Annotated in this window: 51 protein-coding genes and 1 pseudogene; 28 read left to right on the top strand and 24 right to left on the bottom strand. The window is 72.5% G+C overall.

What is annotated here, in order from left to right:
• The 18 genes from E6J59_14810 to recO all read right to left on the bottom strand — a co-directional run.
• On the bottom strand, window positions 1–107 hold a 107-nt coding region (locus E6J59_14810; protein ID TMB18424.1), incomplete at its 3' end, for a hypothetical protein.
• Between the two features lie 25 nt (window positions 108–132).
• Window positions 133–960 carry a stage 0 sporulation protein gene (locus E6J59_14805; GenBank protein TMB18423.1) on the bottom strand — a complete coding sequence of 276 codons (828 nt, stop codon included), beginning with the start codon at window positions 958–960 and terminating at the stop codon, window positions 133–135.
• Window positions 942–2216, bottom strand: coding sequence for a DNA polymerase III subunit delta' (gene holB, locus E6J59_14800; protein TMB18422.1), 1275 nt, complete (start codon window positions 2214–2216; stop codon window positions 942–944). The genes E6J59_14805 and holB overlap by 19 nt, the downstream gene beginning before the upstream one ends.
• Window positions 1964–2587 carry a dTMP kinase gene (tmk, locus tag E6J59_14795; GenBank protein ID TMB18429.1) on the bottom strand — a complete coding sequence of 208 codons (624 nt, stop codon included), beginning with the start codon at window positions 2585–2587 and terminating at the stop codon, window positions 1964–1966. Before tmk ends, holB begins: the two co-directional genes overlap by 253 nt.
• A 53-nt stretch (window positions 2588–2640) precedes the next feature.
• On the bottom strand, window positions 2641–3021 hold the full coding sequence (locus E6J59_14790) for a response regulator (protein ID TMB18421.1): 381 nt from the start codon (window positions 3019–3021) through the stop codon (window positions 2641–2643).
• A gap of 15 nt (window positions 3022–3036) precedes the next feature.
• Window positions 3037–3408, bottom strand: a complete 372-nt coding sequence (locus tag E6J59_14785; GenBank protein ID TMB18420.1) for a response regulator — start codon at window positions 3406–3408, stop codon at window positions 3037–3039.
• A gap of 15 nt (window positions 3409–3423) precedes the next feature.
• A complete protein-coding gene (locus E6J59_14780) occupies window positions 3424–4449 on the bottom strand; it encodes a hypothetical protein (GenBank protein TMB18419.1) in 1026 nt (341 codons plus the stop codon).
• Entirely contained in the window at window positions 4446–5024 is a 579-nt protein-coding gene (locus E6J59_14775; protein ID TMB18418.1) for a hypothetical protein, read from the bottom strand. The genes E6J59_14780 and E6J59_14775 overlap by 4 nt, the downstream gene beginning before the upstream one ends.
• On the bottom strand, window positions 5021–5380 hold the full coding sequence (locus E6J59_14770; protein ID TMB18417.1) for a hypothetical protein: 360 nt from the start codon (window positions 5378–5380) through the stop codon (window positions 5021–5023). Before E6J59_14770 ends, E6J59_14775 begins: the two co-directional genes overlap by 4 nt.
• Window positions 5381–5908: 528 nt before the next feature.
• On the bottom strand, window positions 5909–6754 hold the full coding sequence (locus E6J59_14765) for a prepilin peptidase (GenBank protein TMB18416.1): 846 nt from the start codon (window positions 6752–6754) through the stop codon (window positions 5909–5911).
• 130 nt (window positions 6755–6884) lie between these two features.
• Window positions 6885–7274 (bottom strand): prepilin-type N-terminal cleavage/methylation domain-containing protein, encoded by a 390-nt coding sequence (locus E6J59_14760; GenBank protein TMB18415.1) that lies wholly within the window; start codon window positions 7272–7274, stop codon window positions 6885–6887.
• A gap of 45 nt (window positions 7275–7319) precedes the next feature.
• Window positions 7320–8543, bottom strand: coding sequence for a type II secretion system F family protein (locus E6J59_14755; GenBank protein TMB18414.1), 1224 nt, complete (start codon window positions 8541–8543; stop codon window positions 7320–7322).
• Window positions 8544–8554: 11 nt separating this feature from the next.
• Window positions 8555–9637 (bottom strand): type IV pilus twitching motility protein PilT, encoded by a 1083-nt coding sequence (locus E6J59_14750; GenBank protein ID TMB18413.1) that lies wholly within the window; start codon window positions 9635–9637, stop codon window positions 8555–8557.
• A gap of 132 nt (window positions 9638–9769) precedes the next feature.
• Window positions 9770–11455 (bottom strand): type IV-A pilus assembly ATPase PilB, encoded by a 1686-nt coding sequence (gene pilB / locus E6J59_14745; protein TMB18412.1) that lies wholly within the window; start codon window positions 11453–11455, stop codon window positions 9770–9772.
• On the bottom strand, window positions 11452–12408 hold the full coding sequence (aroE, locus tag E6J59_14740) for a shikimate dehydrogenase (GenBank protein TMB18411.1): 957 nt from the start codon (window positions 12406–12408) through the stop codon (window positions 11452–11454). The genes pilB and aroE overlap by 4 nt, the downstream gene beginning before the upstream one ends.
• 52 nt (window positions 12409–12460) lie before the next feature.
• Window positions 12461–15199, bottom strand: a complete 2739-nt coding sequence (locus E6J59_14735) for a pyruvate, phosphate dikinase (protein TMB18428.1) — start codon at window positions 15197–15199, stop codon at window positions 12461–12463.
• A 38-nt stretch (window positions 15200–15237) separates the two neighbouring features.
• On the bottom strand, window positions 15238–16548 hold the full coding sequence (locus E6J59_14730; GenBank protein ID TMB18410.1) for a glycine--tRNA ligase: 1311 nt from the start codon (window positions 16546–16548) through the stop codon (window positions 15238–15240).
• 17 nt (window positions 16549–16565) lie between these two features.
• Window positions 16566–17378: a DNA repair protein RecO gene (recO, locus tag E6J59_14725; GenBank protein TMB18409.1), complete on the bottom strand. Its 813-nt coding sequence runs from the start codon at window positions 17376–17378 to the stop codon at window positions 16566–16568.
• Between the two features lie 75 nt (window positions 17379–17453).
• Between recO and grpE the strand changes: the two genes are divergently transcribed.
• From grpE to E6J59_14685, 8 genes are all read left to right on the top strand, one after another.
• On the top strand, window positions 17454–18038 hold the full coding sequence (gene grpE, locus E6J59_14720; protein TMB18408.1) for a nucleotide exchange factor GrpE: 585 nt from the start codon (window positions 17454–17456) through the stop codon (window positions 18036–18038).
• 24 nt (window positions 18039–18062) lie between these two features.
• Window positions 18063–19973, top strand: coding sequence for a molecular chaperone DnaK (gene dnaK, locus E6J59_14715; GenBank protein ID TMB18407.1), 1911 nt, complete (start codon window positions 18063–18065; stop codon window positions 19971–19973).
• Window positions 19974–20056: 83 nt separating this feature from the next.
• A complete protein-coding gene (gene dnaJ / locus E6J59_14710) occupies window positions 20057–21172 on the top strand; it encodes a molecular chaperone DnaJ (GenBank protein TMB18406.1) in 1116 nt (371 codons plus the stop codon).
• A gap of 38 nt (window positions 21173–21210) precedes the next feature.
• Entirely contained in the window at window positions 21211–22137 is a 927-nt protein-coding gene (thiL, locus tag E6J59_14705; protein TMB18427.1) for a thiamine-phosphate kinase, read from the top strand.
• The gene (locus E6J59_14700; GenBank protein ID TMB18405.1) at window positions 22134–23072 is read left to right on the top strand and encodes a CBS domain-containing protein; all 939 of its coding nucleotides are present in this window, start codon (window positions 22134–22136) and stop codon (window positions 23070–23072) included. The genes thiL and E6J59_14700 overlap by 4 nt, the downstream gene beginning before the upstream one ends.
• The gene (locus E6J59_14695; GenBank protein ID TMB18404.1) at window positions 23069–24250 is read left to right on the top strand and encodes an HlyC/CorC family transporter; all 1182 of its coding nucleotides are present in this window, start codon (window positions 23069–23071) and stop codon (window positions 24248–24250) included. The genes E6J59_14700 and E6J59_14695 overlap by 4 nt, the downstream gene beginning before the upstream one ends.
• Before the next feature lie 2 nt (window positions 24251–24252).
• Entirely contained in the window at window positions 24253–25008 is a 756-nt protein-coding gene (gene larB / locus E6J59_14690; GenBank protein TMB18403.1) for a nickel pincer cofactor biosynthesis protein LarB, read from the top strand.
• 46 nt (window positions 25009–25054) lie between these two features.
• Entirely contained in the window at window positions 25055–25603 is a 549-nt protein-coding gene (locus tag E6J59_14685; GenBank protein ID TMB18402.1) for an ACT domain-containing protein, read from the top strand.
• Between the two features lie 16 nt (window positions 25604–25619).
• Here E6J59_14685 and E6J59_14680 read toward each other — a convergent pair whose 3' ends face one another.
• Complete coding sequence (locus E6J59_14680; protein TMB18401.1) at window positions 25620–26342, bottom strand: outer membrane lipoprotein-sorting protein; 723 nt, start codon at window positions 26340–26342, stop codon at window positions 25620–25622.
• 46 nt (window positions 26343–26388) lie between these two features.
• Between E6J59_14680 and E6J59_14675 the strand changes: the two genes are divergently transcribed.
• Entirely contained in the window at window positions 26389–27207 is an 819-nt protein-coding gene (locus E6J59_14675; GenBank protein ID TMB18400.1) for a c-type cytochrome, read from the top strand.
• Between the two features lie 111 nt (window positions 27208–27318).
• Here E6J59_14675 and E6J59_14670 read toward each other — a convergent pair whose 3' ends face one another.
• Window positions 27319–28164, bottom strand: coding sequence for a hypothetical protein (locus E6J59_14670; protein TMB18399.1), 846 nt, complete (start codon window positions 28162–28164; stop codon window positions 27319–27321).
• 82 nt (window positions 28165–28246) lie between these two features.
• Complete coding sequence (locus tag E6J59_14665; GenBank protein ID TMB18398.1) at window positions 28247–28450, bottom strand: cold-shock protein; 204 nt, start codon at window positions 28448–28450, stop codon at window positions 28247–28249.
• Between the two features lie 198 nt (window positions 28451–28648).
• Between E6J59_14665 and E6J59_14660 the strand changes: the two genes are divergently transcribed.
• From E6J59_14660 to E6J59_14605, 12 genes and pseudogenes are all read left to right on the top strand, one after another.
• Entirely contained in the window at window positions 28649–29650 is a 1002-nt protein-coding gene (locus E6J59_14660; GenBank protein TMB18397.1) for a lipid A biosynthesis acyltransferase, read from the top strand.
• Window positions 29651–29765: 115 nt separating this feature from the next.
• Window positions 29766–29996, top strand: coding sequence for a hypothetical protein (locus tag E6J59_14655; GenBank protein ID TMB18396.1), 231 nt, complete (start codon window positions 29766–29768; stop codon window positions 29994–29996).
• 73 nt (window positions 29997–30069) lie between these two features.
• Window positions 30070–30720: a response regulator transcription factor gene (locus E6J59_14650; GenBank protein ID TMB18395.1), complete on the top strand. Its 651-nt coding sequence runs from the start codon at window positions 30070–30072 to the stop codon at window positions 30718–30720.
• 74 nt (window positions 30721–30794) lie between these two features.
• A complete protein-coding gene (locus E6J59_14645) occupies window positions 30795–31433 on the top strand; it encodes a TetR/AcrR family transcriptional regulator (protein TMB18394.1) in 639 nt (212 codons plus the stop codon).
• Between the two features lie 8 nt (window positions 31434–31441).
• The gene (locus tag E6J59_14640) at window positions 31442–32443 is read left to right on the top strand and encodes a 3-phosphoglycerate dehydrogenase (protein ID TMB18393.1); all 1002 of its coding nucleotides are present in this window, start codon (window positions 31442–31444) and stop codon (window positions 32441–32443) included.
• Window positions 32444–32449: 6 nt separating this feature from the next.
• Window positions 32450–33199, top strand: a pseudogene (locus E6J59_14635) (hypothetical protein).
• A 49-nt stretch (window positions 33200–33248) separates the two neighbouring features.
• Entirely contained in the window at window positions 33249–33893 is a 645-nt protein-coding gene (locus tag E6J59_14630; protein TMB18392.1) for a hypothetical protein, read from the top strand.
• Window positions 33894–34535: an HAD family phosphatase gene (locus E6J59_14625; protein ID TMB18391.1), complete on the top strand. Its 642-nt coding sequence runs from the start codon at window positions 33894–33896 to the stop codon at window positions 34533–34535.
• A gap of 28 nt (window positions 34536–34563) precedes the next feature.
• On the top strand, window positions 34564–35496 hold the full coding sequence (locus E6J59_14620; GenBank protein ID TMB18426.1) for an ABC transporter ATP-binding protein: 933 nt from the start codon (window positions 34564–34566) through the stop codon (window positions 35494–35496).
• Window positions 35493–36233, top strand: coding sequence for a hypothetical protein (locus E6J59_14615; protein ID TMB18390.1), 741 nt, complete (start codon window positions 35493–35495; stop codon window positions 36231–36233). The genes E6J59_14620 and E6J59_14615 overlap by 4 nt, the downstream gene beginning before the upstream one ends.
• Window positions 36233–37615, top strand: a complete 1383-nt coding sequence (locus E6J59_14610) for a hypothetical protein (GenBank protein TMB18389.1) — start codon at window positions 36233–36235, stop codon at window positions 37613–37615. The genes E6J59_14615 and E6J59_14610 overlap by 1 nt, the downstream gene beginning before the upstream one ends.
• A gap of 4 nt (window positions 37616–37619) precedes the next feature.
• Window positions 37620–38132: a DUF4340 domain-containing protein gene (locus tag E6J59_14605; GenBank protein TMB18388.1), complete on the top strand. Its 513-nt coding sequence runs from the start codon at window positions 37620–37622 to the stop codon at window positions 38130–38132.
• 34 nt (window positions 38133–38166) lie between these two features.
• Here E6J59_14605 and E6J59_14600 read toward each other — a convergent pair whose 3' ends face one another.
• The gene (locus E6J59_14600; GenBank protein TMB18387.1) at window positions 38167–38505 is read right to left on the bottom strand and encodes a DUF971 domain-containing protein; all 339 of its coding nucleotides are present in this window, start codon (window positions 38503–38505) and stop codon (window positions 38167–38169) included.
• A 147-nt stretch (window positions 38506–38652) separates the two neighbouring features.
• Between E6J59_14600 and E6J59_14595 the strand changes: the two genes are divergently transcribed.
• Window positions 38653–39816, top strand: coding sequence for a hypothetical protein (locus E6J59_14595; GenBank protein ID TMB18386.1), 1164 nt, complete (start codon window positions 38653–38655; stop codon window positions 39814–39816).
• A gap of 283 nt (window positions 39817–40099) precedes the next feature.
• Here the strand turns inward: E6J59_14595 and E6J59_14590 are convergent, their stop codons facing one another.
• Both E6J59_14590 and E6J59_14585 read right to left on the bottom strand, forming a co-directional pair.
• A complete protein-coding gene (locus E6J59_14590; GenBank protein ID TMB18385.1) occupies window positions 40100–40885 on the bottom strand; it encodes an SDR family oxidoreductase in 786 nt (261 codons plus the stop codon).
• A gap of 3 nt (window positions 40886–40888) precedes the next feature.
• Complete coding sequence (locus E6J59_14585; protein TMB18384.1) at window positions 40889–41140, bottom strand: hypothetical protein; 252 nt, start codon at window positions 41138–41140, stop codon at window positions 40889–40891.
• A 111-nt stretch (window positions 41141–41251) separates the two neighbouring features.
• Between E6J59_14585 and E6J59_14580 the strand changes: the two genes are divergently transcribed.
• The 6 genes from E6J59_14580 to E6J59_14555 all read left to right on the top strand — a co-directional run.
• Complete coding sequence (locus E6J59_14580) at window positions 41252–42013, top strand: hypothetical protein (GenBank protein TMB18383.1); 762 nt, start codon at window positions 41252–41254, stop codon at window positions 42011–42013.
• Between the two features lie 140 nt (window positions 42014–42153).
• Complete coding sequence (locus E6J59_14575) at window positions 42154–42606, top strand: MaoC family dehydratase (protein ID TMB18382.1); 453 nt, start codon at window positions 42154–42156, stop codon at window positions 42604–42606.
• Complete coding sequence (locus tag E6J59_14570) at window positions 42603–43031, top strand: dehydratase (protein ID TMB18381.1); 429 nt, start codon at window positions 42603–42605, stop codon at window positions 43029–43031. The genes E6J59_14575 and E6J59_14570 overlap by 4 nt, the downstream gene beginning before the upstream one ends.
• A 521-nt stretch (window positions 43032–43552) precedes the next feature.
• Window positions 43553–45040 (top strand): alpha/beta fold hydrolase, encoded by a 1488-nt coding sequence (locus E6J59_14565; protein ID TMB18425.1) that lies wholly within the window; start codon window positions 43553–43555, stop codon window positions 45038–45040.
• Complete coding sequence (locus E6J59_14560; protein TMB18380.1) at window positions 45040–45450, top strand: Zn-ribbon domain-containing OB-fold protein; 411 nt, start codon at window positions 45040–45042, stop codon at window positions 45448–45450. The genes E6J59_14565 and E6J59_14560 overlap by 1 nt, the downstream gene beginning before the upstream one ends.
• Window positions 45451–45538: 88 nt before the next feature.
• Window positions 45539–45900, top strand: a 362-nt coding sequence (locus E6J59_14555; GenBank protein ID TMB18379.1) for a hydantoinase B/oxoprolinase family protein, incomplete at its 3' end; no start/stop codon positions are given.

The following is a 45900-nucleotide window of genomic DNA, read 5'->3' as shown; positions in this document are numbered from 1 at the left end:
AAGCGCCCCAGGACGTCGCCGACCAGCGTCACGTAGAAGTGGCCGAGGTGCGGCTCGGCGTTCACGTAGAAGAGCGGCGTGGTCAGGTAGAGCGGCTCGCTCGGCATGCGGGTGCGCGCTGCGCCGCCGGCGTCAGGCGTCGGCACGGCGGACAACCAGGTCGTCCCGGGTCGCCTCGACCTCGACGTTGTCCTCGCTGCGACGGACGACCACGGTCTGCCTGAGGACGTTCTGCCGAACGACCGTGCCGTCGCCCTTGACCGACTCGACCGGCGTCCCGACCGCGGGCAGACCCTTCTTGAGCTCGACGTAGGTCTCGTACTCGTAGCGCAGGCAGCACTTGAGCCGCCCGCACATGCCGGCGAGCTTCGAGGGGTTGAGCGACAGGCCCTGCTCCTTCGCCATCTTGACCGACACCGGCTGGAACTCCTGCAGCCACGAGGAGCAGCACAGCTCGCGCCCGCAGGGGCCGATGCCGCCGGTCACCTTGGTCTCGTCGCGCGCGCCGATCTGCTTCATCTCGACGCGCGTGCGCAGGAGCTCGGCGAGCTCCCGTCCCAGGTCGCGGAGGTCGACGCGCTCCGCACCCGCGAAGAAGAAGGTCACCTTGCTCGCGTCGAAGGCCGACTCGGCCTTGACCAGCTTCACGGCGAGGTTCCGGCCGCGCACCAGCTCGAGCGCCGTCCCGTAGTGCTGCCGCTCGCGCTGGAGGTTCTGGTCCTCGCGCGCGAGGTCGCGCGAGTCGGCCTTCTTGATGACGCGCTGGAGGGCACGGGCGGTCGGACGCGGGCGGGCCAGGGCGACGACCGTGCCGAGCGCGGGACCGCGCTCCGTCTCCACCAGCACCCGGTCGTCACGGACGAGGACGAGCGGACCCGGATCGAAGTCGTAGACCCGGCCGCTCGGCCGGAAGCGGACGCCGACCGCGGGGCCTCTGGTCTCTACCGGGCGCTCTTCCATGGGGGCGCCTGCGCGGCGCTTGCGCCGCGCTCGATCGCGCGCAGCGAGAGCAGCATGGTCTCGACGGCGAGCATGCGGTTGGCATTCTTCTCGAGCGCGACGATCGTAGCATAGACGGCCTCGAGTTGGCGAAGCAGCGCCGCGGGGGAGAGATGGCGCGCGGCGCGGCGGACGTCGTCCGCCGCCGCCGGATTGCGCAGTGGGGCGGCGTCGCCCGCGAGCGCGGTCTCGAGGACGTCGCGGTACCAGGCGAGGGCCGTGGCGAGGCCCGCGTCGAGGGCGCCCCGCGAGAGCTCCTGCGCGGTCCGGGAGAGCTCGTCCGCGCCGAGCTCGCGGAGCCGCGGCAGGTCCTGCAGCACGCGCGCGCGCGCTCGTGTCTCCGCCTCGCCCGCGAGCGCGAGCGCGCGGCCGGGCGATCCCTCGGCGAGCGGTGCCAGCTCGCGGGCCTGCCGGGCGGGCACGCCCGAGGCCTCGAGCACGCGCACGACCTCCGCCACCGGCAGCGGGTCCAGGCGCACCACCTGGCAGCGCGAGCGGACGGTCGGGAGGAGAAGGGCCGCGGCGGAGGCGACGAGCACGAGCACTGCCGCCCCCGGCGGCTCTTCGAGCGTCTTCAAGAGGGCGTTCTGCGCCTGTTCGCTCAAGCAGTGCGCGTCGTCGAGGACGGCCACCTTGCGCGCCGCCATGAGCGGCTGGAGCGCGAGCCAGCGGCCGAGCTCGCGCACCTGCTCGATGCGGATGTCGCGGCGCTCCGGCTCGCGCGCGACGAGGTGCAGGTCGGGGTGTGTCCCCGCGGCCACACGGGTGCAGTGCGCGCAGGCGCCGCATGCGCCGCCTGTGCCGGGCGCCGCGCAGAGGAGGCGGGCCGCGAAGGCGTCGGCCAGCACGCGCTTGCCGATACCCGCCGGGCCGACCAGGAGCACGGCCGCCGGCACGCGGCCCTCCGCCGCCGCGCGCGCCAGCCGCGCCGCCGCCCCCGCGTGGCCGACCACCCGGCCGAGGGTCACGCGCGGCCCCCGAGCCGCCCCTCGGCCTCGACGATGACGCGCGCGTGCACCCGCTCGATGGGCCCGGCCGCGTCGAGGACGCAGAAGCGTCCGGGCTCCGCGGCGGCGAGCGTCAAGAAGCCCTGGCGGACGCGCTCGTGGAAGGCGAGCGTCTCCCGCTCGAAGCGGTCGCCCGTCCCGGCGCGCCCGCGCGCGCGCGCCAGCCCGTCGGCGACCGGGCAGTCGAGCAGGAAGGTGAGGTCCGGCCACACCCCGCCGCGCGCCCGCGCATCGAGCGCGCGCACCGTCTCCAGCTCGAGGCCGCGCGCGTAGCCCTGGTAGGCGAGGGTCGAGTCCGAGAAGCGGTCCGAGAGCACGATCTGCCCCGCGTCGAGCGCGGGCCGGACGACCTCGCGCACGTGCTGCGTGCGGTCCGCGCAGTAGAGGAAGAGCTCGGCGAGCGACGTCAGCGGGGCGGCGTCGGGGCCGAGCAGGAGGCGCCGGATGGCGGCCCCCGCCGCCGTGCCGCCCGGCTCGCGCGTCTCGACCACGCGGCGCCCGCGCGCGCGCAGGTGCTCGGCGAGCTGCCGCAGGTGGGTCGACTTGCCGGAGCCCTCGATGCCCTCGAAGGTGATGAACAGCGCCACGGGCGAGGGGCCCGTCTAGCCCGCGCCACGCCCCGCCGCAAGGGCGATCAGCCCGGCTCGTGGCTGCCGAGCACGAGACCGATGGCGTACAGGATATCGCGGGCGGTGAACGGCTTGGTGACGTAGTAGTCGGCGCCGCCCTCGTAGCCGGCGAGCAGGTCCGGGTCTTCCACCCTGGCGGTCACCATCACGACCGGAATCGAGGCGCTCCGCGGGTCGAGCTTCAGGTAGTGGAGCACCTGCGTGCCGGGCACCCCGGGCATCATCACGTCGAGCAGGATCACGTCCGGCCGCTGCTGGCGCACCGATTCGAGGGCGCTCCGCCCGTCGCGGGCGATGCGGACCTCGTAGCCGTGCTCGAGGAGCATCGTGCCGAGGATCGCGACGTTCTCCGCGTCGTCGTCGACGACGAGGACGGTGGCACTCATGGCGGCCCGCTCCGCTCAACGGCCGGCGAGGAAGCGCGCGACGACCTCACGCATTCTCTGCGGCCGGCAAGGTTTCGAGAGGTAGCCATCGCATCCCGCCTCGCGCGCCCGCTCCTCGTCACCCCGCATGGCGTGGGCGGTGAGCGCGATGATCGGGATATCGGCCGTTCCCGGATCCGCCTTGAGCCGACGCGACGCCTCCCAGCCGTCCATCCCCGGCAGGGCGAGATCCATCACGATCAGGTCGGGACGCTCCTGGCGCGCCAGGGCGAGGGCGGACCGGCCGTCGGCCGCCTCGAGGGTCTCGTAGCCCTCGAGGGTCAAGGTCTTGACCACGATGGAGCGGCTGTCCGGGTCGTCCTCGGCGACCAGTATGCGCTTTGCCATCCTGCGGAGCTGCTCTCAGCCGAGGTCCCGCACGCCGAGCAGCACGGGGCGGCGGGGGAGTGGCAGGAGGCCATCGGCGGTCGCCATGGCGGCGCGCTGCTGGCGAAGCGCGAGGCTCCCGGCAACGTCGAGGAGCGGGCCGCCCACTCCGGGCGCGTCCACCCAGAGCGCTCCCGCGATGGCGAGGCGCCCCGCACCGGCCACCCGTACCCCGCCTGCGGCGACCACCAGTCCAGTAAAGTCCAAGGCGCCGCGGATGTCGAGCAGCCCGTCCACGAAGAGGACCCCGGCGCCGTGCAGCGCGTCGCTCACCACCAGGTCGCCCGGTACGAGCGCGAGCGACGGGGGCGGCGCGTCCCCGGCCACGAGGGCCTCGGCGCCCCGCGGCCCTGCGGCCCGCACGCGCCCGGCGAGCGCGGCGAGGGGTGGCGGCGGGGAGTCGAGTGCGGCCCGGGTGCGCGCGCTCGACACGACCCGCGCCCCCTCGTCCGCGAGCCAGCGGTCGAGCGCATCGGGTGCGTCTGGCGCTGCGAGCCCCGCCCAGTCCGGTGCCGACGCATCGTCGGCATCGGCACCGTCGAGCGTCACCGTGCCGGAGACGCTCGCGCCCGGGGGCGCGCCGAGCCAGAAGAGCGCCGGGACGCCAGGCGCCCGAGCGCGGCCGACGAGCGCGTCGAGCGCGCGCCGCCCACCCGCGGCGCGCGCCTCGAGGCGGAGGAGCGCGCGCGGCGGGTCGGCCGGTCCCGGCGCGGCGCCGGCGCTCCCCGTGCACCCGGCCGGCGTGGCGAGCGCGCCGTCGTCCCCGGTGCCGATCCGGCCGTCCGGGCCGGCGATGAGCGGGGCGAAGTCCCAGCCCGCGGGGAGGGCGGCGAGCACCTCGGCCACGCACGCATCGCACGCCGCGAGCGCGACCGCCGCCGTGCGGCGCTTCCCGGCGAGGATGACCTCGATGCGCGCCAACTCGGCGACCGCGGCGCTGAGTGCGGCGGAGACCACGAGCGCGGCCAGGGCCGCCGGCAGCGCCGTGCTCCCCCGCTTCATGGCGCCGTCCGAAGGGCGATCAGGAGGCTGCGCTCGGAGCGCCCGCGGAGGCCGCTCGGCACGAGCACGAAGTCGAGCCCGACCGCGCCGATGCGCGCGCGCGCCGCCGCGTCGAGGCCGCCGCTCGGGATCGGCATCGCCGCGCCGTCCCGGTCGAGGTAGTGGAAGGCGCAGCCGGTCACCCCGTCGGCGAGCGGCATCGACTGGCGGCCGACGACGCGCGAGAGGCGCCGCGCGCTCGCGTCACAGCGGTAGGCCGTGATCTCCTCCGAGGTGTCGTCGATCGCACCGTCGCCGTCCAGGTCGGCGGCGAGGACGAGCCGATCGGCGCCGGCCTCGCGCACGGCCGCGAGGCCGCTGGCGGCCGGGTCCCACCCCGCGCGCCGTACGTCGAAGCCGAGCGCTTCGAGCGCGAGCTGGGCGGTGTCCTCCGCCTCACCCCGGGCGCCGCACGCGACCAGCAGGCGCGCGCCCGTAGCGACCGCTGCGGTCAGGGCGGAGAGCACCAGCAGCGCGAGCGCCGCGCCGACCAGCAACTCGACCAGACCGGTGCCGCGGGCGCGGCGGTATCTCACGGCAGCGCCTCCGTCGCGAGCTCGAGCGCGTGCCGCCCCCACGCGATGCGCGCGCTGAGGCGCGCCGGCGTGCCGCGCCCGCCCTCGCCGGTCCAGCTCCGGTCAAAGCGCGTGCCGTCCGGCCCGACCCGGCTGTCCGCGCCGGCGTCGCGCGGTCCGACGCGCAGGGCCTCGAGCCGCTCGGTCGCGAGCGCGAGCGCGCTGCCGGTGTCGCGTGCGAGGCCGAGGCTCGCGCTCGCGAGGCCCGCCACCGCGGCCAGCCCGGCGAGCGCAATACCGGCGAGCGCTGCGCCGACCAGCGCCTCGACTACGGAGAAGCCGCCGGGCCGCCGGCGGCCTGTGGCGGGCCTGCTCACTGGACCCTCACGCGGCCGCGCTGGTTCACGATCACGCTGCGCGTCCGCGCGCCCGCCGCGAGGATGATGGTGGCGTTCTCGGCGCTGCCGAGCCCGCTGAAGAGGACGCGGCTGCGCCCGGGGAGGGCCGCGAAACCGACCCCCGGCGGCAGCCGCCGCGTCTCGAGCAGCGCGCCCGCCCGGTCGCGCGTCTCGCACAGGGCACGCGCCGGATCGAAGCGGACCTCGATGGAGGCGTCACCCGAGAGCGCGATGCCGCGCGCCAGCCTGAGGGCGGTGGCCACCTCGCGGGCCGCGCCGGCGAGCCGGGCCGTCTCGACCAGCGCGACGAGCCGGACGACCCCGACCCCCGCGAGCACCATGGCCAGGCCGAGGCCGACCACGGCCTCGAGGAGCGTGAACCCGTGCGCGCGCTGCGTACCCGCCTCCTCCGCGGCACGCCGGCGGGCGGGACGACGCGTGCGGCACTCGCTTGCTACCCGGCGCCGCTGGCTGAGGCAAGCCCCCCGGGGCGCGTCCCGGATCGGCCTACCCGAGACGCCAGGGCACCGTCAGCGCGGGGCGGTAGAGCGCGAGCACGGCGCCCAGGGCGAGGAAGGGGCCGAAGGGGATCTCGGTGCGGCGCGCCGCGCGCCGCACGAAGGGCAGCACGGCGCCGGCGCCGAGGCGGTGCGCCACGCGCCGCATGCGCCAGCGGCCGCGGCGCGTGAAGAGGACCGCGAGGCCGGCGAGCGAGCCGGTGAGCGAGGCGACCACGAGCACGACCGGGATCGCCTGCCAGCCGAGGAAGGCCCCGATCATGGCGAGCAGCTTGACGTCGCCGAAGCCCATGCCCTCGACGCCGGTCAGGCGCTCGTAGGTCCAGGCGACGGCCCACAGGACGCCGCCGCCGAGGATGGTGCCGGCGAGCGCGTCGAGCGGCCCGATGCGCCCCGGCAGGAACGCGGCGCCGAGCCCCACCACGATGCCCGGCAGGCTCACCTCGTCGGGGATGAAGCGGTGATCGAGGTCGATGAAGGTGACGAGGAGGAGCGCCGCGGTGAAGAGGAAGGCGACCGCCGCCGCCGCGCTCGGTCCGAAGCGGGCGAGTGCCAGCACCGCGAGACCCCCCGTCGCCGCCTCGACCAGCGGATAGCGCGCCGAGATCGGCGCGCGGCAGGCGCGGCAGCGGGCGGCGAGCAGAAGCCAGGACAGGAGGGGGATGTTGTCGCGCCAGGCGATCGGCGTCCCGCAGCGCGAGCAACGCGAGCCCGGGCGCACGAGCGACTCGTCCTCGGGGAGGCGGTAGATGCAGACGTTGAGGAAGCTCCCGACGCAGGCGCCGACCACGAAGGCGAGGCCGAGCAGCAGCCAGCCGCCGTCTTCGGCGCGCATGGAAAGCGGCGACGTGCTGGACAGCACCGCGGGCACGGTTACCCTGGCCTCCGGGAGGCGGTCAAACCCGAGCAGCGGGGGACGCGCCCGCAGCCCGTCCCCCGCCGGATCGCAGCCCGATGCGAGCGTCTTACGAGCAGACCAGGTTGGGGCTCCCGGGGCTCGGGTTGCTCGTCCAGGTGCAGCTCACGGTCGCGCTCGGGTGGCTCGTGGTGAGCGAGAAGCTGGTCGCCGTGCCGGTCGTGGTGCAGGTCACGCCGCCCGAGCCGACGAAGCCCGGCAGCGAGCCGCACGCGCCCGTGGCGTACGTGTTGTTGTCCACGAAGTACGCCTCCTGCGACGTCGCCGCGTTGCGGGCGTCGGCCGCGACGCGGGCGTTGAAGCCGCGCGAACGATACGCCGAGAACTGCGGGATCGCGATCGCGGCCAGGATGCCGATGATCGCCACCACCACCAGCAGCTCGATCAGCGTGAAGCCCCTCGCTCGCCTTCGCTCCCTCCTGGTCGATGTCGTCCCCATGTGTCCTCCCCTGGGGCGGGATTGGTTGCCGTCCTCAGTCAGACGTCATCCATCCATGACCGCGCCCAGCTTGAAGATGGGCAGGTACATGGAGATGACGAGACCGCCGATCACCACGCCGAGGAAGAGGATCACGGCCGGCTCGAGCAGGGACATCAGGTTGGCCACCATGTTGTCGACCTCGTCCTCGTAGAAGTCGGCGATCTTCTGCAGCATGTTATCGAGGGCGCCGGTGGTCTCGCCGACGCTGATCATCTGGCACACCATGGGCGGGAAGACCTTGCTCTCGGTGAGCGGGTCGGCGATCGTGCGCCCGGCTTCGATGCTCTGGCGGGCGTTCATGATGGCGTACTCGACCACCTTGTTGCCGGCCGTGCGGGCGGTGATGCTGAGCGCGTCGAGGATGGGCACGCCCGAGGAGACGAGCGTGCCGAGGGTGCGCGTGAAGCGCGCCACGGCCGACTTCCGGATGAGGGGCCCGAAGATCGGCACGCGCAGCAGGAAGCGGTCGATCGCCACGTGGCCCTGCTCGGTCTTGTAGGCGTAACGAATGGCGATCGCGGCGATGATCGGGATCGCGACCAGGTACCAGATGTGGTCGATGGTGAAGTGCGAGAGGTTGATGACGAACTGCGTGGGAGCGGGCAGCGCGTGCCCGAAGCTCTCGAACACCTCGGCGAAGACCGGGATCACCCAGATGAGGAGGACCGCGGTGACGAGGATCGCCGCCGCCACGATGCACGACGGGTAGATCATCGCGCCCTTGATCTTGCTTTTCAGCTTGACGGCCTTCTCGAGGTAGTTCGCGAGGCGGACGAGGATCGTGTCGAGGATGCCGCCGATCTCGCCCGCCTGCACCATGCTGGTGTAGAGGTCGGCGAAGATCTTGTTGTGCCTGCGGATCGCCTCGGCGAGCGTGGTGCCGCTCTCGACGTCGTCCTTGACGGTGCTGATGGCGCGGCGGAACGGCTTCGAGTCCGTCTGGGCGGCGAGGATGGCGAGGCACTGCACGATGGGCAGCCCGGCGTCGATCATGGTGGCGAACTGCCGCGTGAAGACCACGATGTCGCGCGCCTTCACGGGCGAGCCGAAGGTGGGCATTGGGATGTCGAAGTCGAGGCCCTTGCCCTTTTCCTTGATACGCGACGGCTGCGGCTGGATGCGCTGGCTGCGCAGGCGGATGATCACCGCCTCGCGGCTCGTCGCCTCCATCTCCCCCTTGAGCGTCTCGCCCTTCGGCGACACGCCCTGCCAGCGGTAGACCGCCATCGTCCCCTCCGTCAGCCGACGCGCCGCGCCGTCTGCTGCCCGAGCATCATGCGGATCTCCTCGATCTCGGTGGCGTTGCCGATTGCCTCCTCGGCCGTGATGAGGTTCCGCTGCACCAGGGCGATGAGCGCCTGGCTCATGGTCTGCATTCCGAACTTCGACTGACCCACCTGCATCTGCGAGTAGATCTGATGCACCTTCTCCTCGCGGATCAGGTTGCGGATGGCGGTGTTCGGGATCATGACCTCGGCCGCCAGCACGCGGCCGCGCCCGTCCCGGCGCGGGACGAGCTGCTGCGAGATCACGCCCTGGAGGACGAGCGAGAGCTGCGCCCGCACCTGCGACTGCTGGTGTGGCGGGAAGACGTCGATGATCCGGTTGATGGTCTGCACCGCGGAGTTGGTGTGCAGGGTCGAGAACACGAGGTGGCCGGTCTCGGCGACCACCAGCGCCGCCTCGATCGTCTCGAGGTCGCGCATCTCGCCGATCAGCGCGATGTCGGGGTCCTGGCGCAGCACGTGCTTGAGGGATTGCGCGAAGCTCTGCGTGTCGGAGAACACCTCGCGCTGGTTCACGAGGCAACCCTTGTGCTCGTGCACGAACTCGATCGGATCCTCGACCGTGACGATGTGCTCGTGCCGCTCGCGGTTGATCTTGTCGATCATGGCGGCGAGCGTGGTCGACTTGCCGCTGCCGGTGGGGCCGGTCACCAGGACGAGACCGCGCGGCAGGGTGGTGAGCTCCGGCACCGAGGGCGGAACCCCGAGCGTCTGCAGCTGCGGCGTCTGGTGCGGGATCATGCGGAAGGCGCCGCCGACCGCACCCTTCTGGAGGTAGAGGTTGCCGCGGAAGCGGCTCACCCCCTTGATGCCGAACGAGAAGTCGAGCTCGCTCTCCTCCTCGAATTTCTTCTTCTGAGCCTCCGTGAGGAGGCTGTAGGTGAGGTTCTTGGTGTCGGTCGCGGTGAGCGGCGGATGGGCCAGCGCGAGCAGCTCGCCGTGGAGGCGGATCATCGGCGGGCTGTTGGTCGTGAGGTGGAGATCCGACGCCCCCCGCTCGATCATCTCGTGCAGGAAGGCCTCGATGGACGGCATGGCACCCGGGAAAGCAGGGGGCGTGCCACCTGCGACCCCTCGGCCGGCCGCGCCGCCCGGCCGCTAACGCCGTCAGCTTTGTGTCGGGGCGTCGCGGGGTGAAACGCCGTTGGAACAAAATCGTACGCGGGACTAGTCGGGCATGGTGACGCGCACGATCTCTTCGATGGTGGTCGCGCCCCCCGCCACCTTGGAGAGGCCGCTCTGCCGGAGGGTCTTCATCCCGGCCGCGATCGCGGCGCGCTTCAGATCGAGCGCGGTCGCCCCGGCCAGTATCTGCTCGCGCAGCTCGTCGCCCATCGGCATGACCTCGTAGAGGGCGATGCGGCCCTTGTAAGTGGTGCCGCCGCAGGCCGTGCACCCGGCGCCGCGGTAGACCGTGAACGGCTCGCCCGTCCAGCCGAGCTCGTGCAGCACCTCGGGCTCCACCGGATGCTCCTCCTTGCACTGGGCACAGATCACGCGCGCCAGGCGCTGGGCCATGATCAGGTTGATCGAGCTCGCCACCAGAAAGGGCTCGACCCCCATGTTGAGCAGCCGGTTCACGGTCGAGGGCGCGTCGTTGGTGTGCAGCGTCGAGAGCACGAGATGGCCGGTGAGCGCGGCCTTGACGCCGATCTCGGCGGTCTCGAAGTCGCGGATCTCGCCCACCATGATGACGTCCGGGTCCTGGCGCAGGAAGGCACGCAGCGCGGCCGCGAAGTTGAGGCCGATATCGTCGTGCATCTGCACCTGGTTGATGCCCACCAGGTTGAACTCGATCGGATCCTCGGCGGTCGAGATGTTGGTGCTCACCTTGTTGAGCTCGGCGAGCGCCGAGTAGAGCGTGGTCGTCTTGCCGCTGCCCGTGGGCCCGGTCACCAGCACCATGCCGAACGGCTTGTAGATGGCCTCCTTGAAGTGCTTGAGGGCCGCCTCCTCGAAGCCGAGCTTGGTCATGTCGAGCTGGAGGTTCGACTTGTCGAGCAGGCGGAGCACCACCTTCTCGCCGAACATGGTGGGCAGGACGGAGACCCGGAAGTCCATCTCCTTGTTGCCCGTGAGCTTCATCTTGATGCGGCCGTCCTGGGGGAGACGGCGCTCGGCGATATCGAGCTGCGCCATCACCTTGATGCGCGAGGTGATCGCGTTCTTGAGCTTGAGCGGCGGCTGCATGATCTCGTAGAGCACGCCGTCGATGCGGAAACGGACGCGCAGCATCTTCTCGTACGGCTCGACGTGGATGTCGCTCGCGCGCTTGCGGATGGCGTCGGTCAGGAGCGCGTTCACCAGCCGGACGACGGGCGCCTCCTCGGTGGCGCGCTCGAGCTCCTTGAGATCGATTTCGTCCTCGTCACGGAGGACCTCGACGGATTCGTTGCCGAGCTGCGAGAGCACCTGATCGTAGTCGCTCTGGCGGTCGTAGTAGCGCTCGATGGCGTGCTGGATGACGGTGGGGGCGGCGACCGCCACCTTGACGTCGTAGCCGGTCAGGAACTTGACCTCGTTGATGGCCGTCAGGTTGGAGGGGTCGGCCATGGCGAGGGTGAGCGTCGAGCGGACGAGGCTGGTCGGGATCAGGTGGTGCTTCGTCACCAGGGCCTGCGGCACGAGGGCCAGCACCTCGCGCGGGATGTCGAGCGAGAGGGGATCGACGACCGGCAGGCGGTACTCGCGCTCGAGGTAGGAGAGGAGCTTCTCCTCGGTGAGAAAGCCGAGGCGGACGAGGTGGGTGGAGATCGCGCCGCCCGCCTCCCGCTGCTGCTCGGTGGCGTGAGTGAGCTGCTCCGCGGTCACGTCGCCGCGCTTCTGGAGGGCCTCTCCGAGACGGGAGCTCATCGCATCGGAGGGCGGCGAGCCGCGACCCTAGCGGTGCGCGCCCGCAGAGTCAACGTGAGCCCCGCGGCGCGCAGCGCGCGGGCCATCACGGTGCGCGGCGCGCGGTAGCCCGTCCAGGCCTCGAAGGCGAGCGCGCCCTGATGGAGCAGCACGTGGGCGCCGCCGAGCGTCCGCCGGCCGGCGCGTGCGGCGCCGGCCAGGAAGGCCGTCGGGCGCGGGGCGTAGACCAGGTCGACGAACAGGCAGCCCGGCCGGGTGGCCGCGTAGCGCACGCGCGGGGCGCCGCCGGCGAGCCCGAGCGGTGTCGCGTTCACCACCAGGGTCGCGTCCTCGAGCGCCTGACCGCGTTCGAGCGCGGCCAGCGGCACGGCGGCGGCCACCCCGGCGCCGAGGCGGCCGAGGCGCTCTGCGAGCCGCTCGCCGCGCGCCGGGGTGCGGTTCGCGATCGTGACCCGCGCCGCGCCGGCCCGGCAGAGCGCCGTGCCCACGGCGCGCGCGGAGCCCCCCGCGCCGATGACGAGGGCGCGCGCGCCGCGGAGCCGCACCCGTCCGCGGAGCGCGGCGAGGAAGCCGCGTCCATCGGTGTTGTCGCCGACGGTCCGCCCGCCCGGGGCGAAGAGCACGGTGTTCACCGCGCCGATGCGCTCCGCCTCGCGCGTGACGGCGTCGAGAAGGGGGAGGACGGCCTCCTTGAGCGGGACGGTCAGGTTCAGCCCGCCCATGCGGAGCGCCTTGGCCTCCCGCACGGCGGCCGGCAGCCGGGTGGCCGGCACCCGGTAGCGGAGGTAGACGTGGGGCAGGCCGGCGGCGGCGAAGGCGGCGTTGTGCATCGCCGGCGACAGCGAGTGGTCTACGGGGTCGCCGAGCACCCCGAACAATCGCGCCTGATTCCACGTCGCCACGCACGCCCTCCCGGAACGCAGGGGCCCCTCGGGGCACCTGGCCCGACTCATCATCGGTCGGAGTCGGGGCGAGCTTTAGCCTGCCCGCAGACCGCGGGTGCTTTCAAGCACCGAGCGCTGCCCGCGCCGCCGCGAGCCGGGCGATGGGCACGCGGAAAGGCGAGCAGGAGACGTAGTCGAGGCCGATCTCGTGGCAGAAGCGGACGGTCGCCGGATCGCCGCCGTGCTCGCCGCAGATGCCGAGCTTGAGCTTCGGCCGCCGCGCGCGCCCCTTCTCGCTCGCGATGTGCATGAGCGCGCCCACGCCGGCGCGATCGATCGTCTCGAACGGGTCCTTGTCGTAGATCTCGAACCGGTCGACGTAGGGGACGAGGAAGCGGCCGGCGTCGTCGCGCGACACGCCCAGCGTCGTCTGGGTCAGGTCGTTGGTGCCGAAGGAGAAGAATTCGGCCACGCTCGCGATCTCGTCGGCGGTGAGCGCGCCGCGCGGGATCTCGATCATGGTCCCGACCAAGTAGCGGAATCGCGTGCCCTTCTCCCGCATCACCTCCTCCGCGACGCGGCGCACGACCTCGGCCTGGAGGGCCAGCTCCTTCACGTGCCCGACCAGCGGGATCATGATCTCCGGCGCGACCGCGACGCCTTCCTGACGCACCTCGGCCGCCGCCTCGAAGATCGCCCGCGCCTGCATCTCGGTGATCTCGGGATAGATGATGCCGAGACGGCAGCCGCGAAAGCCGAGCATGGGGTTGAACTCGTGCAGCGCGTCGACGCGCTCGCGCACGCGCTCGAAGGGAACGCCGAGGGCGGCGGCGACCTCGCGCTGCCCCGCCTCGTCGTGCGGCAGGAACTCGTGCAACGGTGGATCCAGCGTCCGGATCGTCACCGGGCGGTCGTTCATGACGCGGAAGAGGCCCGCGAAGTCGGCGCGCTGGAGGGGGAGGAGCTTTGCCAGCGCGGTGCGCCGCTCCTCCGCCGTGCCGGCGAGGATCGTCTCGCGCATGGGGCCGATCTTCCCCTCGCCGAAGAACATGTGCTCGGTGCGGCAGAGGCCCACGCCCTCGGCCCCGAAGGCGACCGCGTTGGCGCCCTGGTCGGGCTGGTCGGCGTTGGCGCGCACGCGGAGGCGGCGCTCACCGTCGACCCACCTCATGAAGCGGACGTACCGTTGGTAGAGGGGCGCGTGCGCCGCATCGAGGGTCTTGTCGACCAGCACCTGCACCACTTCGCTCGGGATCGTCTTGATCTTGCCGAGAAAGACCTCACCCGTGAACCCGTCGATCGAGATGTCGTTCCCCTCCTTCAGGACGCCCTCACGGTTGGCGATGCGGAACGCCCGCTCCCGGTAGTCGATCTGGAGCGCCTCACAGCCGACCACGCAGACCTTCCCCATCTGCCGACCCACCAGAGCCGCGTGGCTCGTGGTTCCGCCGCGGGCGGTGAGGATTCCCTCGGCGGCCTGCATGCCGTGAATGTCCTCGGGGGAAGTCTCGATGCGGACCAAGATGACCGGCTCGCCGCGCGCGGCGGACGCCTCGGCGTCGTCGGGGTTGAAGACGATGCGGCCCGTCGCCGCCCCCGGTCCGGCATTGAGCCCCTTGGTCAAGAGCCGGCCCTCTCGAGTCGCCTCGCGCTTCTCCCGGGGATCGAAGATGGGGCGCAGCAGCTGATTCAGGTCCTCCGGCTTCACGCGGCGGATGGCCTCGGTCCGGTCGATCAGCTTCTCCGCCACCATGTCGCACGCGATCCGCACCGCCGCGAGCCCATTTCGCTGCCCGACCCGGCACTGCAGCATGTAGAGCTTCCGCCGCTCGATGGTGAACTCGATGTCCATCATCTCGTGGTAGTGTCGCTCGAGGGTGCGGCGGATCTTGACCAGCTCCGCATGGGCGGCGGGGTTCTCCTTCGCGAGCGCGGCGATCGGCAGCGGGGTGCGGATGCCCGCGACCACGTCCTCGCCCTGCGCATTCATGAGGAACTCGCCGTAGAAGGTGTTCTCGCCCGTCGCCGGATCGCGCGTGAACGCGACGCCCGTGCCGGAGTCGGTCCCCATGTTGCCGAACACCATCGCCTGGACGTTGACCGCCGTGCCCCACGACTCCGGGATGCCGTTCAGCTTGCGGTAGACGATGGCCCGCTGGTTCATCCACGAACCGAAGACGGCGCCGATCGCGCCCCACAGCTGCTCGTGCGGATCCTCGGGGAAGGCGGCCCCCTTGCGCCTCTTGATGAGCGCCTTGAACTCGGCCACCAGCTCGCGGAGAGCGTCGGCGTCGAGCTCCGTGTCGAGCTGGACGCCGCGCGCTCGTTTCTTCTCCTGGAGCGCGACCTCGAAGGGGTCCTCCTCGTCCTTCGACTCGGGCTTGAGCCCGAGGACGACGTCGCCGTACATCTGCACGAAACGACGATACGAGTCGTAGGCGAAGCGCGGGTTGCCGGAGACCCGGATCAGGCCCTGCACGGTGCGGTCGTTGAGCCCGAGGTTCAGGATGGTGTCCATCATCCCGGGCATGGAGGCGCGCGCCCCGGACCGCACCGAGACCAGCAGCGGGTCGTCGGGATCGCCGAAGCGCCGCCCGAGCGCCTTCTCGATGCGCGCCAGGGCCTGGGCGACCTCGGCGCGGAGCGCGGGGGGATAGCTCCGGCCGTGCGCATAGTAATAGGTGCAGACCTCGGTCGAGATGGTGAAGCCGGGCGGGACGGGGAGGCCGAGGCGCGCCATCTCGGCCAGGTTCGCCCCCTTGCCGCCGAGCAGATCCTTCATGTCGGCGCGCCCGTCCTTGCGGCCCGCGCCGAACGCGTAGACGTAGCGCGCCGCACGCCGCGTCGCCGACCGGACCACCTTCGCCTGCGGTCTCGCCACGCTTCGCTGCCTCCTGCCTACGCCGCGGGCCTCTCGATGCGCGCGCCGAGCTCCTCGACCAGCCGATCCTCGGGGAGGCGAACCTGCGTCATCGCGTCGCGGTCGCGCAGCGTGACCGTGCCGTCCTTCATGGTGTCGTGGTCGACGGTGATGCCGAAGGGCGTCCCGACCTCATCCTGGCGGCGGTAGCGCCGCCCGATCGAGCCCGCCTGGTCGTAGTCGACCGGGAAGTGCCGGCGGAGCGCATCGTAGATGCGCCGCGCGCGCTCGGGCTGGCCGTCCTTGCGGAGGAGGGGAAACACCGCCGCCTTGTAGGGGGCGAGGCGGGGATGGAGGCGGAGCACCACGCGCGCCTCGCCCTCGACCTCGTCCTCGTCGTAGGCGTCCACCAGGAGGGCGAGCGTCGTGCGGTCGGCGCCCGCCGCCGGCTCGATGACGTAGGGGAAGTAGCGCTCGCGCCGCTCCTCGTCGAAGTAGGTGAGGTCCTTGCCGCTGTGCTCGCTGTGCCGCTTCAGGTCGAAGTCGGTGCGGTTCGCGATCCCCTCGAGCTCGGACCAGCCGAAGGGGAAGGCGTACTCGACGTCGACGCACGCCTTGGCGTAGTGCGCGAGCTCGTCGCGGGCGTGCGGGCGGAGGCGGAGGCGGTCGCGCTTCAAGCCGAGGCGGACGTACCACTCGAAGCGCGCGTTGCGCCAGTAGTCATACCACCGCTCGTCCTCGCCGGGGCGGACGAAGAACTCGAGCTCCATCTGCTCGAACTCGCGCGTGCGGAAGAGGAAGTTGCCCGGGGTGATCTCGTTGCGGAACGAGCGCCCGATCTGGGCGATGCCGAAGGGGAGCTTCAGGCGCGAGGTCTCGAGCACGTTGCGGAAGTTGATGAAGGTGCCCTGTGCGGTCTCCGGGCGGAGGAAGGCCACGTGCGCGGTGTCCTCGACCGGCCCGACGAAGGTCTTGAACATGAGGTTGAACTGCCGCGCCTCGGTGAGCTCGCCGCCGCACTCGGGACAGCGTGCGCCCGCGACCTGGTCGGCGCGAAAGCGCTGCTTGCAGCCCTTGCAGTCGACGAGCGGGTCCGTGAAGCCGGCCAGGTGGCCGGAGGCCTCCCACACCCGCGGGTGCATGATGATCGCCGCGTCGAGGCCGACGACGTCGTCGCGACGGGTGACGATCTCTCGCCACCAGGCCTCCTTCACGTTGCGCTTGAGCTCGACCCCGAGCGGGCCGTAGTCGAGGCTCGAGCCGAGGCCGCCGTAGATCTCGCTGCCCGGGTAGACGAACCCCCGCCGCTTGCAGAGGTTCACCACCTTCTCCATCGTCGGGGCGGGCATCGGTGAAGGCGGCGACCCTAGCGAACCCCCTCGGGGGAATCAACGCGGGTTCGGCCGAGGAGGTCGAGCGAGTGCACCGGTCCGCTGGTGACGGCGGCGACCAGCTGCTCGGTGACCGCCGCCGCCTCGCGCAGGATGGCCGCGTCGGTGCGGGCGGCGGCCTCGGCGAGCGGGCTCCGGGCGAGCCGCCCGAGCTCGCGGGCCGTTGCAGCCGCGACCGGCCGGACCGGCTCCCCCGCGCGCACGCACCTCCGGCACACGAGCCCGCCGCGCTCGAGGGCGAGGTAACGAGGGTCCTCGCCGTCGGCGGCGCGGCCGCACGCGCGGCAGCGATCCAGCGCCGGCGCGTAGCCGCTCGCCGCGAGGAGGTGCAGCTCGAAGGCGCGCAGCACGGGGTCCGCGGGTGCGCCCGCGTCGAGCAGGGTGAGCGCGTCGAGCCCGAGGCCGTAGACCTCGCGTCCCGACTCGCGGCCGAAGACCATGCGATCGGTCAGCTCGAGGACGTAGCTGCCGGCGGCGAAGCGGTCGAGGTCGCGGGTGAAGGCGCGCAGTGTGCCCACCAGCTCGCAGCGCAGCAGGAAGACCAGGTCGGAAGTCGCGCGCTGCCGGAAGACGGCGCGGATCAGGACGAAGGGCTCGAGCGTGCCCGCGAACCGGCGCCGCGAGTTCTTCGCTCCCTTGGCGATCCCGGTGACCTTCCCATGCTGCTCGGTGATGAGGGTGACGATGCGGTCCGACTCGCCGTAGGAGCGGGTACGGAGCACGAGCGCGGAGGTCGCGAGCTCACGAGGCACGGGGCGGCGCCGACATCTTCCTTTCCTATGCCCCACGGGGCTACGTGCCGCAAGCTTGACAAACGGGGTTTTGGTCCCTAGCTACACCGGGCCCACGCACCGAGGGGGGCGATGCGTCGCATGGTGGACGACGGCGAGACGAAGGGGAACGCTCCGCAGAGCGCGCCCGAAGCGGGCGAGGAGCTCGCAGCGCGCCTCGCGGCCCTCGAGGCCGAGCTCGAGAAGGCGCGCGAGGAGGCGCGGCAGAGCCACGAGCGCTGGCTGCGCGAGCGCGCGGACCTGGAGAACCTGAAGAAGCGCGCCGCGCGCGAGCGCGCCGAGACCATGAAGTTCGCCAACGAGAGCGTGCTCAGGGACCTGCTCCCGATCCTCGACAACCTGGAGCGCGCCGTCGCGCACGCGGAGAGCGGGGGCGACGGGCAGCCCCTGGTCGAAGGCGTCGCACTGGTCCTCAAGTCCCTGCGCGACGTCCTCGAGCGGCACGGCGTGACGCGGATCGAGGCGAAGGGGACGCCCTTCGATCCCGCGCAGCACGAGGCGATGGCGCACGTGGAGAGCACCGAGCACGAGCCGAACTCGGTGATCGAGGAGCACCAGCCGGGCTACCGCCTGAAGGAGCGCCTGCTCCGCCCCGCGCTGGTGAGCGTGGCCAAGGCGCCCGACCCCAACCTTGCCAGGGACAAAGACCGTGATTAAACCGCCCCGAAGGAGAACCTCGCAATGGCCAAGGTGATCGGAATCGACCTGGGGACCACGAACTCGTGCGTCTCCATCATGGAGGCGGGCGACCCCGTCGTGATCACGAACGCCGAGGGTAGCCGCATCACCCCCTCGGTGGTCGCCTTCACCGACAGCGGCGAGCGCCTGGCGGGTCAGATCGCCCGCCGGCAGGCGATCACGAACCCCGAGAACACGGTGTTCGCGATCAAGCGCCTGATCGGCCGCCGGTACGAGGATCCGGAGGTCCAGAAGGCGATGAAGGTCCTGCCCTACAAGATGGTGCGGGCGGACAACGGCGACGCCTGGGTCGAGGTGCGCGGCAAGAAGTACAGCCCGGCCGAGATCTCCGCCTTCATCCTCCAGAAGATGAAGCAGACCGCCGAGGACCACCTGGGCGAGAAGGTGACCGATGCGGTCGTCACCGTGCCCGCCTACTTCAACGACAGCCAGCGCCAGGCGACCAAGGACGCGGGCAAGATCGCGGGCCTGAACGTGCTCCGCATCATCAACGAGCCGACCGCGGCCTCGCTCGCCTACGGGCTCGACAAGAAGAAGGACGAGAAGATCGCCGTCTTCGACCTGGGCGGCGGCACCTTCGACATCTCGATCCTCGAGATCGGCGAGGGGGTCTTCGAGGTGAAGGCAACCAACGGCGACACGTTTCTGGGCGGCGAGGATTTCGACCAGCGCGTGATGGACTACCTGGCGGACGAGTTCCGCAAGGACCAGGGGATCGACCTGCGCAAGGACCGCATGGCCCTCCAGCGCCTGAAGGAGGCGGCGGAGAAGGCCAAGTGCGAGCTCTCGACCGCGATGGAGACCGACATCAACCTGCCCTTCGTGACCGCCGACCAGAGCGGGCCGAAGCACCTCAACATGAAGCTCACGCGCGCCAAGCTCGAGGCGCTGTGCGCGGACTTGCTCGACCGCCTCGAGCAGCCGTGTATCACCGCGCTCAAGGACGCCGGCCTCTCCACCCGGGACATCGACGAGGTGGTGCTGGTGGGCGGCATGACGCGGATGCCAGCCGTCCAGGCGCGCGTCAAGAAGCTCTTCGGCAAGGAGCCGCACCGGGGCGTCAACCCCGACGAGGTGGTGGCGGTCGGCGCCGGCATCCAGGGCGCGGTGCTGAAGGGCGAGGTGAAGGACGTCCTCCTCCTCGACGTGACCCCGCTCTCGCTCGGCATCGAGACCCTGGGCGGCGTGTTCACCAAGCTGATCGAGAAGAACACCACCATCCCCACGCGCAAGAGCCAGGTCTTCTCGACCGCGGCCGACAATCAGTCGGCGGTCACCATCCGCGTCTTCCAGGGCGAGCGCGAGTTGGCCCAGGACAACAAGCTCCTCGGCCAGTTCGACCTGGTCGGCATCCCGCCTGCGCCCCGCGGCGTCCCGCAGGTCGAAGTCACGTTCGACATCGACGCGAACGGCATCGTGCACGTGAACGCGAAGGACCTGGGCACGGGGAAGGAGCAGTCGATCCAGATCACGGCCTCGAGCGGCCTCGCCAAGGAGGAGGTCGAGCGCATGGTCAAGGAGGCCGCGCTCCACGCCGAGGAGGATCGGAAGAAGCGGGAGCTGGTCGACGCGCGCAACCAGCTCGACGGCCTCGCCTACCAGACCGAGAAGACGCTCGGCGAGCACGGCGCGACGCTGGACGCCGCCACCAAGGGCAACATCGAGAGCGCGCTCGCCGACGCCAAGAAGGCGCTCGAGTCGCAGGACGTCGGGCGCATCCGCGGCGCCGCGGATGCGCTCGCGCGCGCCTCACACAAGCTGGCCGAGGCGATGTACGCGAAGGCGTCGCAGGCGGGCAAGGCGGACGAGGCGCCCCGGGGCGACGGCGCGACCCCAGAAGGAAAGGGCAAGGACGACGTGGTCGAGGCGGAGTTCGAGGAGGTGAAGGAGTAAGCCCGTTCTCGCTTGCGGTGACCCGGTGCAGAGAGTAGAGGAGCCCTCACCCGCGCGCGGGTGAGGGCTCCTGTCGTCTTGCAATGAAGCGCGACTACTACGAGGTTCTCGGCGTGTCTCGCGCTGCGCGCGAGGACGATCTCAAGAAAGCTTACCGGAAGCTCGCCCTCAAGTACCACCCCGACCGCAATCCCGAGGACCGCCAGCGATCCGAGGAACGCTTCAAGGAGATCTCGGAGGCCTATCAGGTGCTCTCCGACCCGGAGCGGCGGAGCCTCTACGACCGCTTCGGGCACGCCGCCTTCGAGCAGGGCGTGCCGGGGGGCGCGGGCTTCGGTTTCGGCGGCAACTTCGAGGACATCATCGGCGACCTGTTCGGGGACTTCTTCGGCACGGGCCGGACGCGCGGCGGGCGTGGCCGGGCGCGGCGCGGGCAGGATCTCCGCTACGACCTCGAGGTCAGCTTCCAGGAAGCGGCCTTCGGATGCGAGAAGACGATCGCGGTGCCGCGCCTCTCGACCTGCGACACGTGCCACGGGCGCGGCGCCAGGCCGGGGACCTCGCCGCGCACCTGTCCGCAGTGCCAGGGCTCGGGGCAGGTCCGCTTCCAGCAGGGCTTCTTCTCGATCGCCAAGACGTGCGGCCACTGCAACGGGCAGGGCACGATCATCGCGCAGCCGTGTGCGAGCTGCGGGGGCTCCGGCGTGCAGCGGCGGACGCACCAGCTCAACATCAAGATTCCCCCCGGCGTCGACTCGGGCTCGCGGCTCAAGCTGCGAGGCGAGGGCGAGGCCGGGGCGAACGCCGGCACGCCCGGCGACCTCTACGTCGTGCTCAGCGTGCGTGAGCATCCGCTCTTCGCGCGCGAGGGGAGCGACGTCGTGTGCGAGGTGCCGCTCAGCTTCGCGCAGGCCGCCCTGGGGGCGGAGATCGACGTGCCCACGCTCGACGGCCCGGCCCGCGTCAAGATCCCCGCCGGCACGCAGTCGGGCCACGTCTTCAGGCTGAAGGGACACGGCATCCCCGACCTGAACGGCTACGGCCGTGGAGACGAGATCATCCGCGTCGTCGTCGAGACGCCGCGCAAGCTCTCGCCCCGGCAGCGGGAGCTGCTCGAGGAATTCGCCCGCCTCTCGGGCGAGGAGGTGCACCCCCTGTCCAAGAGCTTCCTCGAGAAGGTGAAGTCGATGCTCGGGTAGCCGTGCGCCGGCTCCGGGACGTGGGCGAGCACGCGTGGATCGCGGCGCTCGCGCGGCGGCTGGCCGCTCGGAGGGCCGACCGCCGCGTCCTGCTCGGTCCGGGCGACGACGCCGCGGCGATCCGTCCCGGACGCCGGCCGCTCCTCTTCACCGCCGACGCGCTGGTCGAGAACGTCCACTTCCGCGCCGGCTGGGCGGCGCCCGCGGCCCTCGGACGCCGCGCCTGGGCGGTCAATGCCAGCGACCTGGCGGCGATGGGCGGCGTGCCGCGCTTCGCGCTCCTCGCGCTGGAGGCGCCGCCGGCCCTGCGCGCCGCCGACCTGGACGCGCTGGTCCGGGGCTTCGTGGCGGCCGCCCGTCGCGACGGGGCCCGGCTGGTGGGCGGCAACCTCGCCGCCGGCCCGCACCTCGCGATCACGGCCGCCGTGATCGGCGAGGCGCCCGGCGCGATGGTGACGCGCGCCGGCGCCCGGCCCGGCGACGAGCTCTACGTGACCGGGGCTCTCGGCGCGGCGGGCCTCGCGGTGCGGCGGCTCACCGCGGGCGCCGCCGCTCGACTGCCGGACCCGCCGCGGCGCGTGCGCGCGGGCCGCCTCCTCGCCCGGGTGGCGAGCGCCATGATCGACGTGAGCGACGGGCTCCTCCAGGACGCGGGGCAGCTCTGCCGTGCGAGCCGGGTCGGGGCGGAGATCGACCTCGGCCGGCTCCCGATCGCCGGCGCATGCCGGCGCGCCCTCGGCCGGGGTGCGGCCGCGTTCGCCGCGCGCGCCGGCGAGGACTACGAGCTGCTGGTCGCGGTGCCACCCGCGCGCGAGGCGGCGCTGCGCCGTGTCGCGCCGCGGCTCGGCTGCCCCCTCACGCCCGTCGGCCGCCTCCTCGCCGGCCGTCCCGTGGTGCGCGTGCGCGGCCTGGACGGCCGCGTCGCGCGCATCGGGCGCGGCGGCTTCGACCACTTCCGGCGATGACCCTCCCGCTCGTGGCGGTGGCCCTCCTCGCCTCGCTGGGCGTGCTGGTCGCGCTGCTCGCGCCGCACGCGCCCCGGCTGCTGCGGCATGGGACCCTTCCGCCACGGCCGCGCCGCGTCTGGCTGACGCTCCTCGTGGCGCGCGAGATCGGCACCGCCGGCGCGGCGACGGCGGCTGCCTGGCTCGCGCTCGCCGCGCCCCGCCCGCTCCCGGCGTGGGCGGCCGCCGCGCTGGCGGGCGCCGCGGCGTTCCTGGTCGCCGAGGGCCTGGCGCCGGCGCTCGGTCTCCTCCTGCCGGACGCGAGCGCCGATCGGGTGGCCGAGCTCGCGAGCCGGCTCCTCGCCGTGCTGCGCCGCCCGCTCGAGCGCCCGGCGGTCGTGCTCGCGAGCTGGCTTGCCGGCGAGGGCGGCCTCGCGCCCGCGAGCGTGCTCCGCTTCGTCGCCGACGGGCAGGTGGAGGAGGGCGAGGAGGAGGCGCTCGACGGACGCGGGCGCCAGCTCCTCGCGCGCGTACGGGCGCTGGGGCAGCGGCCCGTGCGCGCCGTGATGACGCCGCGGGTGCGCGTCGTAGCGCTCCCGGTCGACGTCGGCGGCCCGGCGCTCCTCGCCGCGCTGCGCGAGCAGCGCTTCTCGCGTGTGCCGGTGTACCGCGGCGAGCGCGACAACGTCGTCGGCGTGCTCTACGCGAAGGACCTCCTCGGCCGCGACGTGAGCGCGCCCGGCTTCCGCCTGGAGCCGTTCCTGCGCCCGCCCGCCTTCGTGCCGCTCGGGATGCGCGCGGGCGACGTGTTCGGCGAGCTGCGCCGTCGCAAGGTCCACCTCGCGCTGGTAGTCGACGAGTACGGCGGCATCGCCGGCCTGGTCACCATGGAGGACCTGCTCGAGGAGCTGTTCGGCGAGATCCGCGACGAGTACGACGAGGCGGAAGCGACGTGACCTCGTTCGTGCTGGCCCTCGCCCTGGTCCCGCTCCTGGCGCTTCGTGCGCTCGCGGCGACGGCCGAGGTGATGCTCGCGACCGCGTCCGCATCGCCCCCCCGGCGCTGGATGCCGCCCGACGCGATCCTCGCCGCCGCGGCGGGCGCCACCGCGCACCTGGCCGGCGCGGCGAGCGTCGGCATCGTTGCCACCCTCGTCTGGCGCTCCGCCGGGCGCGCCTGGGTCGTTCCGGCGGTCGCGCTGATGGCGCCCGCGGAGCTCATCCTCTCGGACCTCGTGCCGCGCGGCCTCGCGGCGGACGGTGCCGCCCGCCACCGCTCGCTCCTCGAGCCCCTCGCGGGGGCGCTCGCGGTCGTGCTCGCCCCGCTGCTCGCCGTCGAGCATGGGCTGGGTCGCATGCTCGGCCGGCCCGATCCGGCGCTCGCGGCCCTCCGCCAGCTCGGGACGTGGCTCGCCGCGCGCCCCGCGCGGGGTCCGCTCGAGGTCTCGGAGGCCGGCCTGGTCGCCCGCATCGCGCGCTTCACGGCCAAGACCGCGCGCGACGTGTTGGTGGCGCACGTCGACGTGTGTGCCGTGCCCGACACCGCCTCGGTGGCCGAGGTCGTCGCCCTGGTGCAGGAGCGAGGCTTCTCGCGCCTGCCGGTCTTCCACGAGCGCATGTTCAACACCATCGGCGTGGTGTCGAGCCTGGATCTGCTCGGGGTGATGGACCCGCACCTGCCCGTGACCGCCGTGATGCGCGAGCCGCTCTTCGTGCCCGAGTCGAAGCCGCTCCCGGAGCTGCTCTCGACCCTGCAGGCCGAGGGGCGGAATCTCGCGCTCGTGGTCGACGAGTACGGCGGCTTCGTCGGCCTGGTCACCGTCGAGGACGTCGTCGAGGAGATTGTGGGCGAGATCCAGGACGAATATGATCTGCCGCAGGAGCACGTGCGGCGCGTCGCCCCGGGGGTCTTCGTGGTGAACGCGCGCGCGGCGGTGTCCGAGGTGAACGAGCGCTTTGGCTGGAACCTGCCGCAGGGCGACTACGAGACGCTCGGTGGCCTCGTCCTCGAGCGGCTCGGGCGCGTGCCGAAGCCGGGGGACGGCGTGCAGGCCGGGCGCGTGCACATCGAGGTGACGCGTTCGAGCGCGCGCGCCGTGCAGGAGCTGCGCGTGCGCGAGCGGCGGAGCGGCTGACGATGGAGCGGAGCCAGCTGGCCGAGCTCCTCGCCGCGGTCCAGCGCGGCGACTGCTCCGTCGACGACGCGCTCGTGCGTCTGCGCGGAATGCCGTTCGAGGACCTGGGCTTCGCCAAGCTCGACCACCACCGCGCGCTGCGCAACGGCTTCCCCGAGGTGATCCTGGGCGAGGGGAAGAGCCCGGAGCAGGTGATCGCCATCGCCGAGCGCATGGCTGCGGCCGGCGGCAGCGTGCTGGTGACGCGCCTCGCCCCCGAGGTCGCGGAGCGTCTGGTCGCGGCGGTGCCCGGCTTCGAGTACCACGCCACGCCGCGCCTCGCGCTCCGCCGCGCGGGGTCCACGACGCCCGCCGGCCGCGGCACCGTGCTGGTTGTCTCCGCGGGCACGGCCGACCTGCCGGTGGCGGAGGAGGCGGCGCTCTCGGCCGAGCTCATGGGCAACCGCATCGAGCGCATCTACGACGTCGGCGTCGCGGGCCTCCACCGCCTGCTCGAGCGGCGCGAGCAGCTCTGGGAGGCGGCGGTGCTGATCGTCGTCGCCGGCATGGAGGGCGCGCTCCCGAGCGTGGTGGGCGGGCTCGTCGACCGCCCCGTGATCGCGGTGCCGACCAGCGTCGGCTACGGGACCAGCCTGGGCGGCCTCGCGGCGCTCCTCGGCATGCTCAACACCTGCGCCGCCGGCGTGGTGGTGGTGAACATCGACAACGGCTTCGGCGCCGCCGCGGCCGCGACCCGCATCAACCAGCGGCCCGCGTGAGCGGGGGCGCTTTCCCGGCGCCGGGCCCGCGTGGTAGGGGCGGGCCATGGGACGCTGGTTCGCCCTCTCGGCCATCGGGCTCGACCGACCCGGGATCGTCGCGGACCTGGCCGAGCTGATCTACGAGTGCGACTGCAACCTCGAGGACTCGAGCATGACGATCCTCGGCTCGGAGTTCGCCGTTCTCCTCCTGCTCTCGGGGCAGGGGCCCGACGTCGAGCGGCGGCTCTCCGCCGGCTGCAAGCGGCTCGAGTGGGAGAAGCGGCTCACGGTCTTCTTCCGCCCCCTGGAAGGCGATCCCTTCGCGCGCCCGCCGGGCCAGCACACGGTGGCCATGGCGTGCGAGGTGAGCGGCGTCGACAAGGCGGGCATCGTGGCCCGCATCGCGCGCACGCTCGCCGACCACGGCGTGAACATCACGGCGCTCGGGACGCGGTCGCGCCCGGGGGCCGAGACGGGGACGCCGATGTTCACCATGCGGATCGAGATGGCAGTGCCGGCGGAGCTGGACCGGCGCGTGCTGCGCGAGCGCCTCGAGCGGGTGGCGGCCGACCTGCGCGTCGACCTGACGCTGACGGACGTGGCGGAGCGCTGAGCCGGCGGTACGCGTATCAGGGGCTGGACGTGCCCGGCCAGGTGAGCCCCGAGGGTCGTTCCAGGCCGGCAGGCTCGAACAGCGCCTCGGGGACGTCCGGCGCCTCGCGCCAGGAGAGCGTCAGGTGCGTCTTCGTCGCCTGGCGCACCGACTCGACGGTGATCTCGCCGGGCCGCCAGGACGCGCCCACGCGCGCGAAGGCCGCGTCGCGCCGGGTCTTGCTCAAGTTGTTGATGAGGTCGCGGTAGTAGAGCGTGCGGATGATCACGTGCCGCTCCCGGTCGATGGTGTCGACCAGGAGCGCATAGGACGAGCGCCCGGCGGGCGCCGCCGTCACCACCACGCCGGCCGGGCCGTCGTCGCTGATCTGCGGCTGCTTGAGCGCGGACGGGGTGAACACGGCGAGGTCCTCGAGCAGGACGTCGGTGTCCGCGAGCGTCTGGCCCGGCGCCGCCTCGCCGTGCGCGACCAGAATCCGCCCCGGCCGGATGAGCGCCCGCTGGTCGCCCTTCACCTCGACGTAGAGCGCCTCACCGCGCCCGACGAAGATCGCGGGGATGCGGGTCGCACCATGCTCGATGCGCACGTCGGCGCGTGCGGGTGCGGCGAAGCGCGCGTTGGTGGCGACGGCCTGGAGAAGCTCCGCCAGGCTCTCGGCCTGCGCCCGTGTCGCGCCGACGAGCAGCACGAGAAGCGCCAGCGCGACGTGGCACTCGCGGACCCCGCGCGTTATACGCATGAGCGGATAAATCGCGGAGCATCGCACGCTGTCAAGCGAGGGGACGATGGAAGTGAACCGGATGCCCCGGCTGCGCCGCGCGCTCGGGCGAGCGCTCGTTGCCCTGGCGGTGGTCGAGACGGGCTGGCTCTCCTATCCGGCCGTGCGTGTCCGGCTGTTCGCGCTCGAGGAGACGCCGGCGCGGCGCGGGCAGCGGCTGGCGGCCGAGCTGGGGTGCTTCTCGTGCCACGGACCGGGCGGCGGCGGCGGGACGAAGAACCCGGGCAGCGAGGAGGGGACGGTGCCCGCGTTCACCGAGCGCACGCAGATGATGTACGTGAAGACGACCGACGACCTCCGCGAGTACGTGCTCGACGGCGCGCCGCGCCGCAAGCGCGAGGATCCCGACTACCGCGCGCGGGTGGAGAAGGCAGCGCTCCGCATGCCGGCCTACCGGAGCTTCGTGACCGCCGCGCAGGTCGACGACCTGGTCGCCTACCTGCGCGCCGCCTCGGGGCAGATCCTGCCCGACGAAGCGCTGGCGCAGCGGGGCGCCGAGCTGGCGAGCGACCTCGGCTGCTTCGCCTGCCACGGCCCGCTCGGCGCCGGGGGGGTGCGGAACCCGGGCTCGTTCAAGGGCTACGTGCCCGGCTTCTGGGGCGCCGACTTCGACGACCTGGTGCGCAGCGAGGAAGAGCTGCGCAGCTGGATCGCCAGGGGCGAGCTCGCGCGGGTCTCCGAGCACCCGATCGGCGGCCGGTTCTTCAAGCGGCAGGCGATCAGGATGCCCGCCTTCCAGCGCTTCATCCCCGAGATGGACGTGGATGCGCTCGCCGCCTACGTGCGCTGGATCCGGGCAGGCACCTGGCGGCCGCTGATTCGCTAGGAGTCCGTCCGGGTAATCATGGTGAGCGAGGCGAACGAGCCGGGGAGCGAGCACGCCGCTCGCAGCCCCCGGATCGTTCGCCGCAGCCGCCATGACTACCCGGACGGCCTCCTAGTTGTTCGGCGCGCCCTCGGCGATCCAGGCGAGGATGGTGAAGATCTCGGGCTCGGTGAGGCAACCACCCGCCGGGGGGAAGCCGGGGCAGCCCTGCGGCATCAGGGTGCCGCCGCGGGGCAGTCCCTGGCCGAGGACGCGGTGCGCGACCTGGCTGCCCCTGATGCTACCCGGCTTCACGCGCAGCAGCTTGCCGGTGGTGGCGCGGACGTTGACGCTGCTCGCCCACGCCACGGCCGCGTCGAGGCTCTGCATGCCGCTCGCGCTCACCGCTGGGCCGGTATGGCAGCTCGGGATCGCGCAGCGCGACGTGAAGATCGGCTGCACGTCGCGCGCGAAGCTCGGCTGCGCCGCGCCGGGCGTGCAGGTGAGGCGCAGGCGGTCGCGGTCGCGCTTGCCGCCCGAGGACGCCGTGACGGTGAGGCGCGACTTGCCGGGCCTGATGCCCGCGAGCGAGAGCCGCAGCGGCAGGCCGAGCCCCGGCGGGGTGCAGCCGTGGGTGCTCGAGTCGAGCGCGTCGAGCGCGGCGGCGAGCGCCTGCCCCGTGGGGTCCTTGCTCGGCGTGACGGTCGGCGGTCCGCTCAGGCCCGCCGGCATGCACGGACCCAGGCCCGGGACGTTGATGCAACCCTGGATCCCGAGCGTGCAGACGCCGTCGACCTTCCCGTCGATGTCGCAGGCCTCACCGTCGGTGCACGCTTCGCTCATGGCCTGCATGCCGCTCCAGGCGACGAAGCAGTCGGTTGCCGCGGGCCCTCCGCCCGCGATGCAGTCGGGAGGACACTCGGCCCCGGCGGCCGATCCGAGGGCCAGGACCAATACGACGGCGACCAGGATGCGCATTGCCCCGCCAAACCTTGCGGAGCAATTGCCGCCAGTCAATCACCGGCGGCCGAACGGCGTGTCGGCGGCGCCGAACGGTCGCTCAGGCGACCTTGCTGACGTTGGCCGCCTGGAGGCCCTTCGGCCCTTGCGTGACCTCGAACGTGACCCGCTGCCCCTCATCGAGGCTGCGAAAGCCGGAACCGGCGATCGCCGAGTAGTGGACGAAGACGTCCTCCCCCTCGTCAGTGGTGATGAACCCGTAACCCTTCTGGCTGTTGAACCACTTGACCTTGCCCTGCGCCACGGTCTTTCCCTCCCGTCGAATGCTGCCTCTGACTGCGCCGGATAACTTGAGGAAAAGACGGTGCGGCCTTCACCCCAACAACCAGCGATCGCGAGGTCGATAGCACGGCGGCTCGGGCAAAGGCAACCGCGAAGCGCGGGACCGCGAAGCAGCGCGTCGCCTTGCAAACCCCGGACCGCTACCTTAATAGGAGGAGCCATGACGGTTCCGGCCGGACGCATGCCGGCCACGCATGCGCCGCGGCGTCGGCCCGGGGCTCGGCCGCGGGGCACGCCAAAGCGGCATCGGGGGCGGGCGCGCATGCGCCTGGAGTACGTGGCGCTGCGCGTCGTGATGGGGCTGCTCGGCGCCCTGCCGCTCTCCCTGGCGCTCCGCCTGGGCGAGCTGGGCGCGCTGCTGGCCTACGCGCTCGACCTGCCCCACCGGCGGATCGGCATGGTGAACCTCGGCATCGCGTTTCCGGAGCGGCCCCTCCGTGAGCGGCGCCGCATCCTGCGTCACTCGTTCCTGAATCTCGGCCGCATGGCCGCCGAGCTGGCCCATCTGCCCCGGCTCTCGGACCACCAGCTGCGGGGCATGGTCCGCTTCGAGGACGAGGCGTGGTGGGAGCAGGCGATCGGCTGGGAGCGGAGCACCGGCGTCCTCGTCCTGAGCGGGCACTTCGGCAACTGGGAGCTCCTGGTCTTCGCGCAGGGGCGGCGCGGCCACCCGGTCCACATGGTGCACCGCACGATCGCCAATGCGCTCGTCGACCGCTGGCTCTCCGGGCTGCGCCGCCGCGCGGGGACGCGCATGATTCGCAAGAGCGACGGCGCGGGCGGGGTGCTCCAGGCCCTCCACGAGCGCGGTCTGCTCGTGCTCCCCATCGACCAGAATTCGACCCGGGGGCTCGGGGTGTTCGTCGACTTCTTCGGCCTGCCGGCGAGCACGAACAGCGGCATGGCCCGCATCGCGCTGCGCACCGACGCGCCCATCGTGCCGGCCTTCATCGTGCGCGAGGGCCGGAGCGCCCGCCACCGCGTGCACGTGCTCCCCATCCTCCAGGTGGAGCGCACGGGCGAGCCCAGCGAGGACGTCCGCCGGAACACGCAGCGCTTCACCGCCGTCGTCGAGGACATGGTCCGCCGCCACCCCGAGCAGTGGCTGTGGATGCACAGGCGCTGGAAGACGCGCCCGCCGGGCGAGCCGCGCCTCTACTGACGTGCCGACCCGCTCGCCACAGTCGCGCCCCAAGCGCCCGCGCGGGCGGCCCGGTGCAGGGGCCGGCCCAGCGCTACGGGCCCTCCAGACCCGCCTTGCTCGCCTGACGGCCCAGGTGGAGACGCTGCGCCGACGGCACGCCCGGGAGCTGGCGGCGGCCCGTCGGGCGGCGGACCGGCGGCTGGCGGCCGTGATGCGCGAGATCACCGCGCTCCGGTACCACCAGGCGCGGGCCGACGCCCTCGCCAGGCTCCTCGCCGAACGCGACATAGCACTTGCGCGGCAGACGCAGCGGATCGCCGAGCTCGAGGCTGCCCTCTTGCGCACCCCTACCCAGTTGGGGTGAGATCAGCTCCGGGGAACCGGGCATGTGTGGTCCGAGAAGAGCGGCAGGCAGGCCCCGAGACAGGAGCTGAGAAATGGCCAAGATCCGCGTGCTGCTCGTCGATGACCACACGGTGGTGCGCCAAGGCCTGCGCCGCATCCTCGAGACCGACGACGAGATCGAGATCGTGGGCGAGACCGGCGACGGGCGCAGTGCCGTCGAGATGGCGCAGCGCATGCACCCGAACATCGTGGTGATGGACATCGCGCTGCCCGAGCTGAACGGCATCGAGGCGACGCGCCAGATCATGAAGCGCAACGAGGGCGCCCGGGTGCTCATCCTGACCATGCACTCCGACGACGTGTGCGTGCGGCAGAGCCTCAAGGCCGGCGCACGCGGCTACCTGCTCAAGGACTCGGAAGACCTGGATCTCCTGAAGGCCGTGAAGGCGATCGGCCGCGGCGGCTCGTTCTTCAGCCCGGCGGTCTCGAAGGTGCTGCTCGAGGGCTACCTCGGCGACGCGGGCGGGCAGGACGTCGAGGACAACCTCGCGCTCTTGACCGACCGCGAGCGCGAGGTGCTGCAGCTCATCGCCGAGGGGAAGACCAACAAGGAGATCGCGACCGTCCTCACCGTGAGCATCAACACGGTGGAGACCCACCGCAAGCACATCATGGAGAAGCTCGACCTCCACAACACGGCCGAGATCGTGCGCTTCGCGGTGCGGAAGAAGATCGTCCACTAGCCACCGGTTGACAGCGGCCGCCGGGCCGGGCTAGGCCCCGGCCTGGTCAGTCGCTCCAATCGCCCGCGACGCACGTGGCCAAGTCGGCGCTCGACAAGGCGCGAGAGGCGCCGGGATCCACGAAGGCGCGCATTCTCGCCGCCGCCGAGGAGGTCTTCGCGGTCAAGGGCTTTCAGGGGGCGTCGACGCGGGAGATCGCCGCGCGCGCCGGCGTCAACATCTCGAGCCTGCACTACCACTGGGAGTCGAAGGAGACGCTCTACTTCACGGTTTTCCGCAACATCTACGACCGGATCGTCGACCTGCTGCGCGACACGCTCGCGCCGCTCCTCGCGCGCCAGGACGCGCGCGAGTCCGCCATCGATGCGACCATGCGGGAGCTCTTCGACTTCTTCGCCGACAACCCGAACGTGCCGAAGCTCCTCATGCGCCGCATCGTGGAGAACGAGGAGATCGAGCTCGGCATCGAGCGCGACATCCTGGCCCCGGCGTGGAGCGTCTTCTCGACCTTGGTCGGGCGGCTCAGGCGGCGCACGCTCGACGACGACGAGTTGCGGCTGTTCATGCTCTCGATGCACTCGGTGCTGCTCGTCTACCTGCTCGACAGCCGCTCCTACCAGAGCCTCCTCGGCGGTAGTGTGCGGAGCGGGCAGCTGCGCGAGCAGGTGCGGCGCCACGTGACCCAGCTCGTCCACCGCCTGCTCGCCGCCTGACGCGCGCCATGCGGGCCCTCGTCACGGCGAGCTTCGACGACGCTGCCAAGGCGCGCCTCGCGCGCCACATGGAGGTGGTGCACGAGGACTGGAAGGAGCGCCGGTCGATCTACTTCGACGGCGCCGAGTTCGCCCGGCGCATCCGCGAGGTCGGCGCCGACGTGCTCATCGTGGAGGCGGACCTGGTGCACGCCGAGGTCCTGGAGGCGGTACCGCTCAAGATGATCGGCTGCTGCCGCGGCGACCCGGTCAACATCGACCTCGAGCTGGCGACGCGGAAGGGCATCCCCGTCTTCCACGCCCCGGGACGCAACGCCGATGCGGTCGCCGACCTGACGCTCGCGTTCCTCCTGATGCTCGCCCGCCACCTGGGACCGGTGCACGACGCCTTCCGCGCGGGTGGGGTGCGGATCACGGGCGCGGGCGACTTCCTCGCCCTCTACAACCGCTTCACCGGCGTCGAGCTGGGGGGGCGTACGGTCGGCCTGGTGGCGCTGGGCGCCGTGGGGCGCGAGGTGGCGGCGCGCCTCCTCCCTTTCAAGGCGCGGGTCCTGGCCTACGACCCGTACGTCGCGGACCCGCCGCCGGGGGTCGAGCTGTGCCCGCTCGACGACCTCCTCCGCCGCTCCGACTTCGTCTCCCTGCACGCGCCGGTCACGCCCGAGAGCCGCAACCTCGTCTCGCGCGAGCGCCTCGCCCTCATGAAGCCCACCGCGTACTTCGTCAACACGGCGCGCGCCGCGCTCACGGACGAGGACGCGCTCTACGCGATGCTGCGGGACGGCCGGCTCGCCGGCGCGGCGCTCGACGTGCTGGCCGAGGAGCCGCTTCAGCCCGACAACCGCTTCCTCGGGCTCCCCAACGTGATCGTCACGCCGCACATCGGCGGCGCGACCGTCGACGTGACCCGCCACCAGAGCGAGATCGTCGTGGACGCGATCGAACGGCACCTGCGCGGCGAGCGCCCGCGCTGGATTGCGAACCCGGCCGTGCTCGAGCGCGGGACCTGAGGGCGGGTGGCCGACTACCTGGTCACGCTGGACGCCGGCACCGGGTCGGGGCGCTCGCTCGCCTTCGACCTCGCCGGCCGTCCGGTGGCGAGCGCCCAGGAGCCGTTCCGCTACACCATCTTCGACGACCCGAGCCTTCCGTTCCTGCGGGGCTTCGACCTCGACCCCGGGGCGTTCTGGGGCGCGCTCGCCCGCTCCGCGCGCGCGGTGGTCGCGCGCCTCCCCGCCGGCGCGCGCATCCTCGGCGTCGCCGCCACCAGCCAGCGGGAGGGCTGCGTGTTCGTCGACCGCGCCGGCGAAGTCCTCTACGCGGGGCCGAACCTCGATGCGCGCGCGGCTGCCGAGGGCATCGAGCTGCTGGAGCGCATTCCGGCCGATCGCCTCCACGCGCTCACCGGCCATGCCCCGCCCTACATCTTCCCCTTGGCGCGCTACCTCTGGTTCCGCAAACACCGCGACGCGCGCCGGGTGGCGACCCTCCTCATGCTGAACGACTGGATCACCCATCTCCTCTCCGGCGCGCGCGTCGCCGAGCACTCGAACGCGGGCGAGTCGATGCTCTACGACGTGTCGCGGCGGGTCTGGTCGGAGGAGATCCTGGGCGCGCTCGACATCCCCCCGCACATCCTGCCGCCGCTCGTCGCCCCGGGCGCGCGCGCCGGCGGCGTGACCGCGGCGGCCGCGGCCGCGACCGGGCTCCCCGAGGGCACGCCCGTGTTCGTCGGCGGCGCCGACACCGAGAGCGCGCTCCTCGGCTCGGGCGTGCACGAGCCGGGGGAGACGGAAGCTCTGGACGAGCTGTCACGTGGTGCCGGACCGGTGGGTGCTCGAGAGCAACGCGGGCGACACGGGGGGCGCGTACCGCTGGCTCCTGGAGTTCGTCTACGGCGCCGCCGACGCCCCCGCCCACGCCGCCGCCGAGGCGGCGATCGCGGAGACCTCGTCCGGCGAGCGCCAGATCTTCTGCCACCTGGGCCCGGTCGTCTTCAGCCTGGCGGACATGAGCCCCTTCAAGCCGGCCGGCATGCTCTTCCGCTTCCCGCTCCTGCACGTCGACCGGCCGGCGCGCGGCGAGGTCCTGCATGCCTATCTGGAGAGCATCGCGTTCGCCATCCGGGGCAACTGCGAGCAGATCGCGGCGGTGGCCGGCTGCCCGGTCCCGGCCCTCGCGCTGAGCGGCGGCATGACCCAGAGCCCGACGCTCGTTCGGCTGGTCGCCGACACGCTCGGCGTGCCGGTGTCCGTCGCCGAGGTGCCGGAGAGCGCGAGCCTCGGCTGCGCGATCCTCGCTGCCGTGGGCGGGGGCGTTTACGCCAGCGTCGCGGAGGCGGTGGCGGCGATGAGCCGCGCCCGCCGGGTCGACCCCGAGGCCGGGCGCGCGGCCGCGTGCGACGAGCGCTACCGGAAGTGGCGCAGCGTGTACGACCTGCTCCAGACCTGGACGCTGTAGGTGGTGCGCGGCGTCATCTTCGACCTGGACGGCGTGATCGCCGACACCGAACGCCTGCAGTGGCAGGCGTACCGGCGCGTGCTCGGCGAGCTCGGCGTCGACGTCGGGCTCGAGGAGTACCGGCGGCACTGGATCGCGCGCGGCTGCGGCCCCGAGTACGCGTGCCGGACCTACGCGCTGCCGATCGGCCCCGACGAGCTCCGGGCGCGCAAGGCGCCCGCCTACCTGGCCCTCCTGCGCGAGGGAGTCGCCCCCTGCCCGGGCGCGGTCGACGCGCTCCGCCGCCTCCGCCGCACGCACCGGCTGGGGCTCGCGACCAACAGCGCGCGCGCCGAGGTGACCTTCGTCCTCGAGCGCCTCGGCGTGGCGCCGCTCTTCCAGGCGACCATCGCGCGCGAAGACTACGTCCGTCCCAAGCCGGCACCCGACGCCTACCTGGCCGCCGCGGCCGCCCTCGGGCTCGTGCCGGGCGAGTGCGCGGTGGTGGAGGACACCGAGCGCGGGCTCCGCGCCGCGCTCGCCGCCGGGGCGCGCGCCGTCGCCGCGCCGAGCGATCTGACCTTCGACAACGACTTCACGGGCGCCGCCTGCCGCCTCGCGCACCTGGACGAGCTGACCGCGGAGCGGCTCGCCCGGATTTGATATGTCCGGCAGCCGCATGGGCCAGGCGATGATCGAGGTGCGCGACCTGACCAAGACGTTCGGCGCGGTGGAGGCGGTGCGCGGCATCTCGTTCCGGGTGGATGCGGGCGAGATCGTCGGCTTCCTCGGGCCGAACGGCGCCGGCAAGACGACCACCCTGCGCATCCTGGCCGGCATCTTCCCGCCCACCGGCGGCGAGGTGCGCATCGCCGGCCGCGATCCCGCGCGCGACCCGCTCGCCTGCCGGCGCGCGGTCGGCTACTTCCCGGAGTACGCGCCCTTCTACCCGGATCTCCGCGTCGAGGGGTACCTCCGCTTCGTCGCGCGCATGAAGCGCATCCCGCGGGCGGAGCGCGCGCGCGCCGTCGCCGAGGTGCTCGCCTGGTGCGGCCTGGAGGGCGTCGCCCGCCGGCGCGTGGGGACGCTCTCCAAGGGCTACCGCCAGCGCGTCGGCCTGGCGCAGGCCCTGTGCGGGAACCCGCCCATCCTGATCCTCGACGAGCCGACCATCGGCCTCGACCCGGAGCAGGTGGTGGAGGTGCGGGACCTGGTCCGCGCCCTCGGCGGCCAGCGGACCGTCTTCTTCTCGAGCCACATCCTCGCCGAGGTGGCGGCGCTCTGCGAGCGCGTGATCGTGGTCGCGCGCGGCCGGCTGGTGGGGGAGGGCACGCCGCGCGAGCTCGCCGAGCGCGTCGGCCGCCGGCAGCGGGTCGTGCTCCGGGTCGAGGGGCCGGCGGAGGCCGTGGCGGCGGCGCTGGCGGCGATCCCCGGCGTCGAGCGCGTCGCGCGGGAAGCGGACGCCTTCGTGCTCGAGGCCGCCGCGCAGGGCGACGCGGCGCGGGCCGCCGGCGAGGCGATGGCGGCCCGGGGCTGGGCGATCCGCGAGCTGCGCGCGGAGACGCCCGACCTGGAGGAGATCTTCCTCCACCTGGTGCGCGATGGAGAGCGGCCGCCGGCATGACGGTCCTCGCCCTCGCCGCCAAGGAGCTCCAGCTCTACTTCACCTCCTTCCTCTTCTATGCGCTCGCGAGCGTGTTCCTCGTGCTTTCGGGGTACTACTTCTCGACCAACTTGAGCTACTTCGTGGTGTTCGGCGGGATGCAGCTCCAGCGCGGGCTCTGGCAGTACCAGTTCCTGGACACGCAGCAGCGGCTCCTCGTCCTCCTGCCGCTCCTCACCATGCGGCTCTTCGCCGAGGAGCGAAAGCTCGGCACGCTCGAGCTCCTGTGGACATACCCGGTGCGGGACGTCGAGATCATCGCCGGGAAGTTCATCGCCTGCCTCGCGGTCGTCACGCTGATGCTGGCCGGGACGGCCACGTACCCCCTCATGCTCGCGCGCTTCTACCCCGTGGCGGCGGGGCCGCTCGTAGCCGGGTACCTGGGCCTCTGGATGCTGGCGGCCGCCTTCGTCGCCTGTGGCCTCTTCATCTCGGCCCTGACCGAGAGCCAGCTGCTCGCGGGGGCTGCGACCTACGGCGTGCTGCTCTTCTTCTGGGTGGTCACCTGGAACGAGGCAGCGATGAGCGAGGTGACGCGGCACCTCCTGCTGCCCTTCTCGCTCTTCGACCGCTTCTACACTTTCGCGCTCGGGGCGGTGGACACCGGCAACGTGAGCTACCTCGTCCTCTTCACGGTGGCGTTCCTCTGCTTCACGTTCTTCGCGCTCGACGCCCGCCGCTGGCGCGGAGTCCGCTGATGGCGCTCGGGCGGGCGGTGCGCAGCTGGTCGCAGCTGGTGCTCCAGGTTCTCCTGCTGCTCGGCGGCCTCGGGCTGCTCCAGGTCGTGGCCGAGCGGACGAGCCACCGCTTCGATCTCACGCCGGGCCGCGAGCTCTCGCTCTCGCCGGTCACGCAGAAGATCCTCGCCCAGGTGTGGGAGCCGCTCCGGATCACGGTCTTCTTCCAGCGCGGGACGCGCGAGCAGTACGCCCAGCTCCTCGAGCGCGTCCGCGCCCAGAACCGGCGCGTCGAGTTCGAGCTGCACGACCTCGACCGCTACCCGGAGCGGGCGCGGGGCCTCGGCGTCACCCAGTACGGGCGCGCGGCGATCGAGTATGCCGGCCGCCGGACCGTCGCGCCGGTCCTGCCCGAGGAGGAGCTCGCGGGCGGCATCCTGCGCGCGCTGCGCGGGAGGTCGCGCCGGATCGTGTTCACTGCCGGGCACGGCGAGCGGACGCCGGGGGGCGACGCGGACAGCTACGGCCGCCTGGCCGGTGCGCTCGCGGCCGAAAACTACGTCCCCGCGGGCCACTCGCTGCTCGACGGCCCCCTGCCGCCCGAGACCGACGTCGTGTTGGTGGCGGGGCCGAAGCACGACTTCCTCGTCGCGGAGCTCGACGAGGTCGCCCGCTACCTGAAGGGCGGGGGTGGCGTCCTCCTCCTCCTCGATCCGACCCCGCTCCCGAACCTCGCGCGCTTCCTCGCCAGCATGGGCATCCGGCTCGGCGACGACTTCGTCGTCGATCGCGAGAAGCGCGTGCTCGGCACCGACGGGCTGGCGGCGGTCGTCGAGCTCTTCAAGCGGGGGAACCCGGTGTCCGACCCGTCGGCCCATCCGATCGAGAGCGGCGTCGTGCTCCCCTCGGCGCGCACCGTCGACGTGGGCGCGGAGGTGCCGGGGGTGGACGCCGAGAGCATCGCGCGCACCGCGGGCAGTGCGTGGGCGATGGCCGACCCGGGGCGCGCGCGGCGCGGCGAGGAGCCGTCGCCGGCGCACCACGACACGCCCGGGTCGGCCTCGGTGGTGGTCATGGCCGAGGTGGGAAGTACCGGCGACGGGACGGCCCATCGCCGTGGGCGTCTGGTGGTGGTCGGTGATTCGGACTTCGCGAGCGACGCGTACCTGGACCTGCTCGGCAACCGCGACCTGGCGCTCAACGCGGTCGAGTGGGCGGCGGGCGAGGAGGCGCTCACCGGGACGCGCACGAAGAAGGTCCCGGAGGTGATGCGGCCGCTCTCGCCGCTCGTGCTGACCGAGGCGCAGGGGCGGGCCATCTTCCTGGCCGGCGTGGTCGTCGAGCCGGCGCTCGTCCTCCTCGTGGGCGCGACGCTGGTGGGCCGCCGCCGGCGCGGGGGGTGAGCGGCTGCGCCGCACGCTGGTCCTCGCGGCCCTCGTCGCCCTGGGCACCGTGCTCGTTCTGCTGGTGCGCGCGCCGGTGCGCCCGCGGGGTCAGCTCGCGGTGCGCGGGCACCGTGTCTTCGGCGTCGGGAGGCACGCGGTGCGCGGCATCGACGTGGTGCTCGAGGGGCGGCGCTTCAGCGCCCGGCGGAGGGCCGAGGGCTGGGAGATCGACGGCCGGCGCGCGTCGGCGGGGACAGCCGAGGCACTCGACGATCTCCTGACGGCGGTGGTCGGGCTGCGCGCCGTGGACTCGTTTCGCAGCCGCGACGCGGCGTCGTTCGGCCTCGAGCGGCCGCGCGGCACGGTCGAGGTGGCGACCGCGCGCGGCGCGCGCCGGCTGGTGATCGGCGACATGAACGCGGGGGCCAGCGCCCTCTACGCGCGCCGCTTGGGCGATCCCCGCGTCCTCGAGGTCGGCACGGGGTTCCTGACCGACCTGGAGCGCATCTTCTTCAACCGCGACGGGCCGCGCTAGCTAGGAGTCCGTCCGGGATTACCCGGACGGCCTCCTAGCGACCCGAGATCGGGTACTCGGGCTCGCCGGCGCAGCGCGCGCAACGGCAGAGCGCACGCACCTCCTCGAGCAGGAGCACGCTCTCGTGCCCGTCGGCCCAGCCGAGGAAGAGGCTTCGGTCGCCGAGCACCTCGACGCGCGCGAGACGCTCCGCCTCGGGCGGCAGATCCGCCTGCGGCGCCGCCGTGCAGGTCTCGCACGGGCAGGCGCGGCGCAGGCTCCGGAAGGGCAGGATGCTGTCGTGCCGGTCTGCCCACACGACACCCAGCGCGTAGCGACCGACCTCGGTGAGCTTCTCGATGTGGGTGGCGTCCGGCGAGCGCGGGCCCGGCATGCCGCCACGCTAGAGAAGCCGGGCGGCTGCGACAAGCCCGAGGTGTGGATCAAGTGATTTAGGGCGTGTGTAGATCAAGTGATTAGGGCGTACGATTGACAAGCGGGCCGCGCGCGGGTAACGCCGGGAAGCGGGAGGGCCAGCACAATGATCGAGCACCTCGCCGACGCCGACGGGCACATCATCGAGCCCGGCGACCTCTGGGTGGAGCGCCTGCCGGAGGATCTCCGTCCGCTCGCGCCGCGCTTCTATCGCGACGCGGAGGGGGTCTTTCGCTCGCGCATCTACGGTATCGAGATCGACGACCTCCCCGTCATGCACGGCGGCATGAAGCCGAAGGACATGCTCGACAACATGGGGCTCTCGTGCGCCATGGGGATGCCACTCGAGCGCGTGTTCACTGGCGCCGAGGGCGAGAAGCACACCATCCTCGATGCGCCGCGCTGGGCGATGGACGGGCGCGAGCGGCTCGCCTTCAATACCACGCATGGCGTGTCGCGCGCCGTCCTCTATCCGACCTTCATGCTGGCCGGCGGCACGATCCTCCCGCACCTCGCCCCGGCGGTGTGCGCCGTCTACAACGACTGGATCCTGGACGACTACTGCGCCGGCTCGGGCGGGCGCCTCGTCCCGGTCGCGACCCTGCCCACGGTCGACGTGGACGCCGCGGTCGCCGAGGTGCACCGCGTCGCCGAACGCGGCTTCCCCGCCGTCTTCATCCGCACCAACCCGGTGTACGGGAAGAGGTACTCGGATCGCTCCTTCGACCCGCTCTGGCAGGCGATCGTCGACACGGGGCTGAAGCTCGGCCTCCATCCGCTCCCCATGTGGGACCAGGACGGGACGTCGAAAGGCTATCGGCTCCCCGACATCATGGCCGCTTCCTGCCTCGGCTTCCCGATGGACATGATGCACACGCTCTACGACATGATGGCGGGCGGGGTGTTCGACCGCTTCCCGAGCATGCCCACCATGATCCTCGAGGCCGGCGTCGGCTGGCTCCCGTCGATGTTCGAGCGCTTCGAGGAGCACCGCGAGGCCTTCGGGAGCTTGAAGGCGCCCGAGTGGAAGACGCCGCCGATGGAGATCTTCGAGCGCCAGATGCTGGTGACGGTCGAGGCGTGCGAGGCGACCGACCTGAAGATCGCCCTCGAGTTCCTGCCCGCCGACCACGTCGCGCTCGCCTCCGACTGGCCGCACTACGACGGGACGCCGGACCTCCTGAACGGCTTCCGCAAGGCGAGCGGCGGGCTCGACGAGGACGACGTCCGGATGGTGGCGACGGGGACGCTCGACCGCTGGTTCCCCTGAGCGACCCGAGACCTTGTCTCGGGTCGGAATCGGAAGCGAGCGTGACGCGTTCGGCGCATGGCGCGAGCGCCGTGCCGCGGCCGGCGAAGCCGGCGCGGCAAAACGTGCCGGACCGGAGGGCCTGGGGCAATCGGCGTCTGCTGCGGAGACGTCGTTCCAGGCGCGCGCTCACGCTCCGGAACGTCTGCCGCGCCGGCTTCGCCGGCCGCGGCACGCCGTTGGCCTTCTCCACCGGGCGGCACTCTCGGTCCGTCCCTGACCCGAGACAAGGTCTCGGGTCGGCTCAGCCGAGCATGATCATGCCGCCGTCGACCACCAGCACCTGACCCGTCATCAGGTCGGAGTCGGCGGAGGCGAGGAAAACCGCCGTCCCGGTCAGGTCCTCGGGCTGGAGCGCCCGGCGCAGCGCGCTGAACATGACGAGCGCGCTCGCGATCTCCTCCGGCACGATCTTCCTGGTCGCCTCGGTCATGGTGACGCCCGGGGCGATCGCGTTCACGTTGATGCCCCACGGGCCGAGGGCGCCGGCCATGTACTTGGTGAGGCCCGCGATGCCGATCTTGGCGATGCTGTAGTGGAAGGGCGGCATGGGTTTCTCGGGATCCTCGGTGTCGACCATCCCCACGTTGCCGAGATAGGCGGCGGTCGACGACTGGTGGATGATCTTCCCCTTTCGCTGCCGCTTCATGAAGCGCTCGACGGCGCGGCTCATGAGCCAGGCGCCGGTCAGGTTCACGGAGAGCACGCGGTTGAAGTAGGCGAGCGTGTTCTCGGTGCGGTCGAGGTCGTAGTAGATGGCCGCGTTGTTGACCAGCACGTCGACGCGCCCGAAGCGCGCGACGGTCGCCTCGGCGAGCGCCCGCGTGCTGGCCTCGTCGGCGATGTCGACGCGCGCGCCCAGCGCCTCGGGGCCGAGCGCCGCGCACTCGGTGGCCACGGCGCGCGCCTGGTCGTCGCGGAGGTCCGCGGCCACGACGTGTGCGCCCTCGCGCGCGAAGCGCAGCGCGTAGGCCTTGCCGATGCCCTGCGCGGCCCCCGTGATGATCGCGACGCGGTCGCGCAGGCGCACGGGCTAGGTTGCTTCCTCGCGCTCCGCCTCGCGCTCGAGCTCGTCCTCCAGCACCTCGATCGAGATCGTGTGCTGCCGCTGCAGCGCCGCGGGGAGGCGCCGCACGGGCCAGTCGACGGTGACCTCGCCGGCGTGGTTCGCATGCCGCGGCCGCGGCGGGAGGCCGTCGTGGTACGCGGGGTCAACGGCCGGGTCGAGGGGCTTCGGAGGCTGGTGTGTCGAGCAGTGGAACTCCATCACCGCAACCCTCCTCAACAGAAGATAACCGTATGCTAGCTCCTGCTCGGGGAGCGCCACAAGGGGGAGGCCCGCCTTGCCGGGCCGGGGAGCCCTGCGCTAGGGTCGAGCCCGGGGAGCGGGTCATCCATGTCCGAGACCAGGCGCGGCACCTTCGAGAACGTGGTCCACGAGGGGGCCGCCGCGCCGCCGCTGCCCGTCGACGAGTACCTGGCCGAGCTCGACCGGCTCATCGCCGCCCACGACTACTTCGGACAGGACAAGGTCATTCCGGCCATCGGCAGAGGCGCCGCCTCGCGCGAGGTGGTGCAGCGCGTCGCCCTCGAGTTCTACTACCTCGGCAGGTGGATGACGCCCGAGTTCGCTCTCCTGGTGGCGAACGCCCCGGACGCCTACGCGTTCACCATGGACGCCTCGCAGCACTACCACCACTGGGCGCAGAACCTGGCCGACGAGGCCGGCTATCTCCGCGACCCGAACCACGTGCAGATGAAGGTCGCCTTCTGCCATCAGCTCGGGCTCAGCGACGACGACATCCGCGCCTACCGACCGCTTCCCGAGACGATCGCGATGACCTTCACCATGCTCTACTACGTCCGCCGCTCCTACGAGGAGGGGCTCGCGGTCTTCGGCTACGCCGGCGAGCGGGTGGCGGCAGGGAGCGGCTACGCGAGGACCCTCTACGAGGGGCTCCAGCGGCACTACGGCCTGCCGGTCAGGAACTTCGAGGTGCACGCCTACGCCGAGCCCGACCACGGCGACAAGGCGGGCCGGATCTTCCGTCTGGTCGCCACCCCACGCGCCGTCCAGGACCGCTGCCGCGAGGCGATCCGCAACTACCTCCTGGTGGCCGAGGCGCGCGTGTGCACCATGAATCGCTGGGTGGATTGAGCGGCCGCGGCCCGCCGGCCGGGTCGTCGAGCCCCGCGTCTGCCGGATGTTTCCGAAGCGCGCGCTTGACAGGCCCGTCGCCTCCCGGCCATTACGGTCGGACGAACGCTCAAATCACTTGATTGAGTGGCGTCGGGACGATGCCGTCGAAGGCGATGATCGGGCGCGTGCTCTCGACCGGAAGTGCGACCGTGCAGGCCGAGCACGTGGCCGCGTTCGCGCGCGCCCTGGGCGACGCGAACCCGCTCTATGTCGACCCCGAGGCGGCTCGCCGCGGTCCGTTCGGGACGATCGTCGCCCCACCCACCTACCCGATCGCCTTCATGACGCAGGCGCTGGCGGGCGGCGCGGACGTGTTCCTGGAGCTCGGGCTCGACTTCATGACCCTCGTCCACGGCGAGCAGGAGTTCGAGTACGCGCGTCCCGTGAAGGCCGGCGAGACCCTCACGCTCACCGGCCGCATCGCCGACGTCTACGAGAAGCAGGGCTCGAACGGCGTCCTCGACTTCGCGGTGCTCGAGACCGAGGCGGTGGACGAGGCCGGCCAGCCGGTCTTCTTCTCGCGCAACACGCTCATCTCGCGGAGGACGTGATTCCCGCCCTCGATCCCAAGACCGTCGCCGTGGGGCAGGAGCTGCCGCCCCTCGTGAAGGGCCCGATCACGCGCGAGGACCTGAAGGCGTATGCCGCGGCCTCGGGCGATCCGAACCCCATGCACACCGACGACGAGTTCGCGCGCACCGCCGGTTACCCCGGCGTCTTCGCGCACGGGATGCTCTCGATGGGCTACCTGGGCGAGCTCCTGGTGCAGGCGGCCGGCGTGGGCGCGGTCCGCAGGTTCAAGACGCGCTTCGCCAAGCTCACCTGGCCGGGCGACGTGATCACCTGCCGCGGGCGCGTGACGCGCGTCGCGGACCAGGGCGCCGAGCGCCTCGTCGAGTGCGAGATCTGGACCGAGAACCAGGCGGGGGAGCGGAAGCTGGTCGGCAGCGCGACGCTCGCGCTCCGGCAGGCTTAGGAGGCCGTGATGGGCGACCCCACCCGCCTCCGCGGCCGCCACGCCATCGCCGGCATCGGCCTCTCGCGCTTCGGCAAGCTCCCCGGCACGAGCACGATGGGCTTCACGCTCGAGGCGGCGCGGCGCGCGATCGAGGACTGCGGGATCGGGCGCGACGCGATCGACGGCGTCCTCGCCCTCATGCCGGCGGTGATGGGCGAGCAGCACGGCTGGGCCTCGCGCGTGGCGGCCTTCCTCGGCATCACGCCGTCGTTCTGCTCGACCATGGACATGGGCGGCGCCACCGCGATCGGCATGATCCAGACCGCCGTCATGGCGATCGAGGCGGGCTTCTGCTCCACCGTGCTCTGCGCCTTCGCCTGCCAGAACAACCCGCAGGGCGTCATCCCGACCCTCTTCGGCTCGCCCTGGGCGATCCCGTACGGCGACGTGGGGGCGATCACCTTCATGGGCCACGTGGCCCGCCGCCAGATGCACGAGCACGGGATCACGAGCCGACACTACGGGCACATCGCGGTGACATGGCGGCGGCACGCATCCTCGAACCCGCTCTCGCAGAAACGCGAGCCGATCACGCTCGAGGACCACCAGAGCTCGCGGCTCATCAACGACCCGCTCCGGCTCCTCGACTGCTGCCTCGTCACCGACGGGGGCGGGGCGGTGATCGTGACGAGCGTCGAGCGGGCGCGGGACCTGCGGCGGAAGCCGGCCCTGGTCGCGGGCCTGGGGCAGGTGCACTCCTCCGAGATCATCCGCCCCTGGGACGATGGGCGCGACGGCGGCCGCGAGGCGGCCGAGGCCGCGTACCGGATGGCGGGCTGCACGGCAGGCGACATCGACGTGGTGCAGCTCTACGACGGCTTCACGCCGCTCGTCGTGCACGAGCTGGTGGCCTACGGGTTTGCCACCTGGGAGGACGTGGGCGCCTTCGTCGAGGCGGGCGAGCTCGACCTGGGCGGGCGGCTCCCGGCCAATACGGCGGGCGGGCTCCTCTCCGAGGGCCACCTCTCCGGCTTCGGTCACGTCGCCGAGGCGGTGCGCCAGATCCGCGGCACGTCGCACTGCCAGGTGCCGGAGGTCGAGCTCTCCATGGTGACGGGGTACGGCGGCGCGCCGCACGAGCCGCCGCCCACGGTCGCCTACACGGTGGCGGTGCTGAGCGGATGACGGCGCGCGACATCACCGTCGACGGCATTCGCCTGCACGTGGCGGAGGCGGGGCAGGGGCCCGGGCTCGTGCTCCTCCACGGCCTCAGCGCCACGCACGCGAACTGGGAGTACACCATCCCCGCGTTCGCCGACCGCTGGCGCGTGGTTGCGCCCGACCTCCCCGGGCACGGCCGCTCGGCCAAGCCCGACGCGCCGTACACCATCGACTTCTACGCCGGCGTGATCCGGAGCCTCGGGCGTGCGCTCGGCATCGACGAGGCGGTCGTGATCGGGAACTCGCTCGGGGGACAGATCGCGGTCGAGCTGGGGCTCGCCTACCCCGCCTGGACGCGTGCCCTCGTGCTCGCGGCGCCCGCGGGCCGATTCGGCGCGGGCGTGCAGGCGATGCGCTGGGCGATCGGGGCGGCGGCGCACCCCGCCGTGCTGCGCCTCGCGCTCCCGTGGGCGCTCGAGCGGTCCGTCCACGATCCGTCGCTCCCCGCCTGCCGTGCGCGGCGCCGCATCCTGATGGAGCGCCTGGTCGCCGACGACTACCCGGGCTTCGCGCGCGCCATCACCCGCTCGCTGGTCGGCTCGATCGCCGCCGGCCGCCAGCCGCTCGGCCAGCTCACCCAGCCGACGCTCGTCGTCTGGGGCCACAACGACCGGCTGGTCGGGCCTTCCGGCAGCCGCCGCATCCTGCGCGAGCTGCCGCACGCGCGCCTCGCCGTGCTCGAGCGCTGCGGGCATCTCCCCATGCTCGAGCAGCCGCACGCGTTCAACCGCGCCGTGGCCGACTTCCTCCGCGCGGTCGAGGGGGCGCCGCTGGCGCGGGCGCGGCGGGCGACCGGGGCCGGCTGATGTTCGTCATCGAGAAGCCGCTGCCGGCGGTGACCGAGGACGGCGCCCCCTACTGGGAGGGCTGCCGCGCGGGCGAGCTGCGGGCGCAGCGCTGCGCCGCGTGCGGGCACCTCCGCTGGCCGCCTAGCGTCCTCTGCCCCCGCTGCCTCGCCGAGGGCGGGACGTGGGTCCGGCTCTCGGGTCGCGGGACGATCTACTCGTTCATCGTCGTCCACCGCCCGCAGCACCCCGCCTTCTTCGAGGACGTGCCTTACAACGTCGTCATCGTCGAGCTGGAGGAGGGCATCCGCCTGCACTCGAACGTGGTCGGGTGCACGAACGAAGCTCTCCGTGTCGGAATGCCGGTCGAGGTGGTGTTCGACAAGGTGAACGACGAGGTGACGCTGCCGCGGTTCCGGCCGCTGCGGTAGCGAGCTGCGGGACGCCGCCACGCGTTCTGCGACCGCCACCGGCCGCCCCGCCCTTGTCACTCCCTGCGCTTCGATGTAGCCACACCCCATGCCCCTCGCCTCTCGCCCGAAGACCCTGCGCGCCCTCCGCCCGCGCGCGGGCAAGCCCGCGCCGCGGCCGCGCCCCGCCCGCGCCGGGCGCGCCACCGCCGCCGACCCCATCACCACCGAGATCATCCTCGGTGCCTTCGAGACCATCTGCTACGAGATGGCGACGCACGTGAGCCTCACGGCCACCACGCCCATTCTCAACCAGTCGAACGAGCGCAACGCGACCATCCTCGACGGCACCGGGCAGCTCGCCGCACTCAGCGTCGGCATCCCGCAGTTCATGCTGTCCTCGACGCTGCCGGTGCGCTTCGCGGTCGAGTTCTTCGGCGACGGCGGGCTCTTCGAGGGCGACGTGCTGGT

The organism is Deltaproteobacteria bacterium, from assembly GCA_005879795.1.
Classification (GTDB): domain Bacteria; phylum Desulfobacterota; class Binatia; order DP-6; family DP-6; genus DP-6.
Note: the sequence above shows the minus strand (reverse complement) of the source record. Positions and strands in the feature narration are given on the sequence as shown.

What these genes read in the sequence shown, in the direction of transcription:
- E6J59_14805 (TMB18423.1), bottom strand. Translation starts at nt 960, where the DNA reads ATGGAAGAGCGCCCGGTAGAGACCAGAGGCCCCGCGGTCGGCGTCCGC.
- E6J59_14790 (TMB18421.1), bottom strand. Translation starts at nt 3,021, where the DNA reads ATGAGTGCCACCGTCCTCGTCGTCGACGACGACGCGGAGAACGTCGCG.
- E6J59_14785 (TMB18420.1), bottom strand. Translation starts at nt 3,408, where the DNA reads ATGGCAAAGCGCATACTGGTCGCCGAGGACGACCCGGACAGCCGCTCC.
- E6J59_14780 (TMB18419.1), bottom strand. Translation starts at nt 4,449, where the DNA reads ATGAAGCGGGGGAGCACGGCGCTGCCGGCGGCCCTGGCCGCGCTCGTG.
- E6J59_14765 (TMB18416.1), bottom strand. Translation starts at nt 6,754, where the DNA reads ATGCGCGCCGAAGACGGCGGCTGGCTGCTGCTCGGCCTCGCCTTCGTG.
- E6J59_14760 (TMB18415.1), bottom strand. Translation starts at nt 7,274, where the DNA reads ATGGGGACGACATCGACCAGGAGGGAGCGAAGGCGAGCGAGGGGCTTC.
- E6J59_14755 (TMB18414.1), bottom strand. Translation starts at nt 8,543, where the DNA reads ATGGCGGTCTACCGCTGGCAGGGCGTGTCGCCGAAGGGCGAGACGCTC.
- E6J59_14750 (TMB18413.1), bottom strand. Translation starts at nt 9,637, where the DNA reads ATGCCGTCCATCGAGGCCTTCCTGCACGAGATGATCGAGCGGGGGGCG.
- pilB (TMB18412.1), bottom strand. Translation starts at nt 11,455, where the DNA reads ATGAGCTCCCGTCTCGGAGAGGCCCTCCAGAAGCGCGGCGACGTGACC.
- aroE (TMB18411.1), bottom strand. Translation starts at nt 12,408, where the DNA reads ATGAGTCGGGCCAGGTGCCCCGAGGGGCCCCTGCGTTCCGGGAGGGCG.
- E6J59_14730 (TMB18410.1), bottom strand. Translation starts at nt 16,548, where the DNA reads ATGCCCGCCCCGACGATGGAGAAGGTGGTGAACCTCTGCAAGCGGCGG.
- grpE (TMB18408.1), top strand. Translation starts at nt 17,454, where the DNA reads ATGCGTCGCATGGTGGACGACGGCGAGACGAAGGGGAACGCTCCGCAG.
- dnaK (TMB18407.1), top strand. Translation starts at nt 18,063, where the DNA reads ATGGCCAAGGTGATCGGAATCGACCTGGGGACCACGAACTCGTGCGTC.
- dnaJ (TMB18406.1), top strand. Translation starts at nt 20,057, where the DNA reads ATGAAGCGCGACTACTACGAGGTTCTCGGCGTGTCTCGCGCTGCGCGC.
- E6J59_14700 (TMB18405.1), top strand. Translation starts at nt 22,134, where the DNA reads ATGACCCTCCCGCTCGTGGCGGTGGCCCTCCTCGCCTCGCTGGGCGTG.
- larB (TMB18403.1), top strand. Translation starts at nt 24,253, where the DNA reads ATGGAGCGGAGCCAGCTGGCCGAGCTCCTCGCCGCGGTCCAGCGCGGC.
- E6J59_14685 (TMB18402.1), top strand. Translation starts at nt 25,055, where the DNA reads ATGGGACGCTGGTTCGCCCTCTCGGCCATCGGGCTCGACCGACCCGGG.
- E6J59_14680 (TMB18401.1), bottom strand. Translation starts at nt 26,342, where the DNA reads ATGCGTATAACGCGCGGGGTCCGCGAGTGCCACGTCGCGCTGGCGCTT.
- E6J59_14675 (TMB18400.1), top strand. Translation starts at nt 26,389, where the DNA reads ATGGAAGTGAACCGGATGCCCCGGCTGCGCCGCGCGCTCGGGCGAGCG.
- E6J59_14670 (TMB18399.1), bottom strand. Translation starts at nt 28,164, where the DNA reads ATGCGCATCCTGGTCGCCGTCGTATTGGTCCTGGCCCTCGGATCGGCC.
- E6J59_14660 (TMB18397.1), top strand. Translation starts at nt 28,649, where the DNA reads ATGACGGTTCCGGCCGGACGCATGCCGGCCACGCATGCGCCGCGGCGT.
- E6J59_14650 (TMB18395.1), top strand. Translation starts at nt 30,070, where the DNA reads ATGGCCAAGATCCGCGTGCTGCTCGTCGATGACCACACGGTGGTGCGC.
- E6J59_14640 (TMB18393.1), top strand. Translation starts at nt 31,442, where the DNA reads ATGCGGGCCCTCGTCACGGCGAGCTTCGACGACGCTGCCAAGGCGCGC.
- E6J59_14620 (TMB18426.1), top strand. Translation starts at nt 34,564, where the DNA reads ATGATCGAGGTGCGCGACCTGACCAAGACGTTCGGCGCGGTGGAGGCG.
- E6J59_14615 (TMB18390.1), top strand. Translation starts at nt 35,493, where the DNA reads ATGACGGTCCTCGCCCTCGCCGCCAAGGAGCTCCAGCTCTACTTCACC.
- E6J59_14610 (TMB18389.1), top strand. Translation starts at nt 36,233, where the DNA reads ATGGCGCTCGGGCGGGCGGTGCGCAGCTGGTCGCAGCTGGTGCTCCAG.
- E6J59_14600 (TMB18387.1), bottom strand. Translation starts at nt 38,505, where the DNA reads ATGCCGGGCCCGCGCTCGCCGGACGCCACCCACATCGAGAAGCTCACC.
- E6J59_14595 (TMB18386.1), top strand. Translation starts at nt 38,653, where the DNA reads ATGATCGAGCACCTCGCCGACGCCGACGGGCACATCATCGAGCCCGGC.
- E6J59_14580 (TMB18383.1), top strand. Translation starts at nt 41,252, where the DNA reads ATGTCCGAGACCAGGCGCGGCACCTTCGAGAACGTGGTCCACGAGGGG.
- E6J59_14575 (TMB18382.1), top strand. Translation starts at nt 42,154, where the DNA reads ATGCCGTCGAAGGCGATGATCGGGCGCGTGCTCTCGACCGGAAGTGCG.
- E6J59_14565 (TMB18425.1), top strand. Translation starts at nt 43,553, where the DNA reads ATGGCGGCGGCACGCATCCTCGAACCCGCTCTCGCAGAAACGCGAGCC.
- E6J59_14560 (TMB18380.1), top strand. Translation starts at nt 45,040, where the DNA reads ATGTTCGTCATCGAGAAGCCGCTGCCGGCGGTGACCGAGGACGGCGCC.